This window comes from Luteolibacter sp., from assembly GCF_039920825.1.
Taxonomy (GTDB): Bacteria; Verrucomicrobiota; Verrucomicrobiia; order Verrucomicrobiales; family Akkermansiaceae; genus Luteolibacter.
This window is the reverse complement of the sequence record NZ_JBDSCX010000083.1, coordinates 1-57,671: the sequence shown is the minus strand read 5'-3', so window position 1 is coordinate 57,671 and position 57,671 is coordinate 1. Positions and strand designations below refer to the sequence as shown.

The 57,671-nt window shown below is 58.4% G+C and carries 50 protein-coding genes (1 of these 50 running past the window's edge); 34 read left to right on the top strand and 16 right to left on the bottom strand.

What is annotated here, in order from left to right:
- Positions 1–1,408 carry the 3' end of a M12 family metallopeptidase gene (locus ABIQ96_RS23800; protein WP_348217153.1) on the top strand. 1,496 nt of this gene lie to the left of the window's left edge, so only the last 1,408 of its 2,904 coding nucleotides appear in the window; the start codon falls outside the window, past its left edge; its stop codon occupies positions 1,406–1,408.
- A gap of 53 nt (positions 1,409–1,461) precedes the next feature.
- Positions 1,462–2,124 carry a DedA family protein gene (locus tag ABIQ96_RS23795; RefSeq protein WP_348217152.1) on the top strand — a complete coding sequence of 221 codons (663 nt, stop codon included), beginning with the start codon at positions 1,462–1,464 and terminating at the stop codon, positions 2,122–2,124.
- A gap of 12 nt (positions 2,125–2,136) precedes the next feature.
- On the opposite strand, the gene ABIQ96_RS23790 is transcribed toward ABIQ96_RS23795, so the two are convergent.
- The 6 genes from ABIQ96_RS23790 to ABIQ96_RS23765 form a co-directional block, all read right to left on the bottom strand.
- Complete coding sequence (locus ABIQ96_RS23790) at positions 2,137–3,147, bottom strand: NAD(P)H-dependent glycerol-3-phosphate dehydrogenase (protein ID WP_348217151.1); 1,011 nt, start codon at positions 3,145–3,147, stop codon at positions 2,137–2,139.
- A complete protein-coding gene (gene plsY / locus ABIQ96_RS23785) occupies positions 3,140–3,880 on the bottom strand; it encodes a glycerol-3-phosphate 1-O-acyltransferase PlsY (protein WP_348217150.1) in 741 nt (246 codons plus the stop codon). Before plsY ends, ABIQ96_RS23790 begins: the two co-directional genes overlap by 8 nt.
- Before the next feature lie 21 nt (positions 3,881–3,901).
- Positions 3,902–4,492: a peptidylprolyl isomerase gene (locus tag ABIQ96_RS23780; protein WP_348217192.1), complete on the bottom strand. Its 591-nt coding sequence runs from the start codon at positions 4,490–4,492 to the stop codon at positions 3,902–3,904.
- Between the two features lie 110 nt (positions 4,493–4,602).
- Positions 4,603–5,442 (bottom strand): metal ABC transporter permease, encoded by an 840-nt coding sequence (locus tag ABIQ96_RS23775; RefSeq protein WP_348217149.1) that lies wholly within the window; start codon positions 5,440–5,442, stop codon positions 4,603–4,605.
- A 2-nt stretch (positions 5,443–5,444) separates the two neighbouring features.
- Positions 5,445–6,194: a metal ABC transporter ATP-binding protein gene (locus ABIQ96_RS23770; protein ID WP_348217148.1), complete on the bottom strand. Its 750-nt coding sequence runs from the start codon at positions 6,192–6,194 to the stop codon at positions 5,445–5,447.
- Entirely contained in the window at positions 6,191–6,622 is a 432-nt protein-coding gene (locus tag ABIQ96_RS23765; RefSeq protein WP_348217147.1) for a hypothetical protein, read from the bottom strand. The genes ABIQ96_RS23770 and ABIQ96_RS23765 overlap by 4 nt, the downstream gene beginning before the upstream one ends.
- 193 nt (positions 6,623–6,815) lie before the next feature.
- Between ABIQ96_RS23765 and ABIQ96_RS23760 the strand changes: the two genes are divergently transcribed.
- The 19 genes from ABIQ96_RS23760 to ABIQ96_RS23670 all read left to right on the top strand — a co-directional run bounded on the left by ABIQ96_RS23760 (position 6,816) and on the right by ABIQ96_RS23670 (position 26,319).
- Positions 6,816–7,805, top strand: a complete 990-nt coding sequence (locus ABIQ96_RS23760) for a COX15/CtaA family protein (RefSeq protein WP_348217146.1) — start codon at positions 6,816–6,818, stop codon at positions 7,803–7,805.
- 43 nt (positions 7,806–7,848) lie between these two features.
- Positions 7,849–8,157, top strand: a complete 309-nt coding sequence (locus ABIQ96_RS23755) for a hypothetical protein (protein ID WP_348217145.1) — start codon at positions 7,849–7,851, stop codon at positions 8,155–8,157.
- A gap of 192 nt (positions 8,158–8,349) precedes the next feature.
- Positions 8,350–9,048, top strand: a complete 699-nt coding sequence (locus ABIQ96_RS23750) for a cytochrome c3 family protein (RefSeq protein ID WP_348217144.1) — start codon at positions 8,350–8,352, stop codon at positions 9,046–9,048.
- 48 nt (positions 9,049–9,096) lie between these two features.
- A complete protein-coding gene (locus ABIQ96_RS23745; RefSeq protein ID WP_348217143.1) occupies positions 9,097–12,486 on the top strand; it encodes a TAT-variant-translocated molybdopterin oxidoreductase in 3,390 nt (1,129 codons plus the stop codon).
- A gap of 127 nt (positions 12,487–12,613) precedes the next feature.
- A complete protein-coding gene (gene nrfD / locus ABIQ96_RS23740) occupies positions 12,614–14,089 on the top strand; it encodes an NrfD/PsrC family molybdoenzyme membrane anchor subunit (RefSeq protein ID WP_348217142.1) in 1,476 nt (491 codons plus the stop codon).
- Between the two features lie 30 nt (positions 14,090–14,119).
- The gene (locus tag ABIQ96_RS23735; RefSeq protein ID WP_348217141.1) at positions 14,120–14,674 is read left to right on the top strand and encodes a DUF3341 domain-containing protein; all 555 of its coding nucleotides are present in this window, start codon (positions 14,120–14,122) and stop codon (positions 14,672–14,674) included.
- A 41-nt stretch (positions 14,675–14,715) separates the two neighbouring features.
- Positions 14,716–15,369, top strand: coding sequence for a c-type cytochrome (locus ABIQ96_RS23730; protein WP_348217140.1), 654 nt, complete (start codon positions 14,716–14,718; stop codon positions 15,367–15,369).
- A 22-nt stretch (positions 15,370–15,391) separates the two neighbouring features.
- Positions 15,392–16,702 (top strand): hypothetical protein, encoded by a 1,311-nt coding sequence (locus tag ABIQ96_RS23725; RefSeq protein ID WP_348217139.1) that lies wholly within the window; start codon positions 15,392–15,394, stop codon positions 16,700–16,702.
- Positions 16,703–16,720: 18 nt separating this feature from the next.
- Positions 16,721–17,476: a cytochrome c gene (locus tag ABIQ96_RS23720; RefSeq protein ID WP_348217138.1), complete on the top strand. Its 756-nt coding sequence runs from the start codon at positions 16,721–16,723 to the stop codon at positions 17,474–17,476.
- A 30-nt stretch (positions 17,477–17,506) separates the two neighbouring features.
- A complete protein-coding gene (locus ABIQ96_RS23715) occupies positions 17,507–19,012 on the top strand; it encodes a cbb3-type cytochrome c oxidase subunit I (RefSeq protein WP_348217137.1) in 1,506 nt (501 codons plus the stop codon).
- A gap of 45 nt (positions 19,013–19,057) precedes the next feature.
- Positions 19,058–19,759: a cbb3-type cytochrome c oxidase subunit II gene (locus tag ABIQ96_RS23710; protein WP_348217136.1), complete on the top strand. Its 702-nt coding sequence runs from the start codon at positions 19,058–19,060 to the stop codon at positions 19,757–19,759.
- Positions 19,760–19,798: 39 nt separating this feature from the next.
- Positions 19,799–20,560 (top strand): cytochrome c, encoded by a 762-nt coding sequence (locus ABIQ96_RS23705; protein WP_348217135.1) that lies wholly within the window; start codon positions 19,799–19,801, stop codon positions 20,558–20,560.
- Between the two features lie 115 nt (positions 20,561–20,675).
- Positions 20,676–22,571: a cbb3-type cytochrome c oxidase subunit I gene (locus tag ABIQ96_RS23700; RefSeq protein WP_348217134.1), complete on the top strand. Its 1,896-nt coding sequence runs from the start codon at positions 20,676–20,678 to the stop codon at positions 22,569–22,571.
- Between the two features lie 64 nt (positions 22,572–22,635).
- On the top strand, positions 22,636–24,249 hold the full coding sequence (locus ABIQ96_RS23695) for a cytochrome c oxidase subunit 3 (RefSeq protein WP_348217133.1): 1,614 nt from the start codon (positions 22,636–22,638) through the stop codon (positions 24,247–24,249).
- Positions 24,250–24,283: 34 nt separating this feature from the next.
- On the top strand, positions 24,284–24,664 hold the full coding sequence (locus tag ABIQ96_RS23690; protein ID WP_348217132.1) for a cytochrome C oxidase subunit IV family protein: 381 nt from the start codon (positions 24,284–24,286) through the stop codon (positions 24,662–24,664).
- A 39-nt stretch (positions 24,665–24,703) separates the two neighbouring features.
- Positions 24,704–24,904 carry a hypothetical protein gene (locus tag ABIQ96_RS23685; RefSeq protein ID WP_348217131.1) on the top strand — a complete coding sequence of 67 codons (201 nt, stop codon included), beginning with the start codon at positions 24,704–24,706 and terminating at the stop codon, positions 24,902–24,904.
- Between the two features lie 26 nt (positions 24,905–24,930).
- Positions 24,931–25,152: a hypothetical protein gene (locus ABIQ96_RS23680; RefSeq protein ID WP_348217130.1), complete on the top strand. Its 222-nt coding sequence runs from the start codon at positions 24,931–24,933 to the stop codon at positions 25,150–25,152.
- 42 nt (positions 25,153–25,194) lie between these two features.
- On the top strand, positions 25,195–25,995 hold the full coding sequence (locus ABIQ96_RS23675) for a cytochrome c oxidase subunit II (RefSeq protein WP_348217129.1): 801 nt from the start codon (positions 25,195–25,197) through the stop codon (positions 25,993–25,995).
- A 6-nt stretch (positions 25,996–26,001) separates the two neighbouring features.
- Positions 26,002–26,319 (top strand): DUF3820 family protein, encoded by a 318-nt coding sequence (locus tag ABIQ96_RS23670; protein WP_348217128.1) that lies wholly within the window; start codon positions 26,002–26,004, stop codon positions 26,317–26,319.
- Positions 26,320–26,331: 12 nt separating this feature from the next.
- Here the strand turns inward: ABIQ96_RS23670 and ABIQ96_RS23665 are convergent, their stop codons facing one another.
- Positions 26,332–27,366, bottom strand: a complete 1,035-nt coding sequence (locus ABIQ96_RS23665; RefSeq protein ID WP_348217127.1) for a DMT family transporter — start codon at positions 27,364–27,366, stop codon at positions 26,332–26,334.
- A 44-nt stretch (positions 27,367–27,410) separates the two neighbouring features.
- Here ABIQ96_RS23665 and creB point away from each other — a divergent pair, with 44 nt between their 5' ends.
- The 7 genes from creB to ABIQ96_RS23630 all read left to right on the top strand — a co-directional run bounded on the left by creB (position 27,411) and on the right by ABIQ96_RS23630 (position 40,646).
- Positions 27,411–28,103: a two-component system response regulator CreB gene (gene creB / locus ABIQ96_RS23660; RefSeq protein ID WP_348217126.1), complete on the top strand. Its 693-nt coding sequence runs from the start codon at positions 27,411–27,413 to the stop codon at positions 28,101–28,103.
- Positions 28,104–28,110: 7 nt separating this feature from the next.
- On the top strand, positions 28,111–29,547 hold the full coding sequence (gene creC, locus ABIQ96_RS23655; RefSeq protein ID WP_348217125.1) for a two-component system sensor histidine kinase CreC: 1,437 nt from the start codon (positions 28,111–28,113) through the stop codon (positions 29,545–29,547).
- A gap of 239 nt (positions 29,548–29,786) precedes the next feature.
- Positions 29,787–35,498, top strand: coding sequence for an SdiA-regulated domain-containing protein (locus tag ABIQ96_RS23650; RefSeq protein WP_348217124.1), 5,712 nt, complete (start codon positions 29,787–29,789; stop codon positions 35,496–35,498).
- A 159-nt stretch (positions 35,499–35,657) separates the two neighbouring features.
- Complete coding sequence (locus ABIQ96_RS23645) at positions 35,658–37,661, top strand: VIT domain-containing protein (protein ID WP_348217123.1); 2,004 nt, start codon at positions 35,658–35,660, stop codon at positions 37,659–37,661.
- Between the two features lie 41 nt (positions 37,662–37,702).
- Positions 37,703–39,088 carry an archaeosortase/exosortase family protein gene (locus ABIQ96_RS23640; RefSeq protein WP_348217122.1) on the top strand — a complete coding sequence of 462 codons (1,386 nt, stop codon included), beginning with the start codon at positions 37,703–37,705 and terminating at the stop codon, positions 39,086–39,088.
- A gap of 215 nt (positions 39,089–39,303) precedes the next feature.
- Positions 39,304–39,654: an MmcQ/YjbR family DNA-binding protein gene (locus ABIQ96_RS23635; RefSeq protein WP_348217191.1), complete on the top strand. Its 351-nt coding sequence runs from the start codon at positions 39,304–39,306 to the stop codon at positions 39,652–39,654.
- 26 nt (positions 39,655–39,680) lie between these two features.
- Complete coding sequence (locus tag ABIQ96_RS23630) at positions 39,681–40,646, top strand: PQQ-binding-like beta-propeller repeat protein (RefSeq protein ID WP_348217121.1); 966 nt, start codon at positions 39,681–39,683, stop codon at positions 40,644–40,646.
- A gap of 42 nt (positions 40,647–40,688) precedes the next feature.
- Here ABIQ96_RS23630 and ABIQ96_RS23625 read toward each other — a convergent pair whose 3' ends face one another.
- Both ABIQ96_RS23625 and ABIQ96_RS23620 read right to left on the bottom strand, forming a co-directional pair.
- Complete coding sequence (locus ABIQ96_RS23625) at positions 40,689–42,002, bottom strand: hypothetical protein (protein ID WP_348217120.1); 1,314 nt, start codon at positions 42,000–42,002, stop codon at positions 40,689–40,691.
- Entirely contained in the window at positions 41,999–44,074 is a 2,076-nt protein-coding gene (locus ABIQ96_RS23620; RefSeq protein ID WP_348217119.1) for a S8 family serine peptidase, read from the bottom strand. The genes ABIQ96_RS23625 and ABIQ96_RS23620 overlap by 4 nt, the downstream gene beginning before the upstream one ends.
- 326 nt (positions 44,075–44,400) lie before the next feature.
- Here ABIQ96_RS23620 and ABIQ96_RS23615 point away from each other — a divergent pair, with 326 nt between their 5' ends.
- The 5 genes from ABIQ96_RS23615 (at position 44,401) to ABIQ96_RS23595 (ending at position 50,760) form a co-directional block, all read left to right on the top strand.
- Positions 44,401–45,045 carry a papain-like cysteine protease family protein gene (locus ABIQ96_RS23615; RefSeq protein WP_348217118.1) on the top strand — a complete coding sequence of 215 codons (645 nt, stop codon included), beginning with the start codon at positions 44,401–44,403 and terminating at the stop codon, positions 45,043–45,045.
- Positions 45,046–45,133: 88 nt separating this feature from the next.
- Complete coding sequence (locus tag ABIQ96_RS23610; protein WP_348217117.1) at positions 45,134–45,730, top strand: hypothetical protein; 597 nt, start codon at positions 45,134–45,136, stop codon at positions 45,728–45,730.
- Positions 45,731–45,994: 264 nt separating this feature from the next.
- Positions 45,995–47,152 (top strand): hypothetical protein, encoded by a 1,158-nt coding sequence (locus ABIQ96_RS23605; protein ID WP_348217116.1) that lies wholly within the window; start codon positions 45,995–45,997, stop codon positions 47,150–47,152.
- 201 nt (positions 47,153–47,353) lie between these two features.
- Positions 47,354–48,676 carry a hypothetical protein gene (locus tag ABIQ96_RS23600; RefSeq protein ID WP_348217115.1) on the top strand — a complete coding sequence of 441 codons (1,323 nt, stop codon included), beginning with the start codon at positions 47,354–47,356 and terminating at the stop codon, positions 48,674–48,676.
- Between the two features lie 380 nt (positions 48,677–49,056).
- Positions 49,057–50,760: a DUF262 domain-containing HNH endonuclease family protein gene (locus ABIQ96_RS23595; RefSeq protein WP_348217114.1), complete on the top strand. Its 1,704-nt coding sequence runs from the start codon at positions 49,057–49,059 to the stop codon at positions 50,758–50,760.
- 86 nt (positions 50,761–50,846) lie between these two features.
- On the opposite strand, the gene ABIQ96_RS23590 is transcribed toward ABIQ96_RS23595, so the two are convergent.
- From ABIQ96_RS23590 to ABIQ96_RS23565, 6 genes are all read right to left on the bottom strand, one after another.
- Positions 50,847–52,175 (bottom strand): hypothetical protein, encoded by a 1,329-nt coding sequence (locus tag ABIQ96_RS23590; RefSeq protein WP_348217113.1) that lies wholly within the window; start codon positions 52,173–52,175, stop codon positions 50,847–50,849.
- Positions 52,176–52,257: 82 nt separating this feature from the next.
- Positions 52,258–52,470, bottom strand: a complete 213-nt coding sequence (locus ABIQ96_RS23585; RefSeq protein ID WP_348217112.1) for a hypothetical protein — start codon at positions 52,468–52,470, stop codon at positions 52,258–52,260.
- A 145-nt stretch (positions 52,471–52,615) separates the two neighbouring features.
- Positions 52,616–52,738 (bottom strand): hypothetical protein, encoded by a 123-nt coding sequence (locus ABIQ96_RS23580; RefSeq protein ID WP_348217111.1) that lies wholly within the window; start codon positions 52,736–52,738, stop codon positions 52,616–52,618.
- A gap of 110 nt (positions 52,739–52,848) precedes the next feature.
- On the bottom strand, positions 52,849–54,009 hold the full coding sequence (locus ABIQ96_RS23575; protein ID WP_348217110.1) for a class I SAM-dependent rRNA methyltransferase: 1,161 nt from the start codon (positions 54,007–54,009) through the stop codon (positions 52,849–52,851).
- A 216-nt stretch (positions 54,010–54,225) separates the two neighbouring features.
- The gene (locus ABIQ96_RS23570) at positions 54,226–55,659 is read right to left on the bottom strand and encodes a toll/interleukin-1 receptor domain-containing protein (RefSeq protein WP_348217109.1); all 1,434 of its coding nucleotides are present in this window, start codon (positions 55,657–55,659) and stop codon (positions 54,226–54,228) included.
- 3 nt (positions 55,660–55,662) lie between these two features.
- A complete protein-coding gene (locus ABIQ96_RS23565; RefSeq protein ID WP_348217108.1) occupies positions 55,663–56,871 on the bottom strand; it encodes a hypothetical protein in 1,209 nt (402 codons plus the stop codon).
- 142 nt (positions 56,872–57,013) lie between these two features.
- Here ABIQ96_RS23565 and ABIQ96_RS23560 point away from each other — a divergent pair, with 142 nt between their 5' ends.
- Complete coding sequence (locus ABIQ96_RS23560) at positions 57,014–57,298, top strand: hypothetical protein (RefSeq protein ID WP_348217107.1); 285 nt, start codon at positions 57,014–57,016, stop codon at positions 57,296–57,298.
- A 67-nt stretch (positions 57,299–57,365) separates the two neighbouring features.
- Here ABIQ96_RS23560 and ABIQ96_RS23555 read toward each other — a convergent pair.
- A partial coding sequence (locus ABIQ96_RS23555) for a hypothetical protein (protein WP_348217106.1) occupies positions 57,366–57,671 on the bottom strand: 306 nt, incomplete at its 5' end.

Here is a 57,671-nt window from a genome sequence, read left to right as displayed (position 1 = left end):
CAACATTCTGGGAGGTGCCGCTAACAACATCGTGTCTGGAAATATTCTATCAGGTAATGTTTCGGAGGGTCTTCGGATCGCCGACAGCGGCACCACCGGCAACAAAGTTTACGGAAATCTCGCCGGAATTTCCCCCACTGGTGGCACGATTCCCAACGGATTCGCGGGAGTCAGCATTCTGTTCGGGGCGACGGGGAATCAAGTGGGCGGAGCGATGGCGGGCCAGCGCAATACCCTGTCTGGAAACGGCAAGGTCGGCCTCGCGTTCGGATCAACCGGGACGTCGGGCAATCTTGCCTACGGGAATTACATCGGCACCGATATCTCGGGAATGAGTGCGATTCCTAACGGTATTGCGGGTGTTTACATCACCGGCGGATGCAGTGGGAACTACCTCGGCAACGGGCCTGGGACGGGCAATTTGATTTCGGGCAATGCCGTGGCTGGAGTGTATGTCGGAGGCCAGGGAACCACCGGTAATTTCATCCGCAATAACCGGGTGGGACCCAACGCTGCGGGTGGAGTCACAACGCCGCAGCAGTATGAAGGGATTTGGTTGTTAGATGAATCGCAGTCGAATGTCGTCGGCGGCACGGTTTCGGGCGCGGCCAACGTCATCACCGGAAACAGCGGGCGGGGGATTTCCCTGTTCGACAGCACTTCCTACGGACAAACCTTCCAGCGCAATTCGATTTTCGGAAACGGCGGCCAGCCCGTCGGCTTGTTCGATGGCTCGAATCACGGTCAGGCAAAGCCCGTGCTCAATACCGCGGTGCTCGCCACCGGCACGACGGTCACCGGCAGTCTAACCAGCACGGCGAACACCGCGTTCACCATCGAATTCTTCTCATCGCCCGACAGCCGGAATTTTATCGGCTCGACCACGGTCACTACCAATGGCAGCGGGGCGGCATCGTTCAACGTGACCTTGCCTGCGATTGTTTCCGCCGGGCATTCGGTATCTGCCACAGCGACCTCCCAGGCGACCGGCGACACCTCGGAATATTCTTCACCCGTAACCGTCACTTCGTTCGATAGCGACAACGACGGTCTTCCCAATGCCTACGAATCGGCGACGCCGGGACTCAGTTCAGCGAATCCGCTGGATGCCGCGCTCGATAACGATGGCGATGGTTTCACCAATCTTCAGGAGTTCATCGCCGGAACAAATCCTAACAGTTCAAGCAGCCGGCTTGTTTCCACCGGAGTGGTTTCCGCCAGCGACTACGTCGTTTCATTCGGCACCGTGACCGGAAAGTTTTATCGGCTTGAGCGTTCCGAAACCTTGTTAGGCGCATGGGAAACCATCTCCATCCACATCGCGGGGACCGGTGGCGTCGTTGCAGTTCCAGTGCCGCTCTCTCCATCCGCTAACCGTCAATTTTTCCGCATCGCTGCGGGAGAATAAGGCGGGCGGGTTGATCTTGCCACATGCGGCGATCCGGCCATCCTGTGCCCGACATGATGCAGTCATTGATCGAAACTTGGTTCAGTTGGGTTCACAACTGGGGATATGGCGGAGTGGTGCTTTTGATGGCGATGGAAAGCTCGATTTTCCCGGTTCCTAGCGAGTTGGTGATTCCTCCGGCTGCGATTCTCGCCGCGCAGGGTGGCAGCATGACTTTGCCCGGAGTGATTCTGGCGGGAACCTTCGGCTCTTGGTTGGGGGCGGCGATCACTTATTGGACCGCGCTGCTCGTCGGGCGTCCGGTGATCATGCGATTCGGGAAATTTTTCCTGATGCCCCCGGCGAAGGTCGAGCGGGCCGAGCGGTTCATGCACCGCTACGAAGGCGGCGGAATTTTCTTCGCGCGCTTGCTGCCGGTCATCCGACATTTGATTTCGATTCCGGCGGGCATCATCCGCATGGGCTTTTTGAAATTCAGTGCCCTGACCATCGTCGGTTCGGCAATCTGGTGCTGGGTGCTCGCTGTCCTCGGACAAAAAGTAGGCAACAAACTGGAACCCGCCCAGATGGAGGCTTTGAAAAAGGGAAGCGGTGTCGATCTAACCAGTCTTATCCACGCGGTGAAATACGAAGCGCTGTGGATCATTGCCGCCGTGGCGGTGGTCTGCGTCCTGTATTTCGTGGCGATGCGTCTGACGGATCACAAGAAGGCGTGATGCCCGGCTTCTCTAACTGTGCTCCGGCCGCGGATCGCGGGTGAGAAGTTCCTTCATCGCGAGCGGCGCGGATTTGCCTTCGTAGAGGATGCAGTAAACCGCGTCGATGATGGGAGTGCGCACTCCGACCCGGCGTGCCGCTTCGTGGATGGAAAGGGTATTGGGAACGCCCTCCGCGACCATGCCGAGAGCAGCGACGGCTTGTTCCAGAGTTTCACCACGGCCCAAGGCCAGACCCACGCGATGATTCCGCGAGTGCTCGGAAAAGCAGGTGACAATGAGGTCGCCCACGCCGGAGAGACCGGAAAAGGTTTCGATCCTGCCACCGAGGGCGACACCGAGACGGGTCATTTCTGCGAGAGCCCGGGTGACCAGCGCAGCGACGGCATTGTCGCCGAGTCCGAGCCCGTGGGCCATGCCGGCGGCGATCGCATAAACGTTTTTCACTGCTCCGCCGAACTCGATGCCGGGCAGGTCATCGCTGGTGTAGGAGCGGAAATTGGGGAACATGAAAAGCTCCTGAAGGCGGATGGCTAGATCGTGGTCATCGGAGCCAATGACTGCGCAAGTGGCCATTCCCGCGGCGATTTCCTCTGCATGGTTGGGACCTGATAGAACTGCGATTGGATTTGCTGGGAAAACTTCGCGCAGGACTTCGCTCATGCGGTCGCCGGTGCTCTTTTCGATTCCCTTGGCGCAGGAAACTAAAATTGCGCTATCAGGCAATCCCGCGGCGCGGAGAACTTCCGCCATCTGCCGGGTGGCGGATGTGGGCACCGCGAAAATGATGAGGGGATGCAATAGGGCATCTTCCGGATTCGTGCTGGCCCGGACATTTTCGTCGAGCGATACCTTGCTGAGATAGTGGGGATTCTGATGGGAGCTGTTGATGGAGGCGGCGGTTTCCGCGTCGCGTCCGATGATCCGCACGGACTCCAGTTTGGGAGCCAGCAATTTGGCCATCGCCATGCCGAACGAGCCGGAGCCGATGATGGCGGCGGAGCGGAAGTTGGATTCAGACATCGGCCGTTTTGGATTTGCGGGTGAAGCGGTTTTCCGTGCCCGCGAGAAGGCGCTCGATGTTGGAGCGGTGTTTCCAAATCGCGAGGACCGCGATGACGAGGCTGAAGACGAACAGCGGTTTGTTCCAAGTGCCCGCTTCCCAGAGCGTCGGCAACGATTTGTCGTTTTGCAAATGATGGAATCTCGCGCCGATGTGGGTGATGAGCGGCAGCGCTGCCGCGGCGACAATACTGGCTAGGGAAACGTAGCGGCTGGCCGCAAAAACGACCAACCAGACGATGATCAACAACGCGATGCCTGCGGGCATCAGAGCCAGCAGCACTCCGGCCGACGTGGCGATGCCCTTGCCGCCTTTGAATCCGACCCACGGCGAGTAGTTGTGACCGAGTACGGCGGCCAGCGCGGTTAGAACATGGATTAGCTGACCCTTGAACTGCTCCGCGGCGGGAAGCACGAGGGCGAAGTGATCAAGCGCCGCAAAGTGCAGCGCATTCCCTTTGCCTGCGATCTGTACCAGGTTGATGGCTACCACCACTGGGATGAATCCCTTGAGCGCGTCCAGCAGAAGACAGGTGATGCCGTATTTTTTTCCAACGACGCGCAGCACGTTGGTCGCGCCGATGTTGCCCGATCCATGGTCGCGGATGTTGATCCCTTTCGCCCTGGCAATGAGCAGGCCGAAAGGGATGGATCCGAGCAGGAAGGCGAACAGCGGGCAGAGCCAGAGTTGCATGCGGTCGTTGTTAGGAACGCGTCACTCGGCGGTGGCGGATAGGATCACGACTTTTTCCACGGGCACATCCTCCGATGGCATGGTCAATTTCTCGCCGGTGGTGGGATGCTTCATGGTGAGAGGAGCGGTGGCGGTTTCAACAGCCTTGATTTTGTCCACGACGTCCATGCCTTCGATGACTTTTCCGAAAACGGCATAACCGCCGCCGCTCGGGTAATCGAGCATCGCGTTGTCCTTCACGTTGATGAAAAACTGCGCGGTGGCGCTGTTAGGGTCGCTGGTGCGGGCCATCGCGATGGTGCCGCGCAAGTTCTTGAGGCCGTTCTTGCCTTCATTGACGATGCCCTTGCCCACATCCTTTTCGACAAGGTCCTTGCCCTCGACGGCGAATCCGCCGCCCTGGATCATGAAGTCGCCGATGACGCGGTGGAACACCGTGCCGTCGAAGTGTTTCTTTTTCACATAACCGAGGAAGTTTTCCACGGTGACCGGGGCCTTTTCCGCATTCAGTTCGAGGACAATCACGCCCTTGCTGGTTTTCAAGCTGACTTTCGGAGCTTTGGCGGTGGCGGTTGCTGCGGGTTTTTCCGCTTCCTTGGCTGGTTCGCACATGGCGACGGCTGGAAACAGGACGAGGGAAATGAGGGCGAGTCTGCGTTTCATCGGGCAAATCTCTAGGCGATGGATCGGCGGAGCGCAAGTGCCTGTTGAAGACCCGCCGATCAATGCCGTTTCGGTGCCAGCAGCCCGTATTTCGGGCTGAAAAGATAGGCCGCCACGAACAACAGTCCGAGCACGATCACGATCGCCGGTCCGGGCGCGATTCCGAATTTGCCTGAAATCAAAACAGCCACCACCGACCCGATTCCGCCGATCAATCCGCCGCCCCAGAACAGCGCCGAGGTTCGGTCGGTGAGCAGTGAAACCGTCGCCGCCGGAGTGACTAACAGGCCGACGGAAAGCACGCAGCCCACTGCTTGCAACGACGAGACCAGAGCCAGCACCAGCAGCCCGAAAATGAGATATTGGATGAAACGGACCGGCACTCCCTGCGCCGCCGCCACGTTCGGCTCGAACAGCGTCAGCAAAATCGGCCGCATCAGCAGATTCGTGATCAACAATGTGAAGGCGCCGATGCCGAAGGCGATCCAGATGTCCGCATTGCCCACGGCGATGATATCTCCGAACAGCCAATGCTCCAGCTCCTGGCGGGTGTCGAGTTTCGGTAAAAGCGCGATCCCCGCGGCGAAAGCTGCCGTGTAGAGCACCGCCAATGCGGTGCCTTGGCTCACCCGGTTTCCGCGAGCCACCGCCACCGAGCCGAGTCCGACTAACAGCGCGGCAAACATCGCCCCGAGAAACGCATTCCACTGGCTCAGCGCGCCGGTTAGGAAAATCGCCAGCGCGATCCCCGGCAGCATCGTGTGTGAAAGCGCGGAAACCGAAAGGGCGTCCCGACGAAGCACCACGAAGCCGCTGAAGAAACCGTTGGCGAATCCGATGAAGCCGGCCGTTGCCAGCGCCCGCTGATAGAACGGATTGGTGAGGAGATCGAGATCCATGATCATGCGGTGGCGAAAGTCCGGCCGAGCAATTCCGGGGTGAGAACTTCTTCGACGGGGCCGAAGGCGAGCGGGCGTGTCGCCAGCACCAGCGCTTCGTCAAATAGCAGATGAACCGTGTTCAGGTCGTGATGAGAAGCAATCACCAGTCGTCCTTCGTGAGATAGCTTGTTCAGCAGGTCGCCAAGGAGCTGCGAGGCGTTGCGATCGAGCCCGGTGAATGGTTCATCCAGCAAAAGCACGTGGGCCTCCTGCGCCAGCGCGCGGGCGAGGAAGGCCCGTTGCTGCTGGCCGCCGGAAAGCTCGCGGATCTGGCGGTGCTGCAAGCCGGTTAGAGCCAGCGCTTCGAGCGCCGAATCAACTGCTGCCATATCGTCGGTGGAAAATTTCCGCCACCAGCCGGTCTGCGGGTAACGGCCCATTTCCACCAGCCCGCGAACGGTGATCGGAAACGACCAGTCCACTTCCTCGCGCTGCGGCAGATAGGCGAACTCCCGCGACCACTTGTTCACGGCGGTGCCGCGCCAGCGGATTGTGCCGCTGTCGCGCGGGACGAGTCCGGCGATCGCCTTGAGCAGCGTGCTTTTTCCCGCGCCGTTAGGTCCTATCAGCGCCACGCGGTTGCCGCAGGAGGTTGCGAGCGAGACGTTTTCCAACGCCAGCACGCGGCGGTAGCTCACCGTCAGGTTCTCGATCACGAGTTCATGATGATGTCCGTGGTGGGCGCAGCAATCGTGGTGGGCTTCGCTCATTTTTTCGCAGGGAAGGGGAGTTCCAGAAAGTCGTCGATGTCGCCATCCGCATCGAAGACATGGGTGACGGTTTCCTGACCCGGCGCTTCCAGAATCAGTTTGGCGAAACGGTGTTCACCCGCAGCCGCTGGATTTTTCCAGCGGACGACCAACGCCACATGGGGATTCGCCGCTTCCAGTTCCAACGTTCCGGTAATCGGTGTTTCAGCAGCAGGGCGAATGACCTTGCCAGTATCGATTTCCACCGCCGCAGCCGGAGCCGACAGGATCAAACGAAAAGGAACGTGCATCGCTGCCGCCACCGGCTTTTCAGGAATGGCGACCGGATTCGCAACGACTCGGGCCGAAGTCACACGTTGCAACCCCACCGCCGTCGCCGCCAAGGCAATGGCAAGAAGGATGAATCTCAGAACAGGCGAACCGCGCACGGCGGGAACTTGCCGCCCGTCTTGTGAAAATGCAAGAAACTTGCAGATGCCTGTCAGGGTCGGTTTGTTTACCGTGTGAGGGAGCTTTGTGACTTTGTTGGGTCGCGTTGTTCGTAGAGCCCCTCTCGGAAATAAACAGGAATGGATTTTCTCTGGAAATCCCCGGTGTCGTGGACATGGTCCGCGCATGGGGATGACGCGCTTTCAAAAACTGGCGACCGGGGCATTGATTTCGGTGCTGGTGTTGATGTTTGTGGGAGCGGTGGTGCGGGTGACGGGGGCGGGGATGGGGTGCCCGGATTGGCCGACTTGCTGGGGGTGTTTGATCCCGCCGACGAAGGTGGAGCAGGTGGATTTTTCCAAACTTCCGATTGAGAAATTCCAGCGCAAGGCGGAGCGGATGGGGCGGGATCCGAAGACCATCACACGGGAATCCCTGCGCGAGGAATTCAACCCGCGGTATGTTTGGACGGAGTTCCTGAACCGGATGACGAGCTTGCCGGTGGGCTTTTTCTCGGTGGCCATGTTCATCGCGGGGTTTTGGCAGCGATCGAAGCGGCCGTTGGTTTTCTGGATGGCGTTCGCATCGCTGATCACCGTGCTGGTGAATGCTTGGATGGGCGCGCGGGTGGTTTACAGCGGGCTGGCTTCGGGGGACATCACGCTGCATCTGGCGCTGGCGATGAGTCTGTTGGGGATGCTGGCTTATTGCGCGTGGCGGGGCACGGACAATCCGTGGCGGGTCGCGATGAATGGGGCTTCATTGGCAAGGCTGCGGATGTTGGTGACGGTGCTTTTGTTAGTCGTGGTGGCGGAGGGAATTCTGGGATCCCAAGTGCGTGAAATGACCGATCATCTGGCGAAAATCCACGGCAACGCCGCCCGCGAAACCTGGGCGCTGGAGTTGGAGGGATCGTGGAAATATCTGGTTCACCGCAGTTTTTCCTGGGTGGTGTTAGGGCTGACGTGTTCGGCGTGGCTGATGGCCCGGCGGCATCGCGTCGGGGGAACGGGGCGGGTAGAGAAGGTCGTGCTGGGAATCGTGCTCTCGCAGATGATTCTCGGGGTGGTGATGGCGCAGGTTCACATCTATTCGTGGGTGCAGGTGCTTCACGTCGGTCTCGCGGCGATTCTACTGACTTTTATCTGGCTGTGGCGCTTCGGGCTTTCCCGCGAGGCTTGATTTTCAGGCTTCTCAAAAGCGAGTGGATTCCCAAGATCGTGACATGGCTGAACTTGAAGCGAATTCCGTGATTATCCTGCTGTCGGCCTGTGTCGGGCTGCTGATTCTGGCCCTACTCTTGATTTTTAGGATTTCCTCGCGGGTTCATCGGATTGAAAGCCTGCTGAGCCAGAATATCAGCCGGAGTGAGCCGGGTGATGACACTCCGTCCGTGGCAGAAACGTCAGCCGGCGGGGCTTTTGAAGCATTTCTCAATGAGGATCCGAGCCGAAGGAGCCTGACAAAGGGCGAACAATTCAGTGCTTATCGCCAGTGGCGGCATGAAAAGGGCATGAATTGGTCGAACTCGTGAATGGCGTTTCGCGATTTGCCGCGGGTTCACGGGGGATGCTTACAAAATCTGTCACATTTTCTTTTTTCGCTTTGCATCAAGCGGGTTGGTTTGCATCCTCCGCCCCGTCCGCAACTTCCTTGGAAAATTTCGGAAACAAGCTTGTGAAAAATTTCACAAGCTCCATTCTCTCAGCACTGCAACGCGCTTCTCATGGCAAATATTTTTCCTCGCTGGTCCAATCTACTGCCTCTTAAAATTGCTGTCTGCGCGGGCACCGCAGCCGCGGGAGTGGCACTTGCATTCACCTACTACGCGACTCCCAAGGCGCTGGTGACGGGCTACCAGCCGGCGCAACCGATCCCGTTTTCGCATAAAATCCACGTCGATCAGGTCGGCCTCGACTGCCGCTATTGCCACTCGTTCGTCGATGTTTCCGGGCATTCCAACGTGCCGACGGGCAGCACCTGTTGGAACTGCCACCAGCACGTGCAGCGTGAAAGCCCGAAACTGGCCCCGCTTCACCGGTCGATGGACACGACGTATGCCGGTTACGACGGGAAGCCAATCGAGTGGGTGCGGGTTCACAAAGCGCCTGACTACGTTTATTTCAACCACTCCGCGCACGTCAATCGCGGCATTTCCTGCCAAAGCTGTCACGGCAACGTGAACAAGATGGAAGTGATCTTCCAAGCCAACTCGCTGTCGATGGGCTGGTGCCTCGATTGCCACCGCGCTCCCGAGAAAAACCTTCGTCCGTTGGAGGAAGTTTACAATTTCAACTACAACGCGGAGACCTACATCTCCAACAACCCGCAGTTGGGCGTGACAACGACCGAAGCACTCGGTCTCAAGCTCAAGGAGGAGTTCATGGTGAAGCCGAAGGAAACCTGCACCACCTGCCACCGTTGATTCCCGCATCGTCCGTTTTTCCAATTTTCACCATTTCCGCAGTCTAACATGAGCAAACGCATTTTGCATCACCCCGAGGTTCCCGCCGGCGAAACCACCGTCGCCTGGCGCAGTGCGGGTCAGCTTGAAGACACCGCCGATTTCCGCCAATGGCTGGATCGCGAATTCCCACAAGGCGCTGCCGAGATGGCGAACGAGGCGGATGCCGAAACGTCGCGCCGCTCGTTCCTGAAGTTGATGGGCGCGTCCACCGCGCTTGCCGGATTTGGCATGGCTGCCTGCCGCCGCCCTGAAGCCTACATCGTTCCTTATACCAAGGCTCCCGAGTGGGTGATTCCTGGCAAGGCGACTTATTATGCATCCTCCATGCCGCGCGCTCACGGTGCGACTCCGCTGGTGGTGACGACTTTCGAAGGCCGCCCGACGAAGCTTGCGCCTAACAAGCTCCATCCGGATGCCGAAGGAACCGACGCATTCGCCCAGGCATCGGTGCTGGATCTCTATTCTCCTTCCCGCTCTCGGGCATTCCTGAAAGCCGGAAAATCCGCCGGACGTGCGGATTTTGAAGCGGTGGTTTCCGCTCTTGCGAAAGACAAGGCAGCGAAGATCGGATTCCTTTTTGGTGCCGATGACAGCCCGACCCGTGCCCGCCTGACGAAAGAGCTGGGCGCGAAATTTTCCGCCGCGAAATTCTATCAGTATGAAGCGCTGACCGGTGACGCGTCGGCGGTGCTGGGAGACGGTGTTAAGCTCGTCGCCGATTTTTCCAAGGCCGACCGGATCGTGTCGTTGGATTGTGATTTCGCAGGAACCGACTCGCAAGGTCCGGTGACCGCTTTCTTCGACCGCCGCAAGCCCGAGGGGAAATCCTACGAGAATGCGCCGGATGAGAAGGGCATGAACCGCCTCTACTCGGTGGAGGCCGCATTCACTCTAACGGGCGGAATGGCCGATCACCGCCTGCGCGTTTCACCGAGTCAGGTAAACGCCGTCGCCGCGCAGATCGCCCGCGGACTTGGTGTCAAGGATGCCGTCGCAACCGTTTCGCCGGAGTTGTCCGATCCAAATCACGTCGAGTGGGTTGCCGGTCTCGTGAAGGATCTCAAGGAAAACGGCGGCAAATCGCTGGTTCTAGCAGGTTCCCGCCAGTCATTGTCGCTTCATCTTCTCGCCCACGCGATGAATGCCGCGCTTGGCAACATCGGTGAAGGAAAGCCGCTTGCCGCGTTGAAAACCGAGACTGCCGGACTTGGCGATCTCACCAAGCTAACGGCTGATATCAATTCGGGAGCCGTGGAAACGCTCGTCATCCTGACTCCATCGAATCCGATTTACGACGCGCCGTCCGATCTCAAGTTCGCCGACGCGCTGGCCAAGCTCAAGACGAGCATCCATTTCGGGATGCGCACCGATGCGACAGCGCATGCTTCCACTTGGCACGTTCCCGCCGCCCATTACCTTGAGTCCTGGTCGGATGCGCGCAGCGCCCGCGGCACCTACACCGTGGTGCAGCCGATGATCCTGCCGCTTTACAAAGATTGTGTTTCCGAGCTCGAACTCCTCCTCGCGCTGCTTTCCGATGACGGCAAGCTGCTGAACGGCGAAGGCGAAAAGGGTGCTCCGTCCCCGGCCTATGTCGCGGTCCGCGCCACCTTCGGCGCGCTCGGTGGGGCAGGGGATGCTCCTTGGAAAAAGCTTCTTCGCGATGGTTTCCTCGCAGGCTCGACCTATCCGGTTGTTAGCCCATCGCCGCGTGCCGACACTTCCGCTCCGTTGGTGGGCACGGCACCGACCAAGGACTCGCTGGAAGTGATTTTCGCAACCGACTCCTCGGTGTTCGATGGTCGCTGGATCGACAATGGCTGGCTTCAGGAAGCGCCCGATCCGATTTCCAAGCTCACATGGGACAACGTCGCCTTGATCGCACCGAAGACCGCGAAGGAACTCGGTATTTACGATCAAATCATCGCGATCGAAACTTGGAATGCCGCCAGATCTCCCGACGACGAAGGTGAAAACCGCAAGTCGCCGATGATCACCGTTGAAGTCAACGGAGTGTTACTCGATATCCCGGTTCTCGTTTCCTTCGGTCAGGCCGAAAACACGCTCGTGATCCCGCTCGGCTATGGTCAGGGCTTCGACGAACACGACGAACTCAAGCGGGACACGAAAAACAATTCCCACGTCGGCCTCGTCGGTGTGAACCGCGGTTTCAATGCCTATCCGCTCCGCACCTCGGCGACTTCTTATTTCGCCACCGGCGCGACGGTCAAGAAGACCGACAAGCGTTACCACGTCGCGATCACCCAAGAGCACAGCGCGATGTATGGCCGTGCGCTCGCCCGCGAAGTCTCGACTCTAACCGATGACGAGAAGGGCTCGTTCAAGGAGCAGCTGGCGAACGTTGCGAAGCAAGGCAACGACGCCCACGCGCCGCCAACGGTTTCGCTTTACGTGCCGGTCGGTTCCTCGACTTTCCACCCGGGTGCGGACGGCAAGGCGCAGGCCCAGCTCAGTGACCCGCTCCATCAGTGGGGGATGTCGATCGACCTTTCCTCCTGCATGGGTTGCAACTCCTGTCTCGTGGCCTGCCAATCGGAAAACAACATCCCGATCGTCGGCAAGGAACAGGTTGCCCGCGGCCGCGAAATGCACTGGATCCGGATGGACCGCTATTTCGCCACCCAGCAGAAATACATCGATAAGGACGGCAAGGAACAGGAAACGCCTGAATGGGTTAGAGACAATCCGGTTCTCGTTCCCCAACCGGTCGCCTGTGTGCAGTGCGAGTCGGCCCCGTGCGAAACGGTTTGTCCGGTCAACGCCACGGTCCACACCGAAGACGGCCTCAATGCGATGGCCTACAACCGCTGCATCGGCACCCGTTACTGCGCGAACAACTGCCCTTACAAGGCGCGTCGTTTCAACTATTTCGACTACAACAAGCGCAACCCGCTCATTTCCCACAACCTTTACAAAGGTCCGTTCGGCGAGAAGCAGGTTGGCGAGGCCGCCCACCTTCAGAAGAACCCGAACGTCACGGTCCGCATGCGCGGTGTGATGGAAAAGTGCACCTACTGTGTGCAGCGTCTCAAGGACTCGGTGATCCGCCAGAAGGCCGGTCAAAAGCAGGAAGTGCTCGCTTCCGGCAAGCCATCGACCGAAGTGCAGGTCACCACCGCGACCCTCCGCATCCCGGTGGACTCGGTGAAAACCGCCTGTCAGGACGCCTGCCCGGCCAACGCGATCACCTTCGGCAATCTTCTCGATGGAGACAAGTCGGCGATGTTCCGCAGCAAGCACATCGCGCGGAACTACGATCTCCTCAACTACATCGGCACCCGTCCGCGGACCAGCTATCTGGCCCGCGTCAAGAACCCGAATCCTGACATGCCGGACGCCCAATTCATCGGCAAGGCGACCATCCACATGGCGTGAGAGACTCAAGACTTCAAGAAACAAGACTCAAGATCAGATGACGAACCTAGCTCCAGCACCGACGAAGAGATTTCTTAAGTCTTCAAGTCTTGCGTCTTGCGTCTCCATCTAACTTCCTATTCCAACCATGGCTTCCACCACCCATACCGCTCCCGAGACCCACACCGGGGTCAAGCTCCCGGTGCTCGAGCGCGAAAAGCTCATTCTCAGCGGACGTTCCTATCACTGGATCACCGAGCGCATTTGCGGCGTCCTGGAAAACCGGCAACCGTTTCTCTGGTGGCTGCTTTTCATCCCGTCCGCGCTCATCGCCCTGATCGGCGTCGGCGGTGGTTTGACCTATCTCGTTTCCACTGGTGTCGGTGTCTGGGGGATGTCGAACAAGGTGTTCTGGGGCTTTGACATCACGAACTTCGTGTTCTGGATCGGTATCGGTCACGCCGGAACCCTGATTTCCGCGGTGCTTTTCCTAACGAGACAAAACTGGCGGACGTCCATCAACCGAGCGGCGGAAGCGATGACCATCTTCGCCGTGATTTGCGCCGGTATCTTCCCGGCCTTCCACGTCGGACGCGTCTGGTTCGCCTGGTTCCTCGCTCCGGTGCCTAACGCCAATGCGATCTGGCAGAACTTCAAGTCGCCGCTGCTGTGGGACGTGTTCGCGGTTTCCACCTATTTCACCATCTCGCTGATCTTCTGGTATCTCGGCATGGTTCCCGACCTCGCTACCATCCGCGACCGCTGCAAGCCCGGCATTCGCAAGATCCTTTATGGAATCTTCTCCTTGGGCTGGCGCGGCGGCAACCGCCAGTGGAGCCACTATGAAATGGCTTATCTCCTGCTCGCGGCCCTTTCCACCCCGCTGGTGCTCTCGGTTCACTCAGTCGTTTCGTTCGACTTCGCGACTTCGATCGTTCCCGGCTGGCACACCACCATCTTCCCGCCTTACTTCGTTGCCGGAGCCATCTTCGGTGGTTTCGCGATGGTGCTCACCATCATGGTTCCCGCCCGTTTCATCTACGGCCTGCAGGACCTGATCACGATGAAGCACATCGACAACATGGCGAAGATCATCCTGCTGACCGGCACGATCGTCGGCTATGCCTACCTGATGGAGCTGTTCGTCGCCTTCTACACCGGCAGCATCTATGAAATGGACGCCTTCAAGTTCCGGATCGCCGGTCCTTACTGGTGGGCCTACGCGGCGATGATGAGCTGCAACGTGCTTTCCCCACAGATTTTCTGGTTCAAGGCATGCCGCGAGAACCTCTGGGTCATCATGGTCGTCGCGATGTGCGTCAACGTCGGCATGTGGTTCGAGCGTTTCGTCATCATCGTCACCACACTCGCCCGGATGTTGCTTCCAGGCGACTGGAAGACCTACAGCCCAAGCGGTGTGGAAATGATGACCTTTGTCGGAACCATCGGTCTGTTCCTCGCCCTGTTCCTGATGTTCCTGCGCTTCCTGCCCTGCATCAACATCGCCGAAGTGAAGTGGACCCTTCTGGAATCCGATCCTCACTTCGACGACCACCACGACCATCCGGACCACGGCGTCGTCAAGGAAGCCGCCTATCAGAAAGAGCTCGCCTCTTCCAAATAATTCCAACGTCTAACTTTCAACTCCTTTCAAGTGAGCACCACCCGCAAACGCGTTTATGGCTACCTGGCCGAGTTCAAGAGCGCATCCGCTCTTTACAAGGCCGCGGAAAAGATCCGCGACGCCGGCTTCAGGAAATGGGACTGCTATTCCCCTTATCCGATCCACGGCCTCGACGGGGCGATGGGGATGAAGCGTTCGATCCTTCCCTGGTTCGTTTTCTTCGGCGGCCTGACCGGAACCATCACCGCGTTCACCCTCGCCTATACGACCCAGGTTGTTCTCTATCCGACCATCGTGCAGTCGAAGCCGGCGAACATCTTTACCGTGCCGGCGTTCTTCCCGATCATGTTCGAGCTGACGATCCTTTTCTCGGGTTTCACCACTCTGTTCGGACTGCTGGCGTTGATCCAGCTGCCGCGTCTCAACCACCCGTTGTTCGCCAGCCGCCAGTTCCATCGCGCGACGGATGATGGATTCTTCATCGCCATCGAAGCCCGCGACCCGCGATTCAGCCCGAACGGAACCCGCGACCTGCTCGCGGAAATCGGCGGAGCGAATATCGAACTCGTCGAAGAAGAGGACTGAGAAAAATTCCGAAATTTTAAATCTTAAATTCCAAACTTTAGATGCGTTACTTTTTCCTCGCCTACGCGCTCATCGCGTTGCTTGTCGTCGGAGTCTTCGGAGTCCGGGGCCAGCATTTCTCGAAGCCGCCCTATCGGATTTTCCCGGACATGGACGATCAGGACAAGCTGAAGGCCCAGAAGCCGGATGCCTTTTTCCATGACAACCACGGTGCCCGTCTTCCTGTCGCTCAGACCCAGCCACGTGGTTTCAACGAAGACGGTAAACTCGCTGTCGGAGGCATCCCTGAATACGAATTCGGCGGTCAAACGGGTTATTACTACACCGGCCACGTCGGCGACTATTTCGGCACGGGCACTCCCGCCGAACTGGAACTAACCGATGAAGCCGCCGCAGCGGCGTTCATCCATCGCGGCAAGGAACGGTTTGATATTTATTGCTCGGTGTGCCACGGCAAGTCCGGCGACGGGCAGGGTGTCACCAGCCAATATGGCGTTCCCGGCATCGCCAATTTCCATCTCGATAATTTCAAACCGGCGACTTACCCGGATGGTCGGATTTTTGAAACGATCACCAATGGCAAGGGAATGATGGGTGCCTACGGATACAACATCCCGGTCCGGGATCGTTGGGCTATCATCGCCTACGTCCGCACGCTGCAGACCGCCAAAGAGTCGCAAACCAAGGCCAAATAACTTTTTCCTGAATCCTTCCAAAATGGCTCACCACCACGTTACATCCGCAGATATCGCGATCAACGGCGACCACCTCGATGCCTCCAAGGTTTCGACAGTGAAAAGCATTGCCTTGGGCGTGGCCGTCGTCGGCACCGTCATCAGCTTGTATCTCCTCTACATGGGATCGGAAAAAGTCCAGGGGACTTATGCCTATTCATGGCTGTTCGCGTTTTACTTCTATCTGACGCTGTCCATTGGTGGTGTGTTTTGGGTGCTTTTGCACAACGTCTCCAATGCCAGTTGGGGAACCTCGGTACGCCGGGTGTTTGAAAACCTCGGTTCGACTTTCCCATGGATGTTCCTGTTCGGGATCCCGTTGTTCACACCCCATGTTCAACATTTCCTCTACGAATGGATGAACACCCATCGCGGTGCCACCGGACCGGTGAAGGAGTGGCTTCATCATCACGACCATCTTCTCTCTAACAAATTCTGGTTCATGAACATTCCGTTCTGGTATGGCCGCGTGGCGTTCTACGCGATTGTCTTCAGCGCGGTGATCATCGGACTTCGCAAACTTTCAACCGATCAGGACACCGATCCGAATCCTGGAACATGGCGTCTGCTCAAGGCCCGCTATCATTCGAACTATCCGCTGATCATTTTCGCCCTGACCATCACCTTCACCGGTTTCGATTTCGCGATGGGACTCGACTACACGTGGTTTTCCACCATGTGGGGTGTTTATCTCTTCGCGGGGGCCGCGCTCAACTCGATGGCGGTCGGCGTGTTGGTCTGCACCTGGTTGAAAAGCATGGGGCACCTCAAGAATGTCACCGGTCCCGAGCATTTCCACATCATGGGCAAGCTGATGTTCGCCTTCACCACTTTCTGGGCCTACATCTCGTTCTCGCAGTTCTTCCTGATCTGGTATGCGAACATCACCGAGGAAACCAAATACTTCCTCATCCGCAACACCGGCAGTTGGAACACCGCCATGTATTTCCTGGTCTTCGGACACTTCGTGGTGCCTTTCGTGGTCCTGCTGCAGGCGTGGCTGAAGAAAAACCCGAAGTGGCTCTCCATCGTTGCGGTTTACACCCTGTGCATGCATGCCCTCGACCACTATCTGATCATCATCCCGGAGCGTGGTATTTCCCTGGGGAACATCGATCACAAGGTCTTCGGTGACATTATACCTGCGATCCCCGGTGCTTTCTGGGGTGACATCCTCGCCTTCGTTACTATCGGTGCCGGATTCGTGTTCTTCCTGATCCGCGCTCTCGGCCAGCACTCGCTCTATCCGAACCGCGATCCCCGCATCCTCGAATCCGCGAACGTTTCCAACTGATCTTTCTTTTCCTTCCACATGGACCCCACCCGCGACAATCCGATCATCCGCTTCACCACTTTCTGGTGGGGGCTCGGCACCTTCTTTATCTTCGCACTGCTTCTGGCAGTGATCTGGTTCTTCAACAGTTCCGATCCGGCTTCGCTTGAAGATGCCGCCGCCACACCGCGTTATGCGACGAAGGCGAAAATCGATGCCGCCCAGGCTGCGAACATTTCACCCGATGCGATCAATGCCGCCATTGCCGCTGAGGCCAAAAAATTGGTAAGTGCGAAGCCGGTCGCCGTGGAAAAGCCGGAGCAAATCGTTCCCGGTTCGGACACTTCCAAGAAAATGGCATCCGCCCCGGCGGTGGATACCTCCGCAGTGGACAAGGCTCCGGCGGTTGATGAGCCGGTGGACCCGAAGCTGATGGAGATGGGTAAAGCATCATTCCTGCTTTGCGCCGCCTGTCACGGTCAGGGTGGCGAAGGCACGCCGATCGCTCCGCCGCTTGCCGGCTCCGATTGGGTGGCTGGCCCGATTTCCAACCTGATCCGCATCCAACTCCGCGGGTTGCAAGGACCGATCACCGTGAAAGGCACCGAATACAACGTGCCCGGCGGAATGGCCGCGCTTTCCTATCAGACCGACGAGCAGATCGCCGGAGTTCTCACTTTTGTCCGCAACAGCTTCGGCAACAAGGCATCTGGTGTGAAGCCCGAGCAGGTTACCGCGCTCCGCAGCGAGGTAGGCAAACCTCAGATCACCGCCCCGGAGCTTACCAAGCCCTGATTTCCATTCCTTTTCCCATCTTTCAAGCCGATGTCTTCCGCCATCCCAACTACCTCAGATCAGGACGCCTTGCTTCGTGCGGGGATTGATCGCTCCTTGCGCCACCCGGTGATGTTTTTCCTGACCAGCGGTGCCGCCTGGCTCGCGGTGTCGATCGTTCTGGGAATCATTTCCTCGGCCAAGGTTCACAGCCCTGAGTTTCTATCAGGTTGTTCCTGGCTGACTTATGGCCGTGTCTTCCCGGCACACATCAATGCGTTGATCTACGGCTGGGGATTCCAAGCGGCGTTCGCCGTGATCATCTGGATGATGGCCCGCCTTTCCCGCAAGGAATGCACGGCTGCGGGAATCATTCTCACCGCCGGCCACATCTGGAACCTCGCGGTGTCACTGGGTGTGATTGGAATCCTTTCCGGCAACGGAACCGGCATGCCATGGATGGAGTTTCCCGCCTTCACTTGGCCGGTGCTGCTCTTCAGTTATTTCGCAATCGTCATCTGGTCGTTCATTCAGTTCCGCGTCCGTCCTGAAGGCCATGTCTATATCTCTCAATGGTATCTTCTGGCAGCCTTGGTTTGGTTTCCGTGGATCTTCATCACGGCGAACACCTTGCTCAATTGCCTTCCCGGCCATCCCGTGATGGCTGCTGGAATCAACGCATGGTATAAATCCGCGCTGATGTTCCTGTTCTTCACTCCGGTTGCGCTCGGCACCGCTTACTACCTGGCACCGAAGGTCACCGGCCGTCCGGTTTACAGCTACTCGCTGGCCAAGCTCGGATTCTGGTCTCTCGCCATCATCGCGCCGTGGGCGGGGATGCAGAAACTCGCAGGTGCTCCGATTCCTTATTTCCTTCCTTATCTCGGAGCTGCGGCAACCGCACTGCTGTTCGTGCCGTCCGTCGCCGCTTCCATCAACCTGCTCCGTACGACGATGTCTTCCGAAGAGACCGTCTCTGGAAGCCCTTCGCTCCGTTTCACCATTGCCGGTATCGTTGGTCTGTTGGTTCTCGCGGTTTCCGCTGTCGGATTGAATCTTCCCGACTCCACTCTGCCACTGACCCAGTTCTCCCTCTCCGGTTATGGTTTTGAAATCCTCGCGCTGTATGGATTTTTCAGCTTCATCATGTTCGGCGCGGTCTATTTCATCGTGCCGCGGATCACCCGCCGCGAGTGGCTTTCCCGCCGGATGATCAAGGTGCATTTCCTGCTGTCGGTTTATGGGATCATGGCCGTCGTGTTGTTCGCCCTCGTCGGCGGACTGGAGCAGGGGATCGGTCAGGAAGACTGGGCGCAGCCATGGGAAAGTGCCGCCACCCGCGCATTTCCTTATGCGGTGGGAACGACCATCGCCTGGTGCTTCATCCTTCTCTCCAATATCTTCTTCTTCATTCATCTCACCCTGATGTGGCTGCGCCTCGGCCGCCGCAGTTCTCATCCGACGTTGCTGGTCGCCGCGCATGGTCACGGACCCGGCCCGCACGGTGAGGAAGGGGACATCGACAACGCCGGTCCGGGCAGTCTCCCCGCCCACTGACATGGAAATTCGGATTTCAAATTTCAAATTTCAGCAATTTTCCTAATGAGCTTCCGCACATTCATACTCGGTCTATCCGCCAGCTTCGGAATCGCATGGCTTGCGATCGTCGTCGTGCCCTTCATCAAGATGCGCAATCTTGCTCCCATCCAGCTCAATGAAGCGACCGACGGGACCACCGGCATTTTCTTCCCGAAACGCACCGGCCGGGTCGCCGACGGAGCGTTGGTCTATGCGGAAAACGGCTGCTATCTCTGCCACACCCAAGTGGTGCGTCCGACTTATGCTGGAAACGACCTCTACCGTTCCGATTGGGGCGGCCTGAAAGCGGATGCGGATCGTGGCGATACCCGTCGTGAAACCAATGCCTACGATTTCTTCGGTGAAAAATTCGCGCAGATCGGTGTTGCCCGGATGGGTCCGGACCTTTCCAACCTCGGCCGCCGCGTCGAGGCGATTTATGCGACCGGTGGCGATCCTGCGAAATGGCTTTATGGCCATCTCTACGATCCACGCAGCGAACCGAAGCGTTGGAAATCGACCTGCCCTTCTTTCCGTTTCCTATTCAAGCAGCAACCGGTGACTGGCGACATCTCGGATGACGCACTTCCGTTCGGACACGAGGACGGCATGGAAATCATTCCTACTTCGGACGCGAAAGCGCTCGTTTCCTATCTGCTTTCCCTCAAGAAGGACCAGAAAGTCCCGGCAGCTCTCGATTTCGCACCGGCGAAAAAGAAGGGCTGATGCTTCGAACCAATCTCCAATCCACTTATTCTCCAGAAGATGTCCCATTCTAACCAAAAGCCTGACCTTGAGGACTCGATCAATGTGACCGAGGCCCACGGTCGCGTGGTCCGCGAAGCCGCCGCGTGCGCCCGTGAAAACCGGATCGTTGACAACGGCATCGCGCCGGTTTCGCTCTGGGCGTTCGTGGCCTGTGGCATTGTCCTTATCGTCGCCGGCGGCATCCTCGGAAGTGCCGGTGATTTGTTCGCGTATGGATCGACTTTCCGCGAGGGATACGTCAGGAAGCCGGCAGGGGGAGCTGAAGACACGGGACCGGTGCCGAAGGAAGCGCTTGCCGCCTACATGGCAAAAGGTGCGAAAATCTATTCCGCGAAGTGCAACGGTTGCCACGGTGCCGACGCAAAGGGCAATGGCTCGACGTTCCCGTCGCTGGTGGGCACCTGGCCGATTCATGAGACCGAGCGTTTCTCGATGATCATCCTCAATGGTCTCGAAGGCCCCGTGGATGATGGGAAAACCTACGGTGTGATGCCTCCGCAGGGAATCGGCATGACCGCTGAAGACTTGGCGGGTGTGATGACTTACGTCCGCAACAATTTCGGCAACTCCACCGGCGACGTCGTCACCTTGGATATGGCCAAGTCCGCGCTTGAAATTTCCGCAGCCCGTAAGAATGCAGGCAAGTCGGTCACCGGAGCGGAGCTCGAAGCGGACCACCTCAAGAAGCTGCCAGGCGATGTTCTCGATCCCAAGACCATGCTCGACCCGATTACCCTGGCACCGGCCAAAGCACCCTGATCCCACTTTTCGATTCAACCACTTCAATTCTTTTCAATGATCCACCGTTGCTGAAGCGATCGCCAAATCCCTCGCTTCAACCATTTTGGATACACCCACGCCGCAAGACGGAATTATGAGCTCTCACGCCACCTCACACGCCGGGCACGATGCCCACGACGATCATCACCATGACGATCATCATCACGAACCGGGTTTCCTGTGGAAATACGTCTTTTCCAGCGACCACAAGATGATCGGCCTCCAGTACGGAATCACGGCCATGTGCTTCCTGGCGTTCGGCTTCTATCTGATGATGGTGATGCGCTGGAGCATCGCCTATCCGCACCAACCGCTTCCCGAGTGGATGAGCTGGATCTTCACCGACGGCTGGAAGGCCCGCTGGTTGCAGGACGGCAAGGTGACGGGGGAAACCTATAATATGTTCGGTGCCATGCACGGTACCATCATGGTGTTCCTCGGCATTGTTCCCCTGGGCTTCGGTGCCTTCGGAAACTACGTGACGCCGCTTCAGATCGGTGCGGTGGACATGGCTTTCCCGCGTCTCAACATGGCGAGTTACTGGATCTATCTGGTCGGTGGCCTGATCATGTGCGCCTCGTTCTTCATGGAATCCGGTGCCGCCAAATCCGGCTGGACCAACTACTCGCCGCTCGCCGGTTTCGCCGACGGACAGGTGGTGAATCAATTCCTCGCGGGCCAATCGCAGTGGTTGATCGGACTCGTCTGTCTGATCACCTCGTCGCTGCTCGGTTCGGTCAATTTCATCACCACCATCATCAACTTGCGTGTGCGCGGGATGACCTGGATGCGGATGCCCTTCTTTGTCTGGTCCATGCTGGTGACGGGTTTCCTGCTTCTCCTCGCGTTCCCGCCGCTCGAAGCCGCCGGCATCATGCAGTTGATGGACCGCGTCGGCCACTCGTCCTTCTTCATGCCATCGGGTCTCTTCACCAAGAGCGAAGGTCTCGCCGATCTATCCGGCGGTGGTTCGCCGCTGTTGTTCCAACACTTGTTCTGGTTCCTCGGCCATCCGGAAGTTTACGTTCTTCTGCTTCCCGCCTTCGCTTGTGTTGCCGAAATCATCCCGGTCAACACCCGTAAGCCGCTCTGGGGCTACAAGTCGATGGTTTACTCGGTGTTGGTCCTCGGTTTCCTCTCCTTCGTCGTCTGGGCCCACCACATGTATATGACCGGCATGGGTGCCGCGGTTTCCACCTTCTTCCAAACCACGACGGTTCTGATCTCGGTTCCTTCGGTGGTCATCATCACCGCCATGCTCATCTCGCTGTGGGGTGGTTCGATCCGTTTCACCCCGCCGATGATGTGGGCCTGCGCCTTCATTCCGATGTTCGGTATCGGTGGTCTAACCGGTCTGCCGCTGGCTTTCAACCTGGCCGACCTCCACCTCCACGACACCTACTACGTTATTGGTCACTTCCACTACGTTGTGGCACCGGGAATTCTCTTTGGCTTCTTCGCCGGAGTTCTCCACTGGTATCCGAAAATCACCGGACGCTTCATGAGCAAGACGCTCAACCACCTGCACTTCTGGCCCAGCCTGATCTGCATGAACATCATCTTCTTCCCGATGCTCGTTCAGGGCATGGCCGGATTCCATCGCCGTTGGTATAATGGTGGCGACGCCTACCTGTCTCGCGCGGCGGACAGTGTGAATATCTTCGGAAACACGGTGACGCAGCACATCGACATGAACGTCTGGATGTCGATGGGCGCATGGACGATGGCGTTCTTCCAGATCTTCTTCTTTATCAACTTGGTGACTTCGTGGAAGTTCGGCAAAAAGGTCACCAGTGACAATCCATGGGACGCCACCACTCTTGAATGGGCGACGCCGACACCTCCGGGCCATGGCAATTTCCTCAAGGATCCCGTCACCTATCGTGGTCCTTACGAATACAGCCGTCCTGATTGTGATGAGGATTTCCTTCCCCAGTGGATCGAGCCCAAGCACGCGGATTCGTCGGACAAGCCGGCACCAAAGCACTAACTGCCCACTCACGCTTTCACCAAGCATCCGCGGTTAATCACCTCACCAGCCTTCCTTTTCTCAAATGGAAATTCCCTATATTGTCACTCCCCGCAAGGACACCGGCCTCTTCAACTCGAAGATCGCGATCTGGTTGTTCCTTGCCTCCGAAGTCATGCTCTTCGGCGGCTTCTTCTCGGCTTACGTGTTCCTCCGGATCGGCGCGGACTATCCGTGGCCGGAGCGGACGCTTCCCGTGCTTCCTGGTTTGATCAACACCTTCGTTCTCATCGGTTCGTCGGTTACCGTCGTCTTCGCATGGGCGTCGTTGAAGCTCCGTAACTGGCGGAATTTCCAGATCTTCATGGGCATCACGGTGTTCTGCGCCTTGATCTTCATGGCTCTTAAGGCGGTGGAATACAGCGTGAAGCTTCATCACCAGGCGCTTCGTCTGAAGGATTATTCCATCATCGAAGGTCACTTGGGTTTCGAGAAGGAAGGCGAGGAGTTTGTGCTCAACCACAAGGGCGACAAGATTGAGGAAAACATGATCTATGTGGAAACCTCGAAGCTGACCTTCAACACCCGCCGTTTCTACAAGCCATGGGTTGAGGAATTCCTCAGCGAGGCGAAGCATCACGAAGCCAAGATCGTTCTCGCAGCCGACGTCACCGCAGTCACCAAGGAAAAAGGAACTGCGGATGTCATCGCCAAGGCTGGTGACCCGCTCTCGGTTGAACTTCTTGATCGTATTCAAAAACTCCATCTTGCTGCAGCGAGCCACAACAGCGCACTGCGGACCGCAGCGCTTCGTCTGGAATGGAAGAAAGCCAAGGCGACCCATCCGGGTGAAAGCGATTGGAAATACTCCTCTGACGTGAACATCGACACCAAGGCTCTCGAACCCTTGTTGCTAACTGAAATTTCAAATGTCGCCTTCAAGGTAGATCCTCCAACCCGCTTCGATTTCGCTCCCCGCGACATCAAGGAGGCGGAAAGCGCGTCGGTGCTCCGTGACGACACGGCGGTTGAAGGCAAACTGTTGGAAAGCCCGATGGGTTTCCATTATGTGGACGCGATCGACTTCCAATACCTCGTCATGAAGGCCGTGGAGAAGGGGATCGATCCCGAAGTCGCAATCGAGAATTCATGGCTCATCAAGAACAATGAATTCGCGAAAGAAGCCTGGGAATGGCATCAGGGCGAAATCGCCAAGCTCAAGGCCCAGTTGATCAAGGACTATAAATTGGATGAGCATGGAAACCCGAACCGCGTGCCGACCCACAAGGAACTCTATCGCATCGGTTGGCAGGACTTCGGTAAAAAGGCCGAGGATGGCGGACATGCCAAGCTCGCATGGATGGATCGCGCCAAGGAAAACTTCTTCGGACCCAACTATGAAGTTCGTGGCAACGAGACTTTTCACACACTGGAAGTCCCTCGCGAGGAAATCGGATTCGCTGCTAAATTCACCCCGGCGTGGAACACCTACTACGCCATCTATTTCACCATCACCGGCCTCCACGGCCTGCACGTCATCGGTGGTGCACTTGTCCTCTCCTACTATCTGTTCTTCGGTCGGAAGATGTATCTGACCAATCCGGAGTGGCTTGCCAACCGGGTTGAAATCGGCGGCCTGTTCTGGCACTTTGTCGACCTTGTCTGGATCTTCGTTTTCCCGATCCTTTATTTGATGTAAATCCCGAATCCTGAATCTAAAATTTCCTACTCAAATGGCCGATACTCCTGAAGCGATCAAAAAATCCGTTCGCACTTATTTGATTGTGTTCCTCGCGTTGATAGTCGGTACGATTTTGACCGTGCTGGTCGCCGAGTGGTCCGTGTTGGACTTTGGCAAGCATGGTTTTGACACGGTGGACTGTGTTATCGGACTGACGATTGCGACCATCAAGGCCACCTTGGTCGCAGCAATCTTCATGCACCTTAATCACGAAAAAAAGGCGGTTTACTGGCTGTTCGGTTCCGGCCTGTGTATGGTGTGCAGCCTTGCCTTCCTCACGGCCCTCGCCATGAAGGATCCGATTCACGATAATCTATTCTACGGAAAAGAATCCATGACTCCTAAAATGTTGGCCTCGCCGACACATCGTTGATATCCGACCGGGTTTGAATAACTCCAACGCACTCCTACCATGTCACTCAAAGGATTCCATATCGTCTTCGTGACCGTCAGTACCTTGCTCTGCATTTTCCTGGCGTTGTGGTCCTTACTGTTGGCTCCTGAATTCAACGGCGCGACGAAGATCGTGGGTGCCATCGGCGTGACCGGAGCCTTGGTGCTGCCTGTTTACGGCATCTACTTTTATCGCAAGATCACCCGGATCCACATTTGATTTTTTCTCCCATTCCCGCAACCGCCATGAACCTCATGTCAAATTTCCTCTCCTGCTCCACCTGCCGAGTCACCATGATTGCCGGAGGAGGCGAGGCGGCCAGTTGGTCGATCTTTTTCCTGCTTGCAGTGATTCTGGCAATGCTCGGCGGAGTCGGTGTTTTCATGTTCCATTTGGCCCGTCGGGAAAAAGAGCATCTCGATCCAACGCTTTCCGACGATTACGTGCCGACCGAGTCCGCGCGTTGATCGCTTCGTTTAGAGAACAACCATTTTAGAGTTAGAATTTCCATGAATTTAAGTCCTTCCCAGTTCCTCGGTATCCCGAAAAATTTCTCCGCCCACGGTGGACAAGTGGACCACATGATCGATGTCGTCCATTGGTTCATGATCGCGCTGTTCGTCGGGTGGACGATCTTCTTCTTCTACTGCATCTTCCGCTTCTGGCACAAAAACAACCCGAAGGCATCCTATGAAGGGGTGAAGAGCCACCTTTCCAGCCATTTGGAAGTCGGTGTCATCATCGTGGAAGCCGTGCTTCTGCTCGGATTCGCATTCCCTCTCTGGGCCGAGCGCGTCGACAGTTGGAAGGCCGTTCAAAACCTCAATCCGAACCGCGTCCGCGTGGTCGGCTGGCAGTTCGGCTGGACCTATCACTATCCCGGTGCTGACAACAAGTTCGGCCGCATCGATCCGAACCTCATTTCCGGCACGAACGAACTCGGCATCGACTACACCGATCCTAACGCTTTGGACGATTTCACCAGTCCGATCCTTAAACTCCCGGTTGACCAACCTGTGGTCCTCAACATCACCACCAAGGACGTCATCCACAATTACTGCATCGTTCCCATGCGGATCCAGCAGGACGCGATTCCCGGCCGTGAAATCCCGATGTGGTTCACTCCGGTAAAAACCTTGGAAACCTACGTCGTCTGCGCCCAGCTCTGCGGCGAAGGCCACGGTAACATGGTCGGCTCCATGGAAGTGATCCCGAAGGATCAATATGATTCCTTTTTCAAGACCCAGTCGGAAAGCGCACTCAAGGCCCACAGCCCGAAGGTGGCCACTCCCGAGGCTCCGAAAGGATAACGTCCCGTGGCTGACATCACCGAGATTGATCGCGAGGATTTCCGAAACCTCCTCATCGAGATCGGTAAAACGCGGATCCCTTTCGGCAAATTCGGCATCAAGGCCTATCCGCCGGCTGGAGTTCCCATCATGGATCTTCCCATGGAATATCTCTGCTGGTTTCTGGAGCGCGGTTTCCCCAAGGGTCGGCTCGGCGAGCTGATGGCCCAGGTTTGCGAGATCAAGTCCGTGGGCATGGACTACGTGTTTGATCCCATCCGCAAGGCAAACGGCGGCCGTTTCAAACTCCTGCCAACGCGGCGGAAGACGTTTGATTTCGAATAGCTTCGTCAGCAGTTAGGAAACCGGTCCCGCCGCCGGCAAATGAGGCGGACGCTTCCACTGCATCAGGATATTGGCAGCGAGAATCAGACCTCCCCCGAGGATCGTCGTGGTAGAGAGGGATTCGTTTGGATAGATGCCGTGAATAAATGTGCCGAGAACGGCGGGTAGAAACAGCACGTATCCCGCTGTGAAAACCGGTTCGGTGGTGTAGATCAACCCCGCTTCCGTCGCGGAGACGCGGGGCTGCCAGATGTTCATCAGCAGATAGGCCCCCACCGAGCAGAACAGGGCGAGGCTGCCGATGATCGCGAAGGCCGGGAGGGAAGCTCCGGCGGAGACGCACGCGGCAAGGTTCGGTGCCGAGATAAGCGTGACCGGAGCTAACAAAACCGCGATGCCGAGAAACATGACGAACGTGACCGGGAGTCCGCGATTTCCCTCGTACCGCGGGTTTTCCAAGGCGAGGATCTGGAAGGTGAAGAGAAACGCCGCGCCGATCGTCTCGATTTCCCCGCGTCCGAGTCTCAGATCGCCGGGACGCAATCCGGAGAGGATCGCGCCGCCGGTTAGAACCATGAGTGTCGCCCCTACAACCCTGGCTGTTGGAGCCTGCCGGGATTGCAAACACGCCCAGAGCGGCAGGAAAATGCAGTAGGCCTGGGTAACAAATGCCGAGGTGGAGGCGGCGGTGTAGGCGAGTGCGTCCGCCTGCAACCACATGCCGCTCCCGCCCCAAAACGCGAGGACCAGCGCCTGGCGGATCTCCAGGGAAGTCGGTCGCTTTTTACCAATGATGAAGGGCACGAGCATCGCTGCTCCCAATCCGAAGCGAGCCATCTGCATCCACGAAGCGAGAAACAGGCTCGAAACTCCCGGCATGCGGGCTGTTTGTTCGAGGTGCAGCGCCTTCACCAGCGGAAAGCTCACTGCCCACAAGGCGCAGGCGATGATGAGAAGAAAGACCGGCATGTACAGGCCGGAACCATGCGGCGTTTCGTGGGTCTCGCAAGCCGGGAAATCCACCGTCGGGAGCGCGTGCGATTTCATGCTTTCTTCATTGGCATTTCACGGTGAGCGGTTGAAATCCGTGAATGCCCCGCGTCCTACTGGTTGAAGATGAACCGGCCATTGCCGACACGCTCGTGTATGCCCTCGGCACCGAGTGTTTCGAGGTCACCCATACGCTGACAGGTGCCGATGCCTTGGCCGCCGCCGAACGCGAGCCATTTGACTTCGCCATTCTCGACATCGGCCTGCCGGACATGACCGGACTCGAGGTTTGCCGCCGCTTGCGCGAAACATCGTCGATCCCGGTCCTGTTCCTTACCGCCCGCGATGCCGAGCTCGACCGGATTCTCGGGCTCGAGCTCGGCGGCGACGACTACGTGACCAAGCCGTTTTCGCCGCGGGAAATCGTCGCGCGTGTCCGGGCCATCCTGCGCCGTTCCCAGACCGCTTCACCCATGCAGCAGGGGAATCCGGATGCAGTGGCAGAGACACCGCTGCATCACGACGTTTCCGCGATGCGCATCCATTGTCATGGCGAGCTGCTGGATCTAACGGCCCATGAGTATAAACTGCTGCTGGTCCTCCTGGCGAGACCCGGCCGGGTTTACACCCGCGACCAACTGCTGGATCAGGCGTGGGAGGATCCCGGTGCCGTCACCGACCGCACCATCGACGCCCATGTGAAATCCATCCGTGCCAAGCTGCGTCTTGCCAAGGCCGGAGCCGAGGATCTGATCCAGACCCGCCGCGGCTTGGGCTATCTGCTTTCCCTGTGACCCCGTCATGCGTTTCACCCGGGTCACCTTGTTCTTCATCGCGTTCATCATCACGCTCGGGTTCTATCAGCTTGCCCGTCATTTCCTCTCCGAGGTCGAGCCTCAGACTTTCCAAGCGACCGAGGAGGTCATGGTCGATGTCGCGAATGTCCTCGCCGAAGTGGTGACCGACGACATCCGCGAGCACCATTTCAAATCCGACGAACTCCGCAAAGCCTTCGAAGGCGCCCACGGCAGGGAACTCCAAGCCAGGATTTTCGAGCACACCAAACGCAAGGTCGGAATTCATGTTTACCTAACGGACTCGAAGGGGATCGTCATTTTCGACTCCGACGGCGGCCGCCGCGAGGGTCAGGATTTCGCCGCGAAACTGGATGTCGCCCGCACTCTGGGTGGCCGTTACGGTGCTCGCAGCAGCCGTGATTTCGAGAACGACTCCACCACTTCGGTGCTGTATGTAGGCGCTCCCGTGGGTGATCCAGCGAAACCCGATGGGGTTCTAACTGTATTCAAGCCCCAAGCCGATGTCCAGCCGCTCGTGCGCGAGAGGCGGCGCATCATCTATACCGCTTGCGGCATGATCGGCGGCGGAATTCTGTTTCTCATTGGCGCCGTGTTCCTTTGGTTGTTCCATCCCATCGGTAAAATCACCGAATACGCCCGCGCCATCGAACGCGGCGAAAGACCGCTCAAGCCGAAAATCGGAATCGGCCGCGAAGTCAACACGCTGGCGCATGCCCTCGACTCGATGCGCGATGTCTTGGAGGGCCGCCGTTATGCCGAGCGCTACATCCAGACGCTCACTCACGAGATGAAGAGTCCGCTCGCGGCCATCCGCGGCGCGGCCGAGTTGTTGGACGAAGAAATGCCGATCCAGGACCGCAAGCGATTCCTCGAAAACATCCGTGCGGAGACCGCCCGCAGCGAGCGGTTGATCAATCGTCTGTTGGAACTCGCCGCCATCGAAGGTCGTGCGAGCCTTGAAAAAGCGGAGGAAATCGACTTCCGCACCATCGTTGCCCGCGCCATTGATCAAGCGCGTCCGCTGGCCGACGTGGCGGGAGTTCTGCTGGATGAGACGCCGGAATCATCACCCGTCCTGCTGCGCGGGGACGCCTTCATTCTTCGTGCGGCGGTGACGAATCTGTTGGAAAATGCCATCGATTTCTCACCGCCGGGCAGCACCGTCGGCATCTCGGTGGAGTCCGGTGACGGCCAGGTCGTCCTGTCCATCCGCGACCACGGCCCCGGAATCCCGGACTACGCGAAGGAGAAGATTTTCGAGCGTTTTTACTCGTTGCGTCACCATGCCTCAAAACGCAAAGGCACCGGGCTGGGGCTCACTTTAGTTAGGGAAACCGCCGAACTCCATGGTGGTTCCATCAGCCTTGAGCCGGCGGAAGGTGGCGGCACGCTGGCCAAGCTGGTGTTGCCGCTTGCTTGAGTCCGGGCGGAACAAATGGAACGATAAAGTCACAATGGGTGGGTTGTTGATCGGATCGATCCGGCGAATCTCCGCGAGAGTCCCGCTTGGATTTTCAATCGCTATCCCATCCCATGAACCCTCTATCTATATCCTCCCCGAATAGAATAATCGCAAGTACCTCGATATTCTCCAGTATCCTCCTAGGTTGCATCGCGCTGACTGCCCCACAGGCGAGAGCGTTGAACGCCGGTGATTTGATGTTCACCGCGCTCAATGCCGATGAAGACGGCTGGGCAATGGTGGCTCTTGTGCCCATTCCTGCGAACTCGACAGTCTATTTCACTGATAACGAATGGGATGGCTTGGCCTTCAATACGGGTGAGAGTTACACCCAATGGGTTTCCGGGGCCTCCACCATTCCTGCTGGAACCGTTATTCGTTTCCTTTCAGTGGATGTCGCGACACTCTCGGCCAGTGTCGGCACTCTGTCCCGCGCCAGCGTCTCCGGTAGTTCGAACTGGGGAATCAGCACTGGTGAGGATTCGGTCTATGCCTATCAGGCTAATACCGCTTCATCCACACCAACGGCATTTCTATCCGCCATTTGCAATACGTCCTTTGGGACCGCGGGTGCGGGTTTCCTGAGTAACACGGGCCTGAGTGTCGGAAACGGAGCGCTTCAAACGGCTTTCTCAGGTGGCAGTGATTTTGCCGAATACAATGGGACCCGCACCGGGCAGACGACCTTCGCCGCCTATCTGCCGATCATTTCCAACGTGGCAAACTGGACGGTTGATACCGCCAACGGCGTTTACGGAACCACGATACCGAACACCACCGCTTTTACGGTTGCCGCTTCCATTCCAGCTGTGAATCTGTCCGTGAGCGCCAACGCCGGCACAGAGGCCGGTGCCACCGTGATCACCGTAACGGCCACGGCCAGTGCCGCGGCGACCGGCGATCAAACGCTTTCCCTCGCCGTCACCGGCACGGGAATCACCGCCGGAGATTACATTCTATCCACCACGACGATCACCATCCCGAATGGTTCGACCACCGGGAGCGTCACTTTCACCATTGTTGACGACTTGATTCTCGAAGGAGACGAAACCGCACTACTGACCATTTCGTCTCCATCAGCCGGTATCGTCCTCGGAGAGACGACCACCCGCGATGTGGCGATCACCGACAACGAAACCACGGTGGATTTGTCGGAATACGTCCGTGTGGGTCGCTATGATCTGCCGGAACCCACCCGCACCACTCCTCCGGCTAACAGCCTGCTCGCCCAGGAAGCCTCGGGCGTGGCTTACAACTGGGACACGGGCACGCTGTTCATCGTAGGCGACGGCGGTACTTCCGTTACCGAAGTGACGAAGACCGGCCAGCTAGTCAGCTCGATGACTCTGCCTCCCGGCGATAGCTCCCAAGGCACGGAGTTTTTCGACACCGAAGGCATCACTTACATTGGCGGCGGCGAGTTCGTCTTCACCGAAGAGCGCGATCGCCAGGCGGTGAGATTCACCTACGTCCCCGGCGGCACATTGACCCGCAGCGCGGCCAAGACCGTCAAGCTTGGTACCACGATCGACAACATCGGCCTGGAAGGACTTTCATATGATCCGCAGTCGAGCGGCTTCATCTTCGTAAAGGAAGCCGGCCCGATTGGCATCTTCCAGACAACGATCGATTTCGTCACCGGGACGGCTTCTAACGGTTCCTCCTCCACGGTGAATTCCACTAACCTGTTCGACCCCTCGTTGGCAAGCCTTGAGGACATGTCCGATGTGTTCGCGCTCTCGAACCTGCCGGGTCTAACGGGTCATGATCAGGCGGGAAACCTGCTGGTGCTCAGTCAGGAATCGGGAATGGTCCGCAACGTTGACCGTTCCGGAAATATCCTGAGCACCCTGAAACTCGTCGCTGATGCGGGCAATCCGCTGAGTATCCAGAACCAGACCCACGAGGGCATCACCGTGGACCGCGAAGGCAATCTGTATATCGTCAGCGAAAACGGCGGCGGCGACGCGGACCACCCGCAACTCTGGGTCTATTCTCCTTCGAATGTCGCCAATCTCCCTCCTACTGCCTTGGCCTTGAGCTCGGCTTCGTCCTCCCTTCCTGGCGACACCTCGACTTCCGTGCCCGTCAAAATGGCCAACATCGTGGTTACGGATGGCGACGGAGTCGGAGCCAACACCCTTACGTTATCCGGCCCGGATGCCGCTGATTTTCAAATCATTGGCAGCGGTCTCTATTTGAAAGCGGGCGTATTTCTGAACTTCGCCACCAAGACAAGCTACAGTGTGAGCGTTAATGTCGATGACACGTCGGTCGGCGGCACTCCAGATGCCTCCACGGCTTTCACTCTGAATGTCACCGAGGTGGTGGACCGCTCGGGCTTCATCAGAGTTACCGAAGTGGCGCCATGGAGCAGCGGTAACAGCGCAGTCGCAGCCGATTGGTTCGAGCTGACCAACACCGGATCGACCGCCGTCGATATCACCGGTTGGAAAATGACCGACAGCGCCGCCACGTTTGGCAGCGCCGGACCGATCAGCGGCATCACCAGCATCGCTGCAGGCGAGTCGGTGATCTTCGTGGACGGTTCCGCGAAAGTTAGCGGGTTCATCACCAATTGGTTTGGTGCCAATCCTCCTCCAGGCCTTCAGGTCGGCTATTATGGTGGTCCAGGTCTCAGCACGGGGGGGGACGCGGTCACGATCTACGATGCTGAAGGAACCTTAAAGGCGAGTGCCGTTTTCGGAACATCCACTACCACTCCCGGCCCGTTCCGCACCTTCGACAACACGGATGGCTTCAACAATGTCACCATCATGGAATTGAGCGTGGTCGGACACAATGGCGCCATCGCGGCGAATGCCACATCTAACGAAATTGGCTCTCCCGGAACCTCCACTCCTTCCGCAACTCCTCTCGTGTCCATCGCGGCCACGGACGCAAGTGCTGCGGAAGAAGGCGCCAATCCCGGCACGTTCCGTGTTTCCCGCACGGGCCTCACGGTTTCCCCGCTGGATGTCAATTACACCATCGCCACGGGTGCGGGACAAGCCACCGCTGCCGACTACACGCCGGCTCTGACCTACTTGGTGACCATTCCCGCGGGACAATCCTTTGTCGATATCACCATCGCCCCGGTTGACGACTCCGAGGTGGAGGGCACCGAAACGGTCACGCTGGCGTTGTTCGACACCGGCAGTTATGATGTCGGGTTGTCGGAAACGGCGACGGTCTCCATCGCCGACAACGACTTCAACCTGGTTCCAACCGCTGTGGTGCTGAACAACAAGGTCGGCTCGCTCAACGAGACGACAAGCACCGCAAGCGCCATCAAGCTGGCGGACATTGCCGTCACCGACGACGGCCAGGGAACCAATGACCTGTCGCTTGACGGACCGGACGCGGCGTCCTTTGAAATCGTCGGCACGCAGCTCTTCCTCAAGGCTGGGGCCTCCTTGAGTTCCACGACGAAGCCTACTTACTCCATTGCCATCCGAGCGGATGACATCACGGTAGGCACGACTCCGGATGTGAGCCTGAACTTCACACTGGCAGTCACTCCAAACCTGGTGATTTCCGAGGTCGCGCCGTGGTCCAGCAGCAACAGTCCTGTAGCTGCCGATTGGTTCGAAGTCACTAACAAAGGTCTCACCACGGTGGATCTAACCGGCTTGAAGGTGGATGATGATTCGAACGCCTTCGCCAGCGCCGGGCCTGTGGGCGGTGTCACAAGCATCGCTCCGGGGGAGTCGATCATCCTCATCGACACCACGGATCTCGCGGTCAAGGCGGCAACGTTCCTGAACAACTGGTTCGGCGCGAATTCGCCCGCCGGGCTCCAGATCGGCAGCTATACCGGTGCGGGCGGCCTTGGCACCGGCGGCGATGCTGTCAACCTGTTCGACTCGAATGGCAATCGGGTCGCCGGTATCGCGTTCGGCGCATCTACCACCGGCTCCTTCAAGACGTTCGAAAATCCAGCGGCCATCGGCAGCACTGCTTTGCCGCTTCCAATCGTCGCCACCCTCAGCGCCGCCGGCAGCAACGGAGCGTTTGTCGCGGTGAACAGCGCTTCCGAGACCGGCTCGCCCGGCAGCATTGCCAATAACAAGAAGAGCTTCGCCGCATGGCTTGCGGCGAACGGCTACGCCTCCGCCGGTTTCAACGCCGACTCGGATGGAGATGGCATCACCGACGGTCTGGAATACTTCTTCAACCAGAATCCAAACGGAAGTGGTTTTGCCAACATGGCGCAACTGTTGCCGAACGGAGGCGCTTTTGAGCTCAAATTCACCCGCCTCACGGACACGGGAAATCTGAACGGCCAGCTCCAGGCTTCCGGCGACCTCCAGACGTGGACGAATTCCTTGTTGGGACTCGACTACACCGTGGCCTCCTCCGTGGTGACTGGCGATGAAACCACCTTCACCTACTCGCTTCCCGGCACCGGCCCGTCCGCACCCGGAGCCTCGCAAGTCTGCCTCCTGCCTAACACCGCCTCCGATCCGGCTGGCGCTTCTCTCGGCGGTGTCCGCGTGGTGAACGAAGGTCTCGTCGGAGTGGGTCGGCTCAGCGGTGAAAGCCTGGACAAGTTTGGTGAAACGCAGGGCGCTTCGTCCGGTCTTGTCATCAACGGTTGGGCTTACAACGCCGGTCAGTTCAGCGGCACCTTTAACGTGCTTCCGGACCGTGGCCACGGCGACGGCACTTCCAACTACGCCGCCCGTCTGCACAAGGTGGACTTCACCTTCGCTCCGTATTATGGCGCGGGCCCGGTCGCCCAGAACCAAGTCTCGATGACTTATATGGATTCGACCAAGTTTACTTATCAAGATGGGCCGACGGTGAAATTCACCACCGGTCTCAATCCGACCGGCACCTCCATGTTGTTCTCTCAGACAATCGGCACGGTGACGGCGGCGAACGGCCCCGGTGGCGCGCAGGAAAATCTCCTCAGCATCGATGCCGAGGCGGTCTATCTGTTCCCTGATGGCTCCGGTTACTTCTCGGACGAATACGGAACCTACATCGCCCGCTTCGATGCGGCGAAGACGATCATCGGCCTCACCCAGCTCCCCGGCGCTGCGCAACCGTTCAAGTCCGGCGTGCCGAACTTCGATTCCGTCAGCCCTCCGACGACAGGCCGTCGCAACAACCAGGGTCTCGAAGGCATGTCCGTCACGCCCGACGGCACCCGCCTTTTTGCCCTGCTCCAGAGCGCCACCGTTCAGGACACGAACGGTGCCCAGCAGCAGACTCGCAGCAACGCCCGCCTGTTCGTCTATGACATTGCCGGTCCTAACCGCGAGAATCCGCAGATCATCGGCGAGTATGTGGTGAAGCTGCCGCAGATCGACCTGAACGCTGATGGTTCCGGGGCGGACGGCACCGCCGCCCAGTCGGAGATCGTCGCGCTCGGAAACAGCTCATTCCTGATGCTGCCGCGCGACGCCAATGGTTTGGGCAAGCTCAACTCAGCGCCGATCCTGTTCAAGTCGGTGCAGCTCGTCGATTTCGCCTCCGCCTCTAACATTCTTGGCCAGTATGACGGTGTCGGCCAGCAGATCAGCCCTGGTGGGGTGCTTCGCGACGGTATCAACGCCGCCGCCACTGCGGAGATCATCAATATGCTCCAGCCGGACGACCTTGCGAAGTTCGGTCTGAACACGAACATTCCCGCGAACGCCAACACGCTGAACGAGAAGATCGAAGCCATGGCGCTGGTTCCGGATCTCTCGACCCCGGCAGCCAACGACTTCTTCCTATTCGTCGGTAACGACAACGACTTTGAATCGTCCGACGTGCAGATGCTCGATGCGGCTGGCAACGTGGTCAGCAAGGGTGACGGGCGCCTAACCCCGGGCATCACCAACGATGCGATGATCTACGTCTGGCGCCTCACCATCGACGCCGGCGGGAAGAAGTTCTTCCGCTTTGGAGTTGAATAAATTCCCCACAGTTCTCTCCCCATTCCCGACGGCCTTTCCGAGAAATCGGGAAGGCCGTTTTTCGTTTCAGTTCAGGCTTCTTCCCGGAAATTTCACACAAGCCGCATCGGTGATTCACAGGGCGGAGGTGTCATAACGGCGTCAACTCCGCCACACACCATGAAAGCGCTCCATCGTATCACCTATCTGGCAGTCATTTACGGACTTCTTCTATCCGCGTTACATGCAGAGGGGGATTCACCGTCGTCACCGTATTTCCAGATCATCGGCAAACATGACGATTCGTCGAACGAACAGCTCCCGCTGAAATCTTCCGCCGCAAAGGTGACCATCGACGGCACCATCGCCCGTGTCCATCTCACCCAGCGTTACGCGAATTCCGGCAGCATCCCGATCGAGGCGATCTATGTGTTTCCCGCATCCACGCGTGCGGCGGTGCATGGTATGACGCTCACCACCGGCGGTCGCGTGATCGCCGCGCGGATCCAGGAATCCGTGAAGGCGAAGGCGGAGTATGAAACGGCGAAGGCGGAGAAAAAGACCGCCGCGCTGCTGGAGGAGCATCGGCCTAACGTCTTTCAAATGTCCGTCGCCAACCTGCTTCCCGGCGATGACATCGATGTGGAAATCGACTGGACCGAAACCATCCCCGCGGTCGATTCAACTTACGAATTCGTTTTCCCCACCGTCGTCGGTCCGCGCTACACCGGCGGCTCCGCGGCGGGGAACGGTGAAACGTGGACGGCGAATCCACACCTGCAGCACGGTGCGCCGAGCCCGGCGACGTTTACCCTCGAAGCCTCTCTAACGACGACCCTGCCGCTGGCGGAGGTGACCTGCCCGAGCCATCCGCTGGCGGTGGATTTCAAAGCGAAGGACCGGGCGCTGGTGAAGATCGATTCCAAGTCCGGCGCGGAAAATGCCAACCGCGATTTCATCCTCCGCTGGAAACTGGGGAACGATCAGGTCGATGCCGGGTTGCTTCTGAATCACGGACTAACAAAGAATCATTTCCTGCTCCAGATCGCCCCGCCGCCGCGTGTGGCTCTGGAGCAAATTCCTCCGCGCGATTATGTCATGGTCATCGACGTCTCGGGATCGATGGAAGGCTTTCCGCTGAATACCGCGAAGGATCTTCTCCGCAACCTCGTGAAAGGACTGCGCCCGGAAGACACTTTTAACGTCGTCAGCTTCGCGTCCGGCAGTGGGGTGCTTTCGGAAACCGCGTTGCCCGCTAACGACGAGAATGTTTCATTGGCGGTTCAATTCATCGGCAGCCGGCAGTCCGGCGGCGGCACCGAGCTTGAAGCCGCGTTGAAGCGTGCGCTTGCCTTGCCTGGTGGCGAGGATCGTTCTCGCTCGATCCTGCTCATCACCGACGGCTACGTGAATGTGGAAGCGGAAACCGCGGAGTTGATCCGCACGAACATCGGGCGGGCGAATCTCTTCACCTTCGGAATCGGATCGGCGGTCAACCGCGAGCTGTTGGAAAGCGTGGCCCGCGCGGGTGGGGGAGAGCCGGTCATCGTCACGACGGGAAAAGAAGCGGGTCCCGCTGCCGCCAAGTTCCGGGAATGGGTGTCGAATCCGGTGCTCGCCAAGGTTCAAATCACCGCGGACGGCGTTGCGCTCGGCGGTATCGAACCCGATCCTTATCCGGATGTTTTCGCCTCGCGGCCACTCATCGTCACCGGCACCTGGACCGGCGAGCCGAAAGGGAAAATCATCGTCCGCGGCATTGGCGGCAATGGAACCCGCTTTGAAAAATCCATCGATCTCGCGGAAGCCGCGGCGGCGACCGGACTCGGCCATCCCGCAGTGCCGGTCTTGTGGGCCCGCGAGCGGGTGCGGCACCTAACGGAAGGTGCGAAGCGCGACCAGGCAACCATCGGCGAGATCACCTCCCTGGGCCTGAACTATTCGCTGCTGACCCCTTACACCTCGTTCCTCGCCGTCGATGAAACACCACGCGCGATGGAAGGCCTCGCTCAAACCGTGAAGCAGCCGCTGCCCATGCCGCAGGGAGTGAGCAAGTCCGCGGTCGGCGGTTCTTCTCCCGCCATGGTGCAGAATGGCTCGGTTCCCGAACCGGGCAGCATCGGGCTCATCGCCTTTCTCGTGGTCCTGTTAGCCCTGCAACGCCAACGCGATCTCCAATCCTAAGGGGAGGGGACGTCTCGTCCCCTCGCATGGTCGGGACGTCCATGCCCCCTATTTCAAATGCACCGCCGATGACCTCGCTCGCACTCACTCCGCCGCAGTCCCGCTGTCGGGATCTGGCGGCCGGCCTTTTCAAAATTCATCCTGCCGTTTTCCAACTCATCGCGCTGATACCGGTCATCTGGTGGTTTGCGAAGCGTCTCAACGATGGCAGCGATGAACCGTTAGGCCTGCTCACGCTCGGGCTCGGATTGGTGCTTGCCTGGCGTGACAGGAAATCCCTCCTCACCAGCCCGCTCACCCGCGTCGCCGGCGCGGTGCTGTTAGCGCTCTCCGTCCTCGGCATCCACTGGCTGCCGCCGATGGTGCGGGCCGGGTTGGCGATTTCCGGAATTGCCACCTGGTATGGCATCCACCGCCACAGCGGGCTGATGGGCTTGCTGATGTTGTCGTTGCCCCTGGCAGCGTCCATGCAGTTTTTTCTCGGCTATCCACTGCGGGTGGCGGCGGCGGAGGGAACGGTGAGGCTGTTGGAACTCGGCAGCCTGGTGGTGACGCGCAGCGGAACGCAGGTTGAGCTCGGCGGTCAGGTTGTTGGCGTGGATCCGGCGTGCGGCGGTGTGCGGATGTTATGGCACGCGCTGGCCGCTGCCATGGCGCTCGCCGCCATTCATCGGCTTACGTGGCGGGCGACGATCATCGGCGGGTTGTTTGCGATCGCGTTGGTGATCCCTGCGAATGTTCTGCGCGCCATGCTGCTCGTTGTTCAGGAATGCGGCCGTCTGCCGAACATCATGTTAGGTCACGACGGGATCGGCCTTGCGAGTTTCATCATCGTGCTCCTGCCGCTCTGGCTGGCGATTTCCAGCAGGGCCCGGCCTGCCGTCCCCGCGACGGGTGCGGCTCCATACGGGCGAACTGGTCTATCGGTTCTGGCGTTTAGCGCGGCATTGGCACCACTGTTGATGTTCGCCACACCGCGCCGTCCCGGACCGCCGGACATGGGTATTGGACCCGACGTTTTTACCTTCGACGGGCTCACCCTACCGCTGACTCCGCTGCCTCCATCGCCCGCCGAGATGGCGTTTGCGGAAAGTTTTCCCGGCACCCTCGCCAGCTATCAATGGGGCGGCAGCCAAGTGATTCTGCGGCGGGTGAACGAGGCGACGCGGCGCTTGCATCAATCGCGCGATTGCCTGCGCGCGGCGGGGTTTGAGACCACCGAAGCCTTGACCATCCGCCTCGGCGACGGCACGGACTGGGCCCGGTTCCACGCCATGCGCGACGGCGTCCGCTGGACTATTTCCGAGCGCATCACCAGCGGGGGCAATGGTGCGTCCTGGACCGACGTTTCCGCATGGTATTGGGCTGCCGTCCGCCACCCGCTCAACGGCCCGTGGCAGGCTGAAACCGTGATCACGAAATCGTGAAAAATTCTTCCGCAAGTTTGCCCGGCTTGCCCGTCTATCTCTACGTCCCGGGGTGTGCCCGGGTGTGGATTGCACCGGTTCCCGAGCCCTGAAAGCATGGTTCGATGGTTTCCGCACCATCGGACAATTCCAACAGGGCTTGGGAGCCAAATCCACATCGGCTCGCGAAGCCGCGGCTTGATCCCGGCTTCGGGAAATGGCTGAATGCGGGGACCATGGACCTTCCCGACGCCATCGCCCGCTTTCTATCCAAACCTGGAGCCGAGGAAACGACGCCGTTCGGCCCGGAAGTGCTCGTTTACAAGGTCGGCGGGAAAATGTTCGCCCTCACCATGCCCGACGAATTTCCCGCCCGCATCAATCTAAAGTGCGATCCTGATAGATCCGTCATCCTGCGTGACGAATACGACGCCGTCACCCCCGGCTATCATATGAACAAACGCCACTGGAACACCGTGGTCCTCGACGGCTCGCTGCCCGCGAAGTTGGTTAGGGAACTCATCGATCATTCCTACGACCTCGTCCATGCCTCCCTGCCGAAGGCAAAAAGACTCACGGGAAATTGATCTTCTCCCGCCGTTCGTCCACTACCATGCTGTGGCCCATCCCGATGAAAAACCCCGCCGATTCCATCACCACGCTTCTCCTCGCCGCCGTCATCGTTTCCACCCCGGCGCTCCACGCGGAGCAGACCGGCACCGCGCGCCGGGTGCTCGCGGCGGATGACACCACCGGCCATCTCGGCATTGTCGCACCGGATGGAAAGCTGGAATGGGAAACCAAGGTTGGCGCGATCCACGATGCCCAAGTGCTGCCGAACGGAAACATCCTGTTCCAACAAGGCTGGACCCATATCGTCGAGATGGATCACGACAAGAAAACCGTGTGGGAATACGATGCCTCGAAAATGAATGGGAACGATGGCAGGAAGGTGGAAGTGCATTCCTTCCAGCGTTTCGAAGACGGCACCACCCTCATCTCCGAGTCCGGACCCGGCCGCCTCATCGTGGTGGACGGGGAGGGAAAACTGCAGCGGGAGATCAAGCTCAAGGTCACCCACCCGAGCAGCCACAGCGAGACGCGGCTGGCCCGCCGCATCGCTAACGGAAACTATCTGGTCGCCCAGGAGAGCGACGGCTTCGTCCGCGAATACGATCCTTCCGGCACCATCGTCTGGGAATTCGAGGAACCGCTGTTCGGCCACGAGCGCAAGGAAGGCCACGGTCCGGAAGCCTTTGGAAACTCCGTGTTTTCCGCGGTGCGGCTGGCCACCGGCAATACGCTCATCGGCGGTGGCAACGGCCACTGCGTCCTCGAAGTGAATCCCGCGGGGGAAATTGTTTGGAAAATCTCCCAGAACGACTTGCCCGGCGTCACCCTCGCCTGGGTCACCCGAGTCGAGCGCCTGCCTGATGGAAACACCCTCATCGGAAACTGCCACGCCGGTCCCGACCAGCCGCAGTTCATCGAGGTCACTCCGGACAAGAAGGTCGTCTGGACCTTCAAGGATTTCACAAACTTCGGGAACTCCACCACCGTGCAGATGGTGCTGAAGTAAAGAAGCCGGCCGCTGCACGAAGCCAAATCGGAACACGGAGGATTACACCGTGAACTGGAAATTGGGAGCATCGAGAAAGCGGAACTTCACCTTGTTGCTGGTGGCCGCCGCATCCTGGATCTTTTTCTCGACCTTTTTCATGTGGCTCTGAGCCGCTGGTTTGATGGATGAGGTGGAGCTCGAGTTGAACCACATTTTGAATGTTTTTCCCGTTTGCGGATTCGAGCTTCGTTGTGCCGCGGTTCCGATTCTGGAATTCACGACCAGATCGATCACCCGAAGGTCCGGATTCTCGTGTTCGCCATTCCCGCAGAACACGTAGTGGTCCGCAGTGATGGCTTTGCAAAACTCTTCGCTGAAGTTGTTTTCGGAACCGTGGTGTTGCGCCTTGAGGACATCCACATGAAGACCCGGAGAAGCATCGGTGATGAATTCGTGGTGGCGCAGTCCCTTTAGGATATCCTGCCAGGATCCGTCTCCGGTCATCAGATAGCGCTTCGGCGTGTCGGTGTCCGACGGCTCTTCGATTAGAAACATCAATGAGGCGAGATTCGGCGGTGTGACTTTTTCGCGATTGCCGAGTTCCGCAGCTTTGGCGGCGAGCATGTCTGTCAGGCGTTGGATGTCGTTGCCAATGTTCGCCTCGTCCTCGGCCGCTCGCTCCTGGATTTTGCGGACGACTTCCTTATTGTCCTTCAGCCATTTGTCCCATTCCTTGCGCAGCACATCAAGATCCTCTTCGAATGGCCCGATCACATAGATGTTGAGATCGCCCAAAGCGAATGGAGACAGATTCTCACGGACATACATGAGCTTGCCTTCGGCGGGCTCGTTCAGCGGAATGTTCAACTGATTGCCACCGATGCGCCGGGATAGCAGAATCGCCTGTTTCTGGCTAAGCGCCAGTTCACCCAGTTCCTGCGCCGTGGATAGATGGTCGGGATCGACGGCTGCGGAGAGAACGGAAGCTGATGCAGCCAACAGGTCCTCGATGGGCCCGGCATTCTCACCCGTCTGCTCGTGAAAGGCGTTGTGCCAAATTGCCTTGGCTTTGGCCGGACGCGGGTTCTTCGGTTTGGGGAAATGGGTATTTCCCTGCTCGCTTTGGAAATCGAAGACCCGCCACGCGGCCTCGTCATCCATCATTTGCAGAATGCCTGCGATGTGGTCCTCGTCGATGTGGGACACGTAGACGAGATCGAGTTCTTTTTTGCTTTTGCGCATCCGGCCAAGGTGTGGAGCTACATGCACGCCATAGGCGCGGAGCATGCCTCCATCTGCCAGGATTCGGGTGCCACCGCTGCTTTCCAGCAGGAGACAATCGCCTTTGTCGGATTGAAATATGGTGAATTTCATGGTTTGAGGTCGGTTCGGGTAAAAATGAGTGACGCTTCCGTGATACATGCTTCGGGGTGAATGACGCCGAAGCCCGAGTCATTCCGCCATTGATAGTCCATGCCTGGGAGCGGCCGCGCCGTACGCCGCATGATGCCCAGAATCTGGGCTGCCGTGAGTTTAGGTTGTACGCCCAGCATTAGAGCGGTCACACCGCAGACGTAGGGGCTCGCCATGCTGGTGCCTGTCATGCGGATCCAGGGCGAGCCGGATGCCGAAAAACCATTCGCTGCAGTGATCTCCGTGCCGGCCGCCGCCACGTCGGGTTTCTCCCTGCCGTCTCGTGTTGGGCCCTGGCTGCTGGTGATGTGAATGCGCTCCACCGGCTCATCCAGATTTCCCACCGCGATCACCTGATGACCCGTCGCCATCGAACTGATGGATGAATCGTCGATATTCGACCGTTCGCTGAAGAACGACGGGAAGCGCCAGTTTTCCGGGCCTGGGATTGCGTCGGTCCGGCGAGGATCATCCCGCTCGATCCAGCCGTGGTAGCGGCCGTCCCTCACTTCGTCCGCATGGATGCGGACCGCCCACACTCCGGCAGCAATTCCAACGATGCCCTGCCCGGGCGGCGGATAGAACGGGCTGAGATAGAGCGAGAGGTAGTTCGAGCCATTCGCTGCATGATAGAGCTCGTTATAAATGCTCAGCACCGTGCCATCCGGCAGCCGGTGATTTTCGATAAACTCGCCTGGTCCCACGGGCCCTATCCATTTGCCGCCGGGAGGGCGGATGGAGACGGAAAAGCGATCCTGCGGAGCATACCACAGCTCCAGTTCGTTTTCGGACACGTCCGAGATCTTGTCACCCACGACGGTCCACTCGATGTCATGCGAGAGACCGGCGGAGGCCAGCCGACCGCTGGTGTGAATCCTGCCCGTCACGAATCCGAAATCCCCTGCGGAGAGCGAATTTTCCTGCCCGGCATTGCCCGCGGCGATGCACACCGCGCGGCCCGGAGTGGTGAGCGCGGAATCGATCCAGCGGCTTACGGGGCTGCTCCCATCGTGGGCGTGGCCGTTGGTTCCGAGGCTGATGTTGATGGCCACCGGCATATTCATCTCCTCGCCGAGCGCGAGCAGGTATTCCACAGCGTGGGCGATCCTCGTGGAGTCGTAGAACGATTTCCGCCGATCCGTGAGATCTTCCTTGGAAACCGTAATCAGCACGGCGGCGATGGAGGCCTCCCGTGCGACTCCCGCATTTCCAGCAGCGATGCTGGCCACATGAGTGCCGTGCGATCCTGTCACCCGCTGGCTCTGTGGCTCGACATCCGTTGGAGAAACTCCCAGTCCAGCCGCAGCCTTCAGCGCCGCATCCAGATGGATCTTTTTGAACTCCGCTCCATAGTGACAGGACTTTTGTTTCGGAGCAGGGCGGGCGTCTCCTCCCTGGTCCCAAATATTGACGAAACGCGTGCCGCCGTTTTTGTCCAGAAAGTCAGGGTGGGAGAAATCAAATCCCTCCACGTCGATAATGCCTACCAGCACTCCCTTGCCATCTTTATGCAGGTCCGCCTTGCCCACCTGGCGGATGCCATCCGGCGGAGTGGCCACCCGGTCACGTGATTTCAGCGGCTTGGGCGCGGAAAGCTGCTGCCCGGCCTCGATGAAAACTACGTCATCCGAGGAAGCGAGAACCTTCAATTCCGACAGCGGAAGTTCCAGCGTTGCGAGTTCCTGACGTCTGGCCGTTTCTCCCGGCAGCTTGCGGGACTTGTCGCCGGAGGCACGGGTGTGGACGAATACACTCGCCTGGATGTCCTTCACCGGCCCCGCCAGCGGTGCTTGTTTTTGCTGCGCCGCCGGAACGGCCGAGAACCTGATGGACTGCGCCTGCGTGACGGAAGGAATATCCGGCAGGGATGCGGTGAATTCCGACGGCAGCACCGCGATGCAGCCGGACCTTTCGGAGCGCACCGCATTGACTTTGCTATCGCCATTCATGATCACCCGCAGCTTTGGTTGCAGCTTCTGGAGCGCGGAATCATTAATGATCTCGGGAGGCTTTTCGTCAGGCTTTGCGGACATGATCACGGAGGGGGATTTGTCAAAATACGGATGACGAAATTTCATCCGATATACTCTAGCAAAATCGCGAATGGCATCCGATGGCAAGCAAAGAAATCGGAATCTGATGGTTGTTAACAGATCCGTTACAAAGAGTAATTTGAAATCCGAGAGCCAATCCATGTGGTGGAGACGTCATCTGAAGCCTTTCGGGTGCGGATGGTTCCTCTGAGGCTTGGGGTGCTGAAACCACCAGATAACAACTCTGGCGACTTGGCGGAAATTCACGTTTTCTTCTGGCGATTTCCAAGAGAGCTGGATATCTGTTAACTGGTTTTAAAATCAGAATGAAAACAAAAATCATCTCCCTTCTTCTGGGCTGCCTGATCAGCGGCACCGCTTTTGCCCAGTTCGTACCGGACATGCAACCGCAGCAGCCATTGTCGGTTGGGTTGTCCAGTAACATGATGAATTTCGCCGCCGCCTCGCAGGAGGGATCCCAGTGGTGCTGGGCGGCAAGTATCCAGATGGTTTTCCAACGATATGGAGTGAATATTTCACAAACCCGAATTGTCACCCGTTCTTACGGCACGGATCAGTTCGGACACCCGCCGAATTGGCCGGGTTCGTGGCAGGTGATTACGGCGAATCTGAACAATTGGAATTTGGACGAGGTCACCGGAATGCCCTATCAGGTGGCTTGTCAGTTCGGACAAGGAGCTCCACCGCCGACGATTCTTATCAATGAATTGGCGAATGGATGTCCCGTTATCCTAGCCTATCGATCAAGCCCGACAAGCGGACACGCGGTGGTGATTACGGGTGCCCGCTATTATCCGACTCCGACGGGGCCGAATGTAGTCTCAGTCATTGTGAGAGACCCGTGGCCAAGCCCCGAGAACATCGCCAATAGGGGGCGAAAGGAATATGAAGCAGCGCAGTTCGCACAACTGATGCAGGGGTATTGGTTGGTGCGCGTGCAAAGACCTTGAGAGGTGAGCTGGCAAGGGGCGAATGCTTCCCCTTCCAGCGGATTTTTCGAAATTGCCAAGCTCTGTCAGGTCGTGCATTCATGGTCTCATGAAAAACCTGTTATTCGTCCCGCTCGCCCTGCTTCTCGCCGCAGCCGCCGGGGCTGGGGAACCGATGACTGCGGAGACATTCAGGAAACTGATAGAAACTCCGGGAGACGCCGTCGCCATGCGTCCAGAGCTGGCGGGGCTGCCGGTTTGGGCGAAGTCGAAATGCGACGTCACCATGACTTATCAGAACGGCAGGGTTTTCAAAGAGGAGTGCGCGCAGACCGCCAAGACCGTCGGGGGAAATTACATCGTTTCCTGGTTGGACTCGAAGTTCTACAAGCAGCCGGTCTATTGCATCACCGGCTACGATGAGAAGGCATCCGCCATCCGGGTGTGGGGGATTTATGAAGACAGGTTGGTCGAGTCCACGCTGACCTTCGACGCGGAGAAGAAGATCAATGCCTCCGTCTCCATCTATGACCCGGGGTTCATGGAACTGAATGTTGGTTGCTTCTCGGATCAGGAAATGTTGGATAAAACCAAGATCTACAAGGACGGGGTGCTGTTCATGAGCCGGGTGGTCAAGACCTTCCCGCTCGCCGCGGAAAAGCCCGGGGAGAAGAATCTTAACGAAAAGTCAGTGCCGGCCAAATGAATGGGAAGGAAGAGTTGGGGAAACCACGAAGGGCACGAATGGCGAGAATAAGATGACTTTTCTATCAAATGCTTTCGTGAATTTCGTGGTTCCTCTTCGGATTGAGCTGAAATCTCCTCACCCACGACAGCCCACCATCCGGCTGCGATGGCCTGCCCGGCCAATAGCCCATTAGACCCGGCAATTTCAGCACTTGAACATCTCGGAAAATAGGCGATGGGTGTCCGACCTTGCGCCATCCATCATCCTAACGAAAAAAACACCATGATCACCATCCCTTCATCCCCGATTGCCAGGAAGTCCGCTTCCGGCGGATTTCTCCCGCTCGCCCGTCTCATGCTGGCCGCCTGTGCGCTGCTGGTATCCACCGGCACGGCGCGGGCATTGCAGACCGGCATCCAAAACGAGCTATCGGCGGCGGAATACCAGGCATTGCTGGACCTTTACAATTCCGCAGGGGGCAAAGGCTGGTTGAATGACCAGGGCTGGCCGAATCCCGCCAAGAGCTGGCAGGGCGTGACCATCCAGGGAGTCGAACGCGATGGCAATGGTGACGTCGTTACCAAGGGAACTGTCTCCGCCCTGTTGCTTCCCAGAAGCTTACTCGTCGGCACGCTCCCCGCATCCCTTGGGAATCTGACCCATCTCCAGAATTTCGACCTCTCGTCCAACCAGCTTAGCGGGCCCATTCCCGCTACCTTCGGCGGAATGACCGAGCTGCTAGTGTGCAATCTTTCGGGTAACAAACTCAGCGGCCGCATCCCGACCAGCTTGGGAAATCTGACGAAGCTCGGCAGTCTCGATCTGGGCGACAACAAGCTGACCGGCCCGATCCCGGCCGAGCTAGGAAACCTCTCCAAACTCAAGATCCTCAGCCTATTCAACAACGCGCTGACTGGCCCCATCCCGACCGCACTCGGCGGCCTGACGCTGATCGAGAGCATCGACTTCGGCATCAATTTCCTCAACGGCGCCATTCCCGCGAATTTCCTGAAACTGAAACACCTTACCAGTATGGAGTTGTTAGGAAATGACTTCGACGACCGGAACCCGAACACCCCCTTCATGAAATCCCGTCAGGCGCTCGCCGACAAGGGCGTCGCCGTTCCCTACCTTCCCCAGCGCCATCGCATCATCGCCCTTACCGGGGATCTGGCCTTCGGCAGCCGGAAGGTGAACACCCGGACGTCGCTTAAACTAACTATTTCCAACACTGGCGACTTCGCGATGAAGGTCACCCGCCTCAAGCTGCCCGTCGGATTCAAGGGGAACTTCACCGGCACCATCCAGCCTGGTAAAAAGAAAGCCGTCACCATCACCTTCGCTCCCACTGCCAAAAAGCTCTACGCCGGCCAACTCACCGTCGTCTCGGATGCGAACTACGGCACACCCACCGCGAGAATCTCCGGCACGGGAAACTGACAGCAATTCGCCAAGGCGGCGGGAAACGGAGCCGCTGGGACGCGGAGGGAAGAGTCTTTTGATTTTTCGATGATCATGGCTCTGATCTTAAAAAAAAGCTCTGCGCCTCTGCGCCCCTGCGCGAGAACAGGCATTCATCAATTTCCAGATCTTCACTGAAGGCGCTGTTGCAATCTTCGGCCGGGCTGATAGGAAAATGCCATGAAAAGAAGTGGTGTTGCCCGGTTCGTTGTTTTTCTTGGGATGATGTCGCTGCTCCATGCGGCGGAGACCATCGAAACTCCGGGCGACGACGAGTGGGACAAGGAGGTCGCCGCAGCGGGCAAGGCGGCCGAGGAGGACTTCGCGACGTGGAAATCCACGGGCAAGACGCCGGAATACTTCGAAGATCATGCGATCCGCGGGGCGAGGGAGGATCTGGTACAGCGGATGATCTCCGGCGACAAGCTCGCGGAAACGGAGATCAAAACCGACTTGCCCGCCACACCTTGCGAGGTGAGCGTGTGTGCCACCGCGCCGCTGGATTCCGCCATCCAGGAAGGCGATTCCTATCGCACCGTCTGGCGGCGCATCACGAAGGACCGTTTCGAAATCTGGACGCCGAAATCCGGCAAGCTCTACGACGCCAAGGGCAAGCTCATCGCCGAAGCCAAGGTCCATCGCGGCGATGGTTGTGGCAGGGAATGGTATGGTGCGTTTCTGCCGGACGGCCGCTGGATCACCACGGACATTGATGAGCGGGACGACGAGGTGACCGCATTCTCAGCCAAGGGGAAACGGCTTTGGTCGATCAAGGGGGCGAAACTCATTCCCAAATACAATGAGGTTGAGGGGTATCCCGCCCTCCCGCTGATCGGATGGGCGAGGTCTGACAAAACCGGCAAAGCCTGGATTGTGTCGATCGGCTCCGAACGTGGCCGCGGCTGGGTGAAACTCACCCCTGATGGGAAATGGACGAAAATCGACGATCCGTGGAAGGAATGTTTTCCCCAGCAGCTCCGGTCGCGTGGCATGTATATCGATCGCTCCACCCGCAGCGACGATGGCTCGCAGCGGGTGAGCCGCACCGAAGCCGGCCACGGCATGCATGTCGGCTGGCCTCACTATCACTTGCCCCAAACCGACATCCTCCTCCCTAACGGCGACGACTTCGGAATCCTGCCGGACTCATGGTCCGTTTTCATCGAGTCCGATTGCGGCCCGCTCAGCTCGGAGATCGACGCGAGTCCGGAAGATCGCAAGGAGCTGCGGAAAGACGAACGTGTCTGGTTCTTCGATGCGAAGGGTGCCTATCAGCACTGGATCAAAGGCCACACCGTGGGAGCCAGCCTGCCAACCGGTGGCCTGTGGATCTACCAGCTCGACGACAGTTGCGCGCTGGTGGACAAGGGCTACACCGTTAAATCCCGCAGGAATTTCACCACTCGGGAAAAGAAACCCCTCATTCCCGTGGAACTCCACGATGACATCGGCCTCGGCTTGTTTCTATCGGAGGGGAAACTGGTGCTGGGGACTTGGGAATAAGGGAACGGTAGGGGGCATGATTCCCATTCGGCTCCTTCCCGGTCTTCTCATAGGGCGCTGGGAGGTCTCGTCCCGGCGTCTTCCTCCGGCATTTTGGGTTTCCTGAAATATGCCCGGAAAATCATCCGCCCTCGAGCTGCTGCGGTTGGTGATTGCCAGCCAAAGATCCGTCGATCCTTCCGCCTTCCGGTTTGTTTCGGAACATTCCAAACTGAATGCTAACAGCTTTCGTCACTTTCTCCTTCCCGCCAAGCCGGATTTCGCGGAAAAATCGGCCCGACTCCTTATGTCATGCGGCGGGGGCTATCTTCCGGATGAAACCTGCTTAATCCCGAGACTCGCAATCCGTCGTTTTCCCCGATAACTTCAAGCCCATCGCCATGGCAGCCTCAAACCTCCTCGCCACCAGTACACCGAATCTCAAGAACCTGCTTGGAAACGGGCGGTCTTACCGTGTGCCCTCGTTTCAACGGGATTACTCGTGGAAAGAGGAGCACTGGGAAGATTTGTGGCTGGATTTGCAAGAACTCACGACCAAGCGGTCGTCGCAGCATTACATGGGATCGCTGGTTCTGATGCAGAACGACAACCCCGAAGAATACACGATCATCGATGGTCAGCAGCGGATCGCGACTTTGAGTATTCTCATTCTCTGTGTGATTGCCCGGCTGAGAGAATTGGCTGATTCGGGAGTCGAGCCGGAAGCGAACCGGGAACGTGCTGCGTTGCTGCGGGGCAGTTTTATCGGCGCGAAGCAGCCTGGTTCGTTGGTGGAGGCGAGCAAGCTCACGCTCAACCGAAATGACGGTGATTTTTATCAAGGCACACTGGTGCAGCTTGAGAAGCCAGCCAGCGAGCGTTCGCTCGGTGATTCCGAAAAGCAGCTTTGGGGCGCGTTCAGGTATTTTTCCAAACGCATAGCCGAGGAGTTTTCAGAATACAGCGGCCAGAAGTTGGCGGAGTGGATCGATGCTCTGGTATCGGTAAGGTTGCTTTTCATCCAAGTCGTCGTGGAGGACGACATGGGAGCCTACACAGTATTCGAAACGCTCAACGCGCGGGGACTGGAACTTACGGCCAGCGATTTGATCAAGAACTACCTGATGTCGCTCGTGGCAAAAAGGGGCAAGGGAGATCTCGAACATGTGCTCAAACGCTGGCAGCGGGTAACCGGACAGATCGGCGTGAGGCGGCTACCTGAGTTTCTGAGGCACTATTTCAATTCGCTCTACCCGTTTGTCCGGCAGGAGAGGTTGTTCAGGAGAATCCGCGATGAAGTCGCATCCGCAGAGAATGCGATGGATTTAGTCAGAGACTTGGAGCGGGCTTCGGTTTGTTATCGCGCGCTTGGTGACGCGGAAGACGAGTTTTGGCTCGATTTCCCCGGAGCGGCGGAACAGGTCCGGGCTTTGGTGCTGTTCGGCGTAAGTCAATATAAGCCGTTGGCTCTGGCTGCGTTTCGAAAACTCACCGGCGACGAGGCTGTGAAAGTTCTCAAAGACTGCGTCACTCTCTCGTTCCGGTTCAATGTGATCAGTCGGCTTGGAACGCACGAATTGGAGAAGCGCTTCAACGAAGCTGCACTCGGGTTGCAAAGTGGAAGTGTGACCAAGGCATCAGGAGTTCGCGGATTGCTTCAAGCAGTTTATGTGGATGATGATCAGTTCCGGGCGGATTTTGAGGTTTTCCGCCAGTCAATCAGCAGCAAAGGAAAGAAGATCATCCGGTATATTCTCTGTGAACTTGAGCGCCAGAACTCCGGCCACGACTTGAGCTGGAGTACCGCGAGCGCAACGATAGAGCATATACTTCCCGATCATCTCGATGATCATTGGGCGACTATTTTCTCCGAAGATGAACACGACCGCTATGTGGAGAGGCTCGGCAACTACGCGCTCTTGGAACACGGGAAGAATAAGGGGATCGGACAGCAGCCGTTCGCCGATAAATCGTTAGTATTTGAAACGAGTCAGTATGGGCTGACGAAGGAACTCACCACTTTTGGAGAATGGACTCCTGCGGTCATCAATGATAGGCAAAAAAAGCTAGCTCGGCTTGCGACAACGGTTTGGCGCTTTCCTTGAAAATGCTGAAACGGCCCCGTAGAACTGTCTCACACTCCTTCTGCGACTTTAGCGGATGGCGGCGGTCTCAGACCGCCGCTACACGGCTAACGGACTTCGCGGGTCTCGCTTTGATAGCCTAACTCGGTGAGGCGGCGGTCGGTGGCGGCGCGGTGGGCATCGAGGCGGGAGAGAAATTCCTGCGGATCCTTGGGTGGATCGAGCGGTTTTCCGGCGAGGTGGTGGAGATGGGATTGGAAGACGGCGTCGGGATTTCCACTGGCGCGGAATTCCTGAATGCCGGGGATGCGGAGCGGAAGGAACGGCCGCTCGTGGGTGACGATGGAAGTGCCGTCGGCCAGCCAGGTGGTGAAGGAGGATTGGGTGGGGATGTAGCCGGGCAATGCGACATTCCAAGAGGCGCTGATAGCGAGCTGGTGGTCAAGTCCCGGGGAGGCGAGATGGGCTGTTTCCAGAATCACGTCTCCCGCAGGAAAGACCAGCTGGGTGCCGGAGAGGAAGTGCCAGCCGGGATGGCTGGCGATCCATGATGCGGCCTGGTCCTGGAGATGCTGGGAGAGCTCGGCGAGGGCGCGGGTTTCGGCTTCGCTGAAGTGATAGGTATCGCGCCGGAGTTGGTGGGAGCGAAGGAGTTTCGCGAGGAAGAGATTGAAGAGGGTGAATGGATTTTTCCTTTTCCCCACCAGCATCGCCAGCGGATAGCGATGGAAATAGGTGGTATGCATGAGCTTGCCACGCGCGGATGCCTGACCGGACTGGAGGTAGCTTTCCTTCTGGAGCGGGGAGAGAAAGCTAACGGCGTCATGGTGGATGGGGGAAATCTTCAACCATCCGGGTGGCCCGGCCTGGGTTCGAGCCTTCGGTCGGTCGATGAGGCGCCAAATCAGATTTATCAGGATGATGGCGAAGCCGCCGGAGCGAAACCCCACTTCCAAGTCGCGGGTGAGGGAGGGGACGAACGAGGTAAGCAAGGATGTCATTCCTAACAAATAGATGGCGATCCGCCATTTGTTGCGCACCATCCTGCCGTGCTGCGTGCGCGGGCCGACGAACTCCCAAATGAAGATCCGTTGGGATGGATTTCCCCGCAGGGCCTGGCCTTGTTTCAAAAGAAAGAACACGCCAAACAGTGCGAGGTAGAGCAGGAGCGGGTTGTCATGAAAGCTATCCGGCAAGAACCGGATGACGGCGACCACGATGACCACTCGCAGTATGGGAAACAATCCGCTGTTGCGCTGCAGAATGCGGCGCACGGCTTTCATCTCGCCGGTGGTTTCGCCGGTTTCAAGATCCACTCTTGGCAGCACCGCGCTGTTTTTGACAAGTAGGGTGGTGCCATCGAGTTGCCACAGGAGCGACGACGGAGCCTCGGGGTCGAGGGTCGCAGGCGGTGCGTAGGGATTGGGATCGGTCATCGGAGGCCTGAACATCGACCATCGGACAACCAACGTCGAACATTGAAATGGGAGATGGAGAGGTGCCTCAACGAGCCATCCGCTAGCTGAACAGGAACGGGACGAGCAGGGCGCACAACGCGGAGAGGACCACGGTGATTAGCACGATAATATTGGCCCGCGGAGCCGGTTTGGGAAGGGCTCCGTCCTCGTTGAGAGTTCGCTTGATTTTCCGCAGATGGGTGAGCGCCCAACCGATCAAACTCAGGAGCACGACCAGAAGCACGGCTGCTGCGGTTTTGAGGATAGTGTCCATGCCAGAAGGTTCGGGGCAGAAGGTGGCGGTGTCAAACGACCGCACGCAATGGAACGCGGCGGAAGAGGACGGCGCGGAGGCTGGGTGAAATTTCACGGGCCACCGCAGCAAATACTTCTGCTAGGTCATGAGGAGAAAGAGGAAATCAATCGTCTTCCTTCTTGTGCTCTCCGGCTTTGGGATCGCTGTCAGGAGGAGGAGTGGACACGTCCTTATCCGGCGGGAAGCCGTCGTTGCTCGGATCCGGGATGGTGGGCTTGGCGGACATTCAACACCATTGTCCGGCATTTTGGACTTATCAACTGGAGGACTTGGGGAGCGTTTCCGCGGCGATGGGAGGCCGGGAATCATGATTCCAGCCAATCCCATTTTTCCCACTTACCGCGAGGCGATCACCTCCACAGTAAACCCTTTTAAATAACCCGTCTCCGGGATGGAAATTAGAATCGGGTGGTCGGCACGCTGGCTGTGGTTCATCACGAATCTAGCGGATTTCTTCGCGTCCACGGAGGCGTCTACCAGGTTTTCCATGAAAAGCTCGCGGGAGGCGTGGTAGGAGCAGCAGAAGGTGGAGAGGAGGCCGCCTTTATCTAGCAATTTCAGGGAGCGCAGGTGGATTTCCTTGTAGCCGCGCATGGCGTCCATGAGGGTGGCCTTGTTGCGGGTGAAGCTCGGGGGATCGAGAATGATCATGTCGTAGTCGGGCTTCGCGTGTTTGAGGAAGTCGAAGACGTTGTGTTCGAGCACTTCGATTTCGACGCCGTTGAGCGCGGCGTTTTTTCTAGCAGCATCGCAGGCGCTGGCGGAGACATCGACGGCGGTGACGTGGGCGGCACCGGCTTTCGCACAGGCGAGGGCGAAGCCGCCTTGGTTGGTGAAGCAGTCTAACACGCGCTTGCCTTTGGCGAGGGCGGCGACTTCGGCGTGAGCCTGGAGCTGGTCGAGATAGAGTCCGGTTTTCTGGCCGTCGAAGAGATCGACCTCGAAGATGATGCCGTTGGCATTAACCTGGAATGCGCCGGGGTTTTCGCCGTGGAGCATTTCGATGCCGGGTTCCATGCCTTCTGCCTTGCGATAGGGGGAATCGTTGCGGAGGACGATGGACTTCGGATTCAATAGGGCGATGAGCGCGTCGCGGATGATTTCCTTCCGCAGGTCCATGGCGAGCGTGAGGGTCTGGACGGAGAGGTGGTCGCCGTAGCGGTCGACAATCAGGCCGGGGAGGCCGTCGGATTCGGACCAGACGAGGCGGGCGAGCGTTTCATCGATGTGGGAGTTTTTCCGATGCTCGATGGCTTGGCCGATGCGGCGGGTGAAGAAATCGAGGTCGAGGTCCTGCTTGCGGCGGGAAAAGCGGCGGGCGACGATTTGCGATTGCGGATTGTAGATGGCGGTGCCGAGCGGACGGTCGCGGAAGTCCTTGAGCGTGATGACGTCGCCGGGTTTCGGGTCGCCGAAGGTCTTCTTGATTTCGGTGGCGTAGATCCACTCGTGACCGTGGAAAATGCGCGCGCGCGGAGAAATGATAATGCCTGCCATGGGGCGGGAATCTGGGGCGGGGAAGCTGGACTTGTCGAACCTGAAATGGCTGGCGGTATGGGAAGACTCCAGTTGGAGGGCTGATTCCGGAAGATGAACCACGAAAAACACGAAGATTCACGAAAGGTTGGGAAATCCCAATTTGCCGCTCCATCCATCACTGTCTTCCTTCGTGATGTTTCGTGCTTTTCGTGGTTCCTCTTTGTGGATGTTGATCTAGCGGCTTTCGTTTTCGACGAAGAGCGAGGCTTCGATCCACGGGCCGGTGAGTTGTTTCGTGGGGCCGCTGCCGTCGTCGTAGTCGAGGCGCAGGCGGAAACGGTGGGTGGAGGTGACGGCGGCGTTGATCTGGATCAGGAAGCGGTCGCCTTCACCGGGTTGGATGAATTGGGAGAGCGGGCACTCGACTTCGTAGGCGTCGCCCTGGTCGCGGAGATCGAGCTGATAGTCGGTGGTGGGCGAGGCGGGGAAAACGGGGGGCTTCGTGGGTTTCACGCCGAGTGTGATTTCGAAACGGTGGGCGGCACCCTCGCCGAGCGTAAATTTTCCGAAGGCGGTGCTCTCGCCGCTGGCGGGAATGTTGGCGAGCGGGAAGACCGCGCGGCCGCTTGATAGATCGAGCGGCATGGGGAAAGGCGGGAGTTTCTCATCGTCCAGCGAGTCTTCTTGTCCGGCGACAGCGGCTTGGAAGTGCACCTCTCCGGGATCCGTGGCTCCCACGCTGACCAGCGCGAGTTCGTTGTTCTTTGGTGGCTCAATGACGACCAAGCGTTCCGGTTTCGCCTCACTGTGTTGCACTTCGGCGACGGCGCGGTTGAAGAAGACGGTCTTGCCAGTGGCGTTGAGGAATTTGAGTTCGAGAAAAAGCGGGGTGTCGTGGAAATAGCCGTCTGCTCCGGGCGTGATCGGAGCGAGGGGCGCGCTGTTTTTCCATGCTTCCAGATAGGCGCAGGCGTCGGTGATTTTCAGGGAACCGTCGGGCTTGGTTTCGACGACGTGTTTCACTTCGGAGGGTCCCGCACCTTTGAAATGCTCGGTGATCGCGCCGCTGCCGGCGTCGTGGACTGATAGATCCATCGTCACCTTGCCGCTATCTGTTGGGGCGGCAGGGGGCGGAGCGGGCTGATGTTTCCTCATCACTCCGAAGCCGATTCCTGCTAGAACCAACGCTCCAATGACCAGGGCGGGAACGATGGGTTTCTTGCGCGGGACGGGAGCGGGTGGAAATGCGGGCGTCGGTTCGATTTCGCGGCCTAGCAGCGCTTTCGTCGAGTTGACCAGCTTCGCGATGTGCTGCTCCATCGGCGGGTGCATGGCATCGAGCCAATGGCAGGACGCGAGGAAGAACTCGAGGCCCGCCGACATCGGAATATCCTCCAGGCGGAACGGGATAATCGGCAGACCGTGGTGCATCGCCCGCTCCATTTCGCGGAGGACGGCGGGGGAGGTGTTAGTGGCGGATGAAAACACCAGCACGACGACACGGCAGGCGGCCATCGCGTGGACGATGGACTCGCCGTAATTCCCACCGGGCAACACGTCGCGCGGGGCGATCCAGCAGCGGATTTTCTCAGCTTCCAGGCCGGCGCACAACGCGTCGGCGATGGCCTTGTTCTTCGAAGAGTAGCTGATGAAAACGTCGTGCGCCATGAATCAGGGTTCTTCGGAAGAAGTCTGTCCCAGCTCGCTGGCGGAGGAACGGGGAAGCAAGCCTTGGATCGAAACCGGACCCGATGTCAGCGTTTCGCCTTCGGTGGTTTTCAACTCGATGCTCAGCTCGTGCTTCGATGTGCGCGGAATGCCGAGCGTGATGACGAAACGGTCCACCGCGCTCGGTTTCACGACTCGCGAGACATCGATGGGCAATTCATAGTTTTCCCCGGATTCGCGGAGCATGGCTTCATATTTTCCGGCGACCGGTCCCACGGCTCCGAGTCCATCGGGAGGAAACAGCATGATCTTGCAACGGAAGGTGACGACCTGTTTTCGGACTTCTTCGCCGTCTTTCCATTCGAGCGCCATGCGGCCGTGGACCCAGCAGCTTTCCTCGAATTTACCGGCGAGCTTCGGACTCAGTTTGAACATCGCGGTGCTGGCTTCGGACACCGCTTCCTCGGCTTTTTGAAAGGGAGGGTCCTCGTCGAGATTGGTGTCGCTGGCGGCTTTTTCGAGCAGGCCGTCTCTCGCCGCCTCCGCATCGAGATAGGTTTTTCCCGCAGCAGTCAGTTCGGGCGCGACGCCGGCCTTTGCGAGTTCGTCGGTGAGGGAAATGCGGAGGTGCTCCTTCACCCGCTGGAATGTCCGGCTGAAGGGGAATTCTTCCTGAGCCTTGCCCTTCGGTTCGCTCGCGGTGATCGCGAAATCGAATTTCACGGAATCGATGGAATCCCAACCTTCGTTGTCCAATTCAAAACATTGCACCTGGCTGTAATCGCTGAACAACAGCGGCAGCGGCGTCGGATCCGGCGTGCTTTTCGCCACCTTGATCACCGCCGAGGAAAAGTGGACCGCTTGCTTGCCGTTGTTCACCAGCTTCACATCGAGCGCGGGGAAACTCAGATTCACGTCCGAGCTGTAGCCGATGGGAGACAGCGGCCCGCCGGATTTCAGCAGATCCATGTAATTGACCGCCTTTTTCTCAGACGGGTTGAGCGTCAGCTTGGGTGCGAGGGTGAGTTTGCCGTCCTTGGTGGTCCCGGCGTAGGTGAGTTTGGGAAATGATTCGGCGTCCTCTCCGATCCACTCATCCTTCTGCAATCCCGCCGGAATCCCGGACGACGCGCTCAGGCTCAATCCCACTCCCGCGGGTTCCGCTCCGAACGCGCAGGTTGCCAGCATCATCATCAAAGTCCACGGTTTCATAAGATCTCCGCGAAGGCTATCCATGCGGCGGGTCTTGCCAAGAATCTTCCCGCGACGCCCTTCCGCCGGAGCGCATATCCCGGCGGGTGATGTTTTCCGCTTGATCTCGTCGGGGCGAGAGCCTAGCCAATGGGCACCAACCATGGGACAACAATCGAAAAAGATCATCAAACGCCGTCGGCGCGCCGATTACGTGAAGCGGAAAGCGGCACAGGCGAAACTCGGCGGACTTGCTAAGAGACCAGCCGTCAAGAAGACCGACGCTGCGAAAAAGGCACCTGCTGCCAAGAAGGCCGCTGCGAAAAAGGCGCCTGCCAAGAAGGTCGCCAAGAAGGTCGATGACGCTGCGGTGGAAGCCGTCGATACGGCGGCACCGGAAGCGGTCGAAACCGCTGCGGTCGAGACGACCGAATCCGCGGAAGCTTGAGATTGCCGATCCGGCCCAGTTGAATTTTCCCACGAGCCGCTCTGAAAAGGGCGGCTCGTTTTGTTTTTCAAAGTTTCGGCACGGTGATGGGCCTGATCTTCATGCCCTCGAAATCTTTTCCGGCGGGCATGGAAAGCTGCCGTGTGGCCGGATCCCATGGGTAGGCCTTACCATAAACCGGATCTTGATTGAGCGGTTGGCCTTCCATGAGGGCGAAGGCGGCCTGGGTCATGGCCGAGGAGGATTGGGCTCGAGCCCAGCCGATTCCCCATGCATCCATGTCCATGAATAGGTGGCCCGTTGCTTGGCGACTGGTGTCGTGTAAAATTGATCCTGGCGGATAGAGCGTGGAACGTGGTTGCGGCGTCTCGCC

Bases quoted from the DNA above. Each gene is read 5' to 3' on its own strand.
- ABIQ96_RS23570 (WP_348217109.1), bottom strand. From the start codon at position 55,659: ATGGCGCACGACGTTTTCATCAGCTACTCTTCGAAGAACAAGGCCATC.
- ABIQ96_RS23650 (WP_348217124.1), top strand. From the start codon at position 29,787: ATGTTCACCGCGCTCAATGCCGATGAAGACGGCTGGGCAATGGTGGCT.
- ABIQ96_RS23595 (WP_348217114.1), top strand. From the start codon at position 49,057: ATGGCAGCCTCAAACCTCCTCGCCACCAGTACACCGAATCTCAAGAAC.
- plsY (WP_348217150.1), bottom strand. From the start codon at position 3,880: ATGCAACTCTGGCTCTGCCCGCTGTTCGCCTTCCTGCTCGGATCCATC.
- ABIQ96_RS23625 (WP_348217120.1), bottom strand. From the start codon at position 42,002: ATGAAATTCACCATATTTCAATCCGACAAAGGCGATTGTCTCCTGCTG.
- ABIQ96_RS23630 (WP_348217121.1), top strand. From the start codon at position 39,681: ATGCTGTGGCCCATCCCGATGAAAAACCCCGCCGATTCCATCACCACG.
- ABIQ96_RS23750 (WP_348217144.1), top strand. From the start codon at position 8,350: ATGGCAAATATTTTTCCTCGCTGGTCCAATCTACTGCCTCTTAAAATT.
- ABIQ96_RS23600 (WP_348217115.1), top strand. From the start codon at position 47,354: ATGAAAAGAAGTGGTGTTGCCCGGTTCGTTGTTTTTCTTGGGATGATG.
- ABIQ96_RS23795 (WP_348217152.1), top strand. From the start codon at position 1,462: ATGATGCAGTCATTGATCGAAACTTGGTTCAGTTGGGTTCACAACTGG.
- ABIQ96_RS23645 (WP_348217123.1), top strand. From the start codon at position 35,658: ATGAAAGCGCTCCATCGTATCACCTATCTGGCAGTCATTTACGGACTT.
- ABIQ96_RS23585 (WP_348217112.1), bottom strand. From the start codon at position 52,470: ATGGACACTATCCTCAAAACCGCAGCAGCCGTGCTTCTGGTCGTGCTC.
- ABIQ96_RS23760 (WP_348217146.1), top strand. From the start codon at position 6,816: ATGACGCGCTTTCAAAAACTGGCGACCGGGGCATTGATTTCGGTGCTG.
- ABIQ96_RS23770 (WP_348217148.1), bottom strand. From the start codon at position 6,194: ATGAGCGAAGCCCACCACGATTGCTGCGCCCACCACGGACATCATCAT.
- ABIQ96_RS23755 (WP_348217145.1), top strand. From the start codon at position 7,849: ATGGCTGAACTTGAAGCGAATTCCGTGATTATCCTGCTGTCGGCCTGT.
- ABIQ96_RS23745 (WP_348217143.1), top strand. From the start codon at position 9,097: ATGAGCAAACGCATTTTGCATCACCCCGAGGTTCCCGCCGGCGAAACC.
- ABIQ96_RS23695 (WP_348217133.1), top strand. From the start codon at position 22,636: ATGGAAATTCCCTATATTGTCACTCCCCGCAAGGACACCGGCCTCTTC.
- ABIQ96_RS23675 (WP_348217129.1), top strand. From the start codon at position 25,195: ATGAATTTAAGTCCTTCCCAGTTCCTCGGTATCCCGAAAAATTTCTCC.
- ABIQ96_RS23725 (WP_348217139.1), top strand. From the start codon at position 15,392: ATGGCTCACCACCACGTTACATCCGCAGATATCGCGATCAACGGCGAC.
- ABIQ96_RS23790 (WP_348217151.1), bottom strand. From the start codon at position 3,147: ATGTCTGAATCCAACTTCCGCTCCGCCGCCATCATCGGCTCCGGCTCG.
- ABIQ96_RS23730 (WP_348217140.1), top strand. From the start codon at position 14,716: ATGCGTTACTTTTTCCTCGCCTACGCGCTCATCGCGTTGCTTGTCGTC.
- ABIQ96_RS23580 (WP_348217111.1), bottom strand. From the start codon at position 52,738: ATGTCCGCCAAGCCCACCATCCCGGATCCGAGCAACGACGGCTTCCCG.
- ABIQ96_RS23590 (WP_348217113.1), bottom strand. From the start codon at position 52,175: ATGACCGATCCCAATCCCTACGCACCGCCTGCGACCCTCGACCCCGAG.
- ABIQ96_RS23615 (WP_348217118.1), top strand. From the start codon at position 44,401: ATGAAAACAAAAATCATCTCCCTTCTTCTGGGCTGCCTGATCAGCGGC.
- ABIQ96_RS23605 (WP_348217116.1), top strand. From the start codon at position 45,995: ATGATCACCATCCCTTCATCCCCGATTGCCAGGAAGTCCGCTTCCGGC.
- ABIQ96_RS23635 (WP_348217191.1), top strand. From the start codon at position 39,304: ATGGACCTTCCCGACGCCATCGCCCGCTTTCTATCCAAACCTGGAGCC.
- ABIQ96_RS23665 (WP_348217127.1), bottom strand. From the start codon at position 27,366: ATGAAATCGCACGCGCTCCCGACGGTGGATTTCCCGGCTTGCGAGACC.
- ABIQ96_RS23690 (WP_348217132.1), top strand. From the start codon at position 24,284: ATGGCCGATACTCCTGAAGCGATCAAAAAATCCGTTCGCACTTATTTG.
- creB (WP_348217126.1), top strand. From the start codon at position 27,411: ATGCCCCGCGTCCTACTGGTTGAAGATGAACCGGCCATTGCCGACACG.
- ABIQ96_RS23680 (WP_348217130.1), top strand. From the start codon at position 24,931: ATGAACCTCATGTCAAATTTCCTCTCCTGCTCCACCTGCCGAGTCACC.
- ABIQ96_RS23700 (WP_348217134.1), top strand. From the start codon at position 20,676: ATGAGCTCTCACGCCACCTCACACGCCGGGCACGATGCCCACGACGAT.
- ABIQ96_RS23565 (WP_348217108.1), bottom strand. From the start codon at position 56,871: ATGAAACCGTGGACTTTGATGATGATGCTGGCAACCTGCGCGTTCGGA.
- ABIQ96_RS23640 (WP_348217122.1), top strand. From the start codon at position 37,703: ATGCCCCCTATTTCAAATGCACCGCCGATGACCTCGCTCGCACTCACT.
- ABIQ96_RS23705 (WP_348217135.1), top strand. From the start codon at position 19,799: ATGTCCCATTCTAACCAAAAGCCTGACCTTGAGGACTCGATCAATGTG.
- ABIQ96_RS23620 (WP_348217119.1), bottom strand. From the start codon at position 44,074: ATGTCCGCAAAGCCTGACGAAAAGCCTCCCGAGATCATTAATGATTCC.
- ABIQ96_RS23775 (WP_348217149.1), bottom strand. From the start codon at position 5,442: ATGGATCTCGATCTCCTCACCAATCCGTTCTATCAGCGGGCGCTGGCA.
- ABIQ96_RS23685 (WP_348217131.1), top strand. From the start codon at position 24,704: ATGTCACTCAAAGGATTCCATATCGTCTTCGTGACCGTCAGTACCTTG.
- ABIQ96_RS23610 (WP_348217117.1), top strand. From the start codon at position 45,134: ATGAAAAACCTGTTATTCGTCCCGCTCGCCCTGCTTCTCGCCGCAGCC.
- ABIQ96_RS23720 (WP_348217138.1), top strand. From the start codon at position 16,721: ATGGACCCCACCCGCGACAATCCGATCATCCGCTTCACCACTTTCTGG.
- ABIQ96_RS23575 (WP_348217110.1), bottom strand. From the start codon at position 54,009: ATGGCAGGCATTATCATTTCTCCGCGCGCGCGCATTTTCCACGGTCAC.
- ABIQ96_RS23715 (WP_348217137.1), top strand. From the start codon at position 17,507: ATGTCTTCCGCCATCCCAACTACCTCAGATCAGGACGCCTTGCTTCGT.
- nrfD (WP_348217142.1), top strand. From the start codon at position 12,614: ATGGCTTCCACCACCCATACCGCTCCCGAGACCCACACCGGGGTCAAG.
- ABIQ96_RS23710 (WP_348217136.1), top strand. From the start codon at position 19,058: ATGAGCTTCCGCACATTCATACTCGGTCTATCCGCCAGCTTCGGAATC.
- creC (WP_348217125.1), top strand. From the start codon at position 28,111: ATGCGTTTCACCCGGGTCACCTTGTTCTTCATCGCGTTCATCATCACG.
- ABIQ96_RS23780 (WP_348217192.1), bottom strand. From the start codon at position 4,492: ATGTGCGAACCAGCCAAGGAAGCGGAAAAACCCGCAGCAACCGCCACC.
- ABIQ96_RS23560 (WP_348217107.1), top strand. From the start codon at position 57,014: ATGGGACAACAATCGAAAAAGATCATCAAACGCCGTCGGCGCGCCGAT.